At 59.1% G+C, this 49115-nt stretch carries 49 protein-coding genes, 2 tRNA genes and 1 pseudogene; 27 read left to right on the top strand and 25 right to left on the bottom strand.

Going from position 1 to position 49115, the window contains the following annotated elements; translation table 11 throughout:
* Positions 1-3: 3 nt before the first annotated feature.
* The 4 genes from QP915_RS09055 to gyrA form a co-directional block, all read right to left on the bottom strand.
* Positions 4-76: transfer RNA gene (locus QP915_RS09055), tRNA-Ala, on the bottom strand.
* Between the two features lie 9 nt (positions 77-85).
* Positions 86-162, bottom strand: a tRNA-Ile gene (locus tag QP915_RS09050).
* Positions 163-324: 162 nt separating this feature from the next.
* The gene (locus QP915_RS09045) at positions 325-663 is read right to left on the bottom strand and encodes a DUF3566 domain-containing protein (RefSeq protein WP_284769105.1); all 339 of its coding nucleotides are present in this window, start codon (positions 661-663) and stop codon (positions 325-327) included.
* A 3-nt stretch (positions 664-666) separates the two neighbouring features.
* Entirely contained in the window at positions 667-3219 is a 2553-nt protein-coding gene (gene gyrA / locus QP915_RS09040) for a DNA gyrase subunit A (RefSeq protein WP_284769104.1), read from the bottom strand.
* A 79-nt stretch (positions 3220-3298) separates the two neighbouring features.
* Here gyrA and QP915_RS09035 point away from each other — a divergent pair, with 79 nt between their 5' ends.
* The 5 genes from QP915_RS09035 to QP915_RS09015 are packed head-to-tail and all read left to right on the top strand — an operon-like array spanning position 3299 to position 6158.
* Positions 3299-3520 (top strand): hypothetical protein, encoded by a 222-nt coding sequence (locus QP915_RS09035; RefSeq protein ID WP_049378052.1) that lies wholly within the window; start codon positions 3299-3301, stop codon positions 3518-3520.
* 6 nt (positions 3521-3526) lie between these two features.
* The gene (locus tag QP915_RS09030) at positions 3527-3787 is read left to right on the top strand and encodes a cell filamentation protein Fic (protein ID WP_225746211.1); all 261 of its coding nucleotides are present in this window, start codon (positions 3527-3529) and stop codon (positions 3785-3787) included.
* A gap of 38 nt (positions 3788-3825) precedes the next feature.
* On the top strand, positions 3826-4182 hold the full coding sequence (locus QP915_RS09025; RefSeq protein ID WP_284769103.1) for a hypothetical protein: 357 nt from the start codon (positions 3826-3828) through the stop codon (positions 4180-4182).
* Positions 4183-4202: 20 nt separating this feature from the next.
* Entirely contained in the window at positions 4203-4640 is a 438-nt protein-coding gene (locus QP915_RS09020) for a DUF6918 family protein (protein WP_284769102.1), read from the top strand.
* Positions 4641-4682: 42 nt separating this feature from the next.
* Complete coding sequence (locus QP915_RS09015) at positions 4683-6158, top strand: MFS transporter (RefSeq protein WP_284769101.1); 1476 nt, start codon at positions 4683-4685, stop codon at positions 6156-6158.
* A gap of 70 nt (positions 6159-6228) precedes the next feature.
* On the opposite strand, the gene gyrB is transcribed toward QP915_RS09015, so the two are convergent.
* From gyrB to dnaA, 5 genes are all read right to left on the bottom strand, one after another.
* Positions 6229-8298 carry a DNA topoisomerase (ATP-hydrolyzing) subunit B gene (gene gyrB / locus QP915_RS09010; RefSeq protein WP_284769100.1) on the bottom strand — a complete coding sequence of 690 codons (2070 nt, stop codon included), beginning with the start codon at positions 8296-8298 and terminating at the stop codon, positions 6229-6231.
* A 157-nt stretch (positions 8299-8455) separates the two neighbouring features.
* A complete protein-coding gene (locus QP915_RS09005) occupies positions 8456-9025 on the bottom strand; it encodes a DciA family protein (RefSeq protein ID WP_236882477.1) in 570 nt (189 codons plus the stop codon).
* Positions 9018-10229, bottom strand: coding sequence for a DNA replication/repair protein RecF (gene recF / locus QP915_RS09000; protein WP_284769099.1), 1212 nt, complete (start codon positions 10227-10229; stop codon positions 9018-9020). Before recF ends, QP915_RS09005 begins: the two co-directional genes overlap by 8 nt.
* The gene (gene dnaN / locus QP915_RS08995; RefSeq protein WP_005325994.1) at positions 10229-11410 is read right to left on the bottom strand and encodes a DNA polymerase III subunit beta; all 1182 of its coding nucleotides are present in this window, start codon (positions 11408-11410) and stop codon (positions 10229-10231) included. The genes recF and dnaN overlap by 1 nt, the downstream gene beginning before the upstream one ends.
* Before the next feature lie 731 nt (positions 11411-12141).
* A complete protein-coding gene (gene dnaA, locus QP915_RS08990; RefSeq protein WP_284769098.1) occupies positions 12142-13779 on the bottom strand; it encodes a chromosomal replication initiator protein DnaA in 1638 nt (545 codons plus the stop codon).
* Positions 13780-14449: 670 nt separating this feature from the next.
* Here dnaA and rpmH point away from each other — a divergent pair.
* The 7 genes from rpmH to QP915_RS08955 are packed head-to-tail and all read left to right on the top strand — an operon-like array spanning position 14450 to position 18757.
* A complete protein-coding gene (rpmH, locus tag QP915_RS08985) occupies positions 14450-14593 on the top strand; it encodes a 50S ribosomal protein L34 (RefSeq protein ID WP_003847033.1) in 144 nt (47 codons plus the stop codon).
* Between the two features lie 3 nt (positions 14594-14596).
* Positions 14597-14959, top strand: a complete 363-nt coding sequence (gene rnpA / locus QP915_RS08980; RefSeq protein ID WP_005326013.1) for a ribonuclease P protein component — start codon at positions 14597-14599, stop codon at positions 14957-14959.
* A gap of 47 nt (positions 14960-15006) precedes the next feature.
* Positions 15007-15222 (top strand): membrane protein insertion efficiency factor YidD, encoded by a 216-nt coding sequence (gene yidD / locus QP915_RS08975; protein ID WP_005326014.1) that lies wholly within the window; start codon positions 15007-15009, stop codon positions 15220-15222.
* Positions 15223-15235: 13 nt separating this feature from the next.
* Positions 15236-16213 (top strand): membrane protein insertase YidC, encoded by a 978-nt coding sequence (gene yidC, locus QP915_RS08970; RefSeq protein ID WP_284769097.1) that lies wholly within the window; start codon positions 15236-15238, stop codon positions 16211-16213.
* Between the two features lie 29 nt (positions 16214-16242).
* Positions 16243-16842 carry a 16S rRNA (guanine(527)-N(7))-methyltransferase RsmG gene (gene rsmG, locus QP915_RS08965; protein WP_284769108.1) on the top strand — a complete coding sequence of 200 codons (600 nt, stop codon included), beginning with the start codon at positions 16243-16245 and terminating at the stop codon, positions 16840-16842.
* Positions 16843-16852: 10 nt separating this feature from the next.
* A complete protein-coding gene (locus QP915_RS08960) occupies positions 16853-17701 on the top strand; it encodes a ParA family protein (protein WP_049359071.1) in 849 nt (282 codons plus the stop codon).
* 6 nt (positions 17702-17707) lie between these two features.
* On the top strand, positions 17708-18757 hold the full coding sequence (locus QP915_RS08955) for a ParB/RepB/Spo0J family partition protein (RefSeq protein ID WP_284769096.1): 1050 nt from the start codon (positions 17708-17710) through the stop codon (positions 18755-18757).
* A gap of 565 nt (positions 18758-19322) precedes the next feature.
* Here QP915_RS08955 and QP915_RS08950 read toward each other — a convergent pair.
* The 6 genes from QP915_RS08950 to pepN form a co-directional block, all read right to left on the bottom strand.
* Positions 19323-20684 (bottom strand): MFS transporter, encoded by a 1362-nt coding sequence (locus QP915_RS08950; protein ID WP_284769095.1) that lies wholly within the window; start codon positions 20682-20684, stop codon positions 19323-19325.
* A 131-nt stretch (positions 20685-20815) separates the two neighbouring features.
* Positions 20816-21997, bottom strand: coding sequence for an N-acetylmuramoyl-L-alanine amidase (locus QP915_RS08945; protein ID WP_284769094.1), 1182 nt, complete (start codon positions 21995-21997; stop codon positions 20816-20818).
* Positions 21998-22084: 87 nt separating this feature from the next.
* The gene (gene trxA, locus QP915_RS08940) at positions 22085-22408 is read right to left on the bottom strand and encodes a thioredoxin (protein ID WP_284769093.1); all 324 of its coding nucleotides are present in this window, start codon (positions 22406-22408) and stop codon (positions 22085-22087) included.
* Positions 22409-22414: 6 nt separating this feature from the next.
* Entirely contained in the window at positions 22415-23341 is a 927-nt protein-coding gene (trxB, locus tag QP915_RS08935; protein ID WP_284769092.1) for a thioredoxin-disulfide reductase, read from the bottom strand.
* A gap of 84 nt (positions 23342-23425) precedes the next feature.
* Positions 23426-23974, bottom strand: coding sequence for an RNA polymerase sigma factor (locus tag QP915_RS08930; protein ID WP_284769091.1), 549 nt, complete (start codon positions 23972-23974; stop codon positions 23426-23428).
* Positions 23975-24056: 82 nt separating this feature from the next.
* Complete coding sequence (gene pepN, locus QP915_RS08925; RefSeq protein WP_284769090.1) at positions 24057-26582, bottom strand: aminopeptidase N; 2526 nt, start codon at positions 26580-26582, stop codon at positions 24057-24059.
* A 415-nt stretch (positions 26583-26997) separates the two neighbouring features.
* Between pepN and QP915_RS08920 the strand changes: the two genes are divergently transcribed.
* The 5 genes from QP915_RS08920 (at position 26998) to QP915_RS08900 (ending at position 29138) form a co-directional block, all read left to right on the top strand.
* Complete coding sequence (locus tag QP915_RS08920; protein WP_284767240.1) at positions 26998-27543, top strand: TetR/AcrR family transcriptional regulator; 546 nt, start codon at positions 26998-27000, stop codon at positions 27541-27543.
* Complete coding sequence (locus tag QP915_RS08915; protein ID WP_003849971.1) at positions 27540-27899, top strand: DMT family transporter; 360 nt, start codon at positions 27540-27542, stop codon at positions 27897-27899. Before QP915_RS08920 ends, QP915_RS08915 begins: the two co-directional genes overlap by 4 nt.
* The gene (locus QP915_RS08910; RefSeq protein WP_003849969.1) at positions 27896-28225 is read left to right on the top strand and encodes a DMT family transporter; all 330 of its coding nucleotides are present in this window, start codon (positions 27896-27898) and stop codon (positions 28223-28225) included. The genes QP915_RS08915 and QP915_RS08910 overlap by 4 nt, the downstream gene beginning before the upstream one ends.
* 105 nt (positions 28226-28330) lie before the next feature.
* Positions 28331-28645 (top strand): NIPSNAP family protein, encoded by a 315-nt coding sequence (locus QP915_RS08905; protein WP_230208643.1) that lies wholly within the window; start codon positions 28331-28333, stop codon positions 28643-28645.
* Between the two features lie 280 nt (positions 28646-28925).
* Complete coding sequence (locus QP915_RS08900; protein WP_284767241.1) at positions 28926-29138, top strand: alkyl hydroperoxide reductase; 213 nt, start codon at positions 28926-28928, stop codon at positions 29136-29138.
* 62 nt (positions 29139-29200) lie between these two features.
* On the opposite strand, the gene QP915_RS08895 is transcribed toward QP915_RS08900, so the two are convergent.
* Complete coding sequence (locus QP915_RS08895; RefSeq protein ID WP_419127241.1) at positions 29201-29584, bottom strand: heavy metal-responsive transcriptional regulator; 384 nt, start codon at positions 29582-29584, stop codon at positions 29201-29203.
* A gap of 227 nt (positions 29585-29811) precedes the next feature.
* Between QP915_RS08895 and merT the strand changes: the two genes are divergently transcribed.
* From merT to QP915_RS08870, 5 genes are all read left to right on the top strand, one after another.
* Entirely contained in the window at positions 29812-30189 is a 378-nt protein-coding gene (gene merT / locus QP915_RS08890) for a mercuric ion transporter MerT (RefSeq protein WP_284769088.1), read from the top strand.
* Positions 30186-31151, top strand: a complete 966-nt coding sequence (locus QP915_RS08885) for a cytochrome c biogenesis CcdA family protein (protein WP_284769087.1) — start codon at positions 30186-30188, stop codon at positions 31149-31151. Before merT ends, QP915_RS08885 begins: the two co-directional genes overlap by 4 nt.
* On the top strand, positions 31148-31696 hold the full coding sequence (locus QP915_RS08880; RefSeq protein ID WP_014316113.1) for a TlpA family protein disulfide reductase: 549 nt from the start codon (positions 31148-31150) through the stop codon (positions 31694-31696). Before QP915_RS08885 ends, QP915_RS08880 begins: the two co-directional genes overlap by 4 nt.
* Before the next feature lie 120 nt (positions 31697-31816).
* The gene (gene merA, locus QP915_RS08875; RefSeq protein ID WP_049151230.1) at positions 31817-33259 is read left to right on the top strand and encodes a mercury(II) reductase; all 1443 of its coding nucleotides are present in this window, start codon (positions 31817-31819) and stop codon (positions 33257-33259) included.
* 351 nt (positions 33260-33610) lie between these two features.
* Positions 33611-34321 (top strand): IS6 family transposase, encoded by a 711-nt coding sequence (locus QP915_RS08870; RefSeq protein ID WP_284769086.1) that lies wholly within the window; start codon positions 33611-33613, stop codon positions 34319-34321.
* Positions 34322-34619: 298 nt separating this feature from the next.
* On the opposite strand, the gene QP915_RS08865 is transcribed toward QP915_RS08870, so the two are convergent.
* The 4 genes and pseudogenes from QP915_RS08865 to QP915_RS08850 form a co-directional block, all read right to left on the bottom strand.
* Positions 34620-35153: a YceI family protein gene (locus tag QP915_RS08865; protein WP_284769085.1), complete on the bottom strand. Its 534-nt coding sequence runs from the start codon at positions 35151-35153 to the stop codon at positions 34620-34622.
* A 183-nt stretch (positions 35154-35336) separates the two neighbouring features.
* Positions 35337-38765 carry a murein biosynthesis integral membrane protein MurJ gene (murJ, locus tag QP915_RS08860; protein ID WP_284769084.1) on the bottom strand — a complete coding sequence of 1143 codons (3429 nt, stop codon included), beginning with the start codon at positions 38763-38765 and terminating at the stop codon, positions 35337-35339.
* An 18-nt stretch (positions 38766-38783) separates the two neighbouring features.
* Entirely contained in the window at positions 38784-40979 is a 2196-nt protein-coding gene (locus QP915_RS08855) for a DUF6049 family protein (RefSeq protein WP_284769083.1), read from the bottom strand.
* A pseudogene (locus QP915_RS08850) lies at positions 40979-41482 on the bottom strand (NUDIX hydrolase); the annotation flags it as partial. The pseudogene QP915_RS08850 and the gene QP915_RS08855, both read right to left, overlap by 1 nt.
* A gap of 178 nt (positions 41483-41660) precedes the next feature.
* Here QP915_RS08850 and QP915_RS08845 point away from each other — a divergent pair.
* From QP915_RS08845 to QP915_RS08830, 4 genes are read left to right on the top strand one after another with little or no spacing between them, the layout of a single operon-like run.
* Complete coding sequence (locus tag QP915_RS08845; RefSeq protein ID WP_284769082.1) at positions 41661-43097, top strand: CCA tRNA nucleotidyltransferase; 1437 nt, start codon at positions 41661-41663, stop codon at positions 43095-43097.
* Complete coding sequence (locus QP915_RS08840) at positions 43097-43693, top strand: YqgE/AlgH family protein (protein WP_284769107.1); 597 nt, start codon at positions 43097-43099, stop codon at positions 43691-43693. The genes QP915_RS08845 and QP915_RS08840 overlap by 1 nt, the downstream gene beginning before the upstream one ends.
* Before the next feature lie 39 nt (positions 43694-43732).
* On the top strand, positions 43733-44461 hold the full coding sequence (locus QP915_RS08835; RefSeq protein ID WP_284769081.1) for an AzlC family ABC transporter permease: 729 nt from the start codon (positions 43733-43735) through the stop codon (positions 44459-44461).
* Positions 44462-44794 (top strand): branched-chain amino acid transporter permease, encoded by a 333-nt coding sequence (locus QP915_RS08830; RefSeq protein ID WP_284769080.1) that lies wholly within the window; start codon positions 44462-44464, stop codon positions 44792-44794.
* 12 nt (positions 44795-44806) lie between these two features.
* Here the strand turns inward: QP915_RS08830 and QP915_RS08825 are convergent, their stop codons facing one another.
* The 5 genes from QP915_RS08825 to QP915_RS08805 all read right to left on the bottom strand — a co-directional run bounded on the left by QP915_RS08825 (position 44807) and on the right by QP915_RS08805 (position 47678).
* Positions 44807-45115, bottom strand: a complete 309-nt coding sequence (locus QP915_RS08825; RefSeq protein ID WP_284769079.1) for a hypothetical protein — start codon at positions 45113-45115, stop codon at positions 44807-44809.
* Between the two features lie 15 nt (positions 45116-45130).
* On the bottom strand, positions 45131-46096 hold the full coding sequence (locus QP915_RS08820; protein ID WP_284769078.1) for a bile acid:sodium symporter family protein: 966 nt from the start codon (positions 46094-46096) through the stop codon (positions 45131-45133).
* Positions 46097-46197: 101 nt separating this feature from the next.
* On the bottom strand, positions 46198-46563 hold the full coding sequence (locus tag QP915_RS08815) for a Rieske (2Fe-2S) protein (RefSeq protein WP_284769077.1): 366 nt from the start codon (positions 46561-46563) through the stop codon (positions 46198-46200).
* A gap of 85 nt (positions 46564-46648) precedes the next feature.
* Positions 46649-46870: a hypothetical protein gene (locus tag QP915_RS08810; protein ID WP_284769076.1), complete on the bottom strand. Its 222-nt coding sequence runs from the start codon at positions 46868-46870 to the stop codon at positions 46649-46651.
* A 337-nt stretch (positions 46871-47207) separates the two neighbouring features.
* The gene (locus tag QP915_RS08805) at positions 47208-47678 is read right to left on the bottom strand and encodes an SdpI family protein (protein ID WP_284769075.1); all 471 of its coding nucleotides are present in this window, start codon (positions 47676-47678) and stop codon (positions 47208-47210) included.
* A 192-nt stretch (positions 47679-47870) separates the two neighbouring features.
* On the opposite strand from QP915_RS08805, the gene QP915_RS08800 reads away from it, so the two are divergent.
* The gene (locus QP915_RS08800; RefSeq protein WP_284769074.1) at positions 47871-49082 is read left to right on the top strand and encodes a dicarboxylate/amino acid:cation symporter; all 1212 of its coding nucleotides are present in this window, start codon (positions 47871-47873) and stop codon (positions 49080-49082) included.
* The last annotated feature ends 33 nt before the right edge of the window (positions 49083-49115 follow it).

Here is a 49115-nt window from a genome sequence, read left to right as displayed (position 1 = left end):
CTGTGGAGCATAGGAGAATCGAACTCCTGACCTTCTGCTTGCAAAGCAGATGCTCTACCAATTGAGCTAATGCCCCATTGTTCCGTGGTGGGCCTAGCTGGAATCGAACCAGCGACCTCATCGTTATCAGCGATGCGCTCTAACCGACTGAGCTATAGGCCCTTGTGCGGAACGAGAATTAACTCTACATACTATCCCCGGATTTACACAAATCGCCTGTTCAGCAGATATTTCCGGCAACTCAAAAGCGGGGAAAGATTCGCACGAAAGAAAGAAAAATACCGGCACCCGAAGGTGCCGGTATCTTCAAACGCAAGAGAGGCGCTAGCGGCTGTCTAGGTCGACCCGCAGGCCGCCAAAGACGTCCACTATGGCGTTATAAATAACCGCCATCAGGGGCGCCAGCAGTGTAAGGAGAACGGCGAAAATAACGCTGATGAGCGCGGAGGCGGAGATGACGACACCGAAGGTGACCTCGAACCCTCCGCCGACGCCGCCGACGAGGCTATTGAGCGATTCCCAAATCCCCACCTGGTTCAGGCCAATATAAAGCAGGCATACGGCCAGCATCCAGGCGATCAGTCCGACGAGTGACAGGGCCAGACCGACGCGGAACGCCGAAATAGGCGAGATTCGCGTAATCGTTACGTCTCGTCGTGCCATTAATTACTCCTCATCCTTGGAAGCATCGCCAGCCTTGTGTTCCTGCTGGACCTCATCCACGGTCTTTTCGCCCTTAGCCACGGCCTGAGCGTCTTCCTCACCATCTTCTTCCACGTTGCGGTCGATGGCAAGCAGTTCGACATCGTCACCCAGGTTGACCAAGCGCACGCCCATCGTCGCACGGGAGGACGGACGAATCTGGTCCACCTCGGTGCGGATGACGCCGCCGGCGGAGGTAATGGCAAAGATTTCATCGTCCTCATCCACAGAGATGGCGCCGATAAGCTTGCCGCGCTTCGGGGTGTACTTGAAGGTCATAACGCCAAGGCCACCGCGGCCCTGGGTGGTGTATTCCTCAATGGCGGTGCGCTTGCCGTAGCCGCCGGAGGTGGCAACCAAGAGGAACTCGCCATCGTGGACCACGGACATGGACAGCAGCTGGTCATCGCCGCGGAAACGCATGCCCTTCACACCAGCGGTAGCGCGGCCCATGGGGCGCAGCTGGTCGTCGTCGGCAGTAAAGCGGATAGCTTGGCCCTGCTCGGAGGTAAGCAGGATGTCATCGCCCTCGGAGACGAGCTGTGCGCCAATGAGAGCATCGCCCTCGTTGAGGTTGATGGCGATAAGGCCAGCGGAACGCGCGGACTCATAATCGGTCAAACGGGACTTCTTCACGCGGCCCTGCTGGGTGGCGAGAACCAGGTAAGGAGCGTCCTCGTAGGACTGGATCTGGATAACCTGGGCAATCTTTTCTTCCGGCTGGAATTCCAGCAGGTTTGCCACGTGCTGGCCACGAGCAGCGCGACCGCCCTCTGGCAGTTCATAAGCCTTGAGGCGGTAAACACGGCCGAAGTTGGTAAAGAACAAGATCCAGTCGTGCGTGGAGCAGACGAAGAAGTTCTTCACAATATCGTCCTGCTTGAGCTCAGCGCCGCGCACGCCCTTGCCGCCACGCTTTTGTGCCTTATAGGAATCCACCTTGGTGCGCTTAGCGTAGCCGGTAGAGGTAATGGTGACCACGACGTTCTCGCGGGCGATGAGATCCTCATCGGTGACATCGCCGGTCGCCGGAATAATTTCGGTGCGGCGTTCATCGCCATACTTATCGACGATCTCTGCCAGCTCATCGTGGACAATCTGGCGCTGGCGCTCCTCGCGGGCGAGGATATCCTTCAGGTCGGCGATTTCGCGCTCGATCTCCGCCAACTCGTCAATGATCTTCTGGCGTTCCAGTGCAGCCAGCTTGCGCAGCTGCATGGCCAGGATGGCATCGGCCTGGATATCGTCGACGTCGAGAAGCTCCTTCAAGCCTTCGCGCGCCTCGTCCACGGTGGGCGAACGGCGGATAAGGGCGATGACCTCATCCAGCATGTCCAGGGCCTTGACCAAACCGCGCAAGATGTGGGCGCGCTTCTCGGCCTCGTTCAAGCGGTACTGGGTACGGCGAACGATGACCTCGATCTGGTGCTCCACGTAGTAGCGCAGCATCTGATCCAGGCGGAGGGTGCGCGGCACACCGTCAACAATGGAGAGCATGTTGGCACCGAAGGAGGTCTGCAGCTGGGAGTGCTTGTAGAGGTTATTGAGCACCACACGAGCCACGGCGTCGCGCTTAAGGGTGACCACGATGCGCATGCCCACGCGGTCGGAGGACTCATCCTCAATCTTGGAAATGCCCGCAATCTTGCCGCTGGCCACGGACTCCGCGATATTGGAGATGAGGTTATCCGGGTTGACCTGGAACGGCAGCTCGGTGATCACGATGGTTTGGCGGGATCCAGACTCCTCGATGGAGGTCACACCGCGCATGCGGATGGAGCCGCGGCCGGTGGTGTAGGCATCCTTGATGCCCTGATCGCCCACAATGAGGCCAGCGGTGGGGAAATCCGGGCCCTTGACGCGTTCCATGCAGGCTTCCAGCGCAGCCTCTTCATCGGCGTCTGGGTTATCCAGCATCCAGTAGATGGCCTCGGCCAGCTCGTTAAGGTTATGCGGCGGGATATTGGTGGCCATACCCACGGCAATGCCGCCAGAACCGTTCATGAGCAGGTTCGGAACGCGGGATGGCAGGACGTCTGGCTCGCTGGTCTTGCCATCGTAGTTGGGCGAGAAGTCCACGGTGTTCTCGCGGATATCGCGCACCATCTCCATGGCCAGCGGGGTGAGCTTACACTCCGTATAACGCATTGCTGCCGGGCCATCGTTACCGCGGGAGCCGAAGTTACCCTGACCATCTACCAGCGGATAGCGCATGTTCCAGGACTGGGCCAGACGCACCAAGGTGTCATAGATGGCGACGTCACCGTGCGGGTGGAACTGACCCATGGTGTCCGAGACCGGGCGGGCGGACTTCACGTAGCCGCGCTCCGGGCGGTAACCGGAATCGAACATCGCGTAGAGGATACGGCGGTGCACCGGTTTCAGGCCATCGCGCACCTCCGGCAGGGCACGGCCGACGATGACGGACATGGCGTAGTCGATGTAACTCGACTCCATCTCCTCATTAATGTCAATGGGAAATATGCGATCAAAAAGATCGTCGTTATTGTCACTCATAACCCCAAATTCTACCCTCTAGCGCCTTTCAAGACTCGAATTGCCGCACGAGTGGTATCACCGTGGTATCACTTGAGGTATGGCGATGACATTGCGGCTTACGGACGAACAGGATCACGCGCTGACGCTGCTGGCCTCCGCGCAGGGCACCTCCAAGCACGAGGCGGTGGTGCGCGCCATCGTTGCGGCCGCAGCCCGCACGCTTGCCGACGCCCACGTGCAGTCCACCGCCCGCGCCCTCCTCCCCGGCCGCACTGAGCTGGAGGCGGAAATCCGCCGTGCCCGGCCCGCACAGTCCTAGGCAAGCATGACTACTGAACAGCTCTACCTCTTAGCCCGCGAATTTTGCGCTCGTTTTAACGTCCGCATCACCAACTTCGCCGCCCTGGCGGCCGCGGCGGCTGCGAGCACCGCCAAGGTGGAAGGAATAGCCATTCATGACAACCACCGCGATGCCGCCCGCGCCATGGCGGAGGTATTAGCCCGCGTGCCAGCGCTTAACGGGTATAACGCAGAGTTCGCAAAGTTCAGCGCGCGCGTCTACCTTAGTGTTAAAGAAGTTACCTAAGTTACTGGGGATAGTGACCCAAGAAAGGAACTACCACCATGTCCCGCTTCAAGAAGATTGCCGCCTCGAGCCTGACCGCCGTAGCGCTAGCTGCCACCGCCGTCACTGCTCCTACCGCCACCGCCGCTGATGCCGATTCCTGGAAAGAAACGGTAAATCCGGACTTTCAGCCGGGCGAGACCGGTGGTTCCTCTACCGGTTCTTCCCAGCTGGATCTCACCCTGATCATCACTGCAGCGGCCGCGGGCGTCACCGCACTGGCCAGCGCAGTAGCCCTCTACTCCCCTAATGTCGATTTGGAGAAGGCGGCGCGCGATGCTGGCTTGAACCAGATCGCCGATCAGATTGCTGCCATTCAGGCCAGCCTCCCTAGCCTGCCGGGCCAGCCCGCCTAACTCGCGTAAGGTGGTGCAGCATGGCACATCTTTCTGAACTTATGTCAGGTCCGCAGCGCACTGCGGTGATTAACGATTGCGGCGAGCTGATTGAGGGGGTCGTCGCCAAGCAATCGGGCATTACCGGAATGGCGCTCAAGGGCGCCGTCGCCGCCGCGAAGAAGGTCGATTCCGCCATCATTACCAAGGCCCTAGGCCGCGTGCTACCGGATATCCTCCACGCTTTAGATCCGCACTGGCAAGAGTTTGCACGCAGCTCCGAGCAGGATTTCGGTTCCTTCCTGGAGCCCCGCAGCGCCCAGGTGAGCGATTCCATCATGTCGGTGGCCGATAAGCATGCCGAGCAGATTAACTCCCCCGCGCTGTCTAAGCCTTATAACTCCTTGCGCGGTAAGGCCTCGAAATTCCTCACCCCTGCGGTCCCGGATTTCGGCCGCGTGCTGCAAAAGCACATGTAGCCTCCGCACGCTTGAACCTAAATCAAACCGCAGAGTATAAGTGTGGAAGTGACTACTTCCGCAGCTAACCAAACCGAGTACCCCGCCGGCCAAGATCCCGCCCGCTGGCGGGTGCTTATCGTTTTGCTCACGGCGCTCTTCATGTCCCTGCTGAGCGTGTCCATCGTGAACGTAGCCCTGCCCTCTATTCAATCGGGCCTGGGAGCCTCTGAGTCCGATGTGCAATGGGTGCTCTCCGGCTATGCGCTCACCTTTGGTGTCATCCTTGTGGCGTCCGGCCGTGCCGGAGATCTCTTCGGCCGCGGCGGCATCTTCCTAGCAGGCATTGCTATCTATTCCCTCAGCGCCGCCGTCGCCGGCTTTGCCCCCAACGCGGAGGCACTCAACGCCGCCCGCTTTATCCAAGGCATAGGCGCTGGGCTGCTCAATCCGCAGGGCGTGGGAATGATCCAGCAGTACTTCCGCGGTCCGGAACGCGCCCGCGCCTTCGGCTACTTTGGCTCCACGGTAGGCATCGCTGTGGCTATCGGACCGGTACTGGGCGGCCTGCTCATTCGCCTCGGCGGCGCGGACCTAGGTTGGCGGCTGACCATGCTGGTCAATTTCCCCGTCGGCCTTATTGCCATCATCTTAGGATTACTGTGGTTTCCGCGGCCGCTGTTTTCCCGCGTGCGCGATGAAAATGGCAATAAACTGGGCACCTTCAAGGCCCTTGCCACCCTGGATCCCATCGGTGCGGTGATCCTCGGTGCTGCAGTGTGGGCCATCCTCTTCCCCTTCATGGAATCGTCCGCTTCCCCGGCCGTGTGGTGGCTCCTACTGCTGGGCGCCGTCCTCCTTGTGGGATGGGTGCTATGGGAGCGCCGCCACAAGGCCACCGGCCATCCGCCAATGGTGGATCTCACTATCTTCGCCACCCCGAGTTTTCGCAATGGCACCATCATCGCCACCTTGTGGTTTATGGGTATTACCAGCATTTGGGTGCTCGTGGCACTCTACTTCCAAAGCGGACTCGGACACTCCGCCCTGGCTGCCGGATCCGTAGGCATTCCGGCTGCCTTGTTGAGCTCCATATCTGCCACACTGGCCGGTCGATCCGTTTCCGTTTATGGGCGCAAGGTCGTGGTACTTGGCATGCTGGTGACCATCTTCGGTCTGGTGGCCACAATTGCGCTTATCTGGGCCACCGAGCAGTGGGGAGCCAGCGAATGGTGGATGGTCCTTTCGCTGGCCTTTGTTGGCGGCGGCCAAGGCTCGGTCATCTCCCCCAACCAAACGCTCACCTTGGCGCACGTTCCACAGGCCTACGCCGGATCGTCCGGCGCCGTCCTCCAAACCGGCCAGCGCATTGGTACGGCCATTGGGCTTGCCGTTATTACGGCCATCGTTTTTGCCACCTTGCACGGCACAAGCGCGGACTGGCCGCTGTCCATCATTGCCGGCTTCGGCGTCATCCTCGCCATGTGCCTCGCTTCCTTAGGATTCGCCGTAGCGGATCAGCGCAGCTCCCAGGCCTAGGCCCGGCGCTTTCCGACGCCACAATTAAAGCCCACCGCGGTAAATTCCACGGTGGGCTTCATGCTGCGCTCTAGATATCCAGGAAGCGGACGTCCTTCGCGCGGCGGGTGATGAAGGAGCGGCGAGCCGAGACATCATCACCCATGAGGATGGAGAAGAGCTCATCGGCGCGCTGCGCGTCTTCCAAGTCCACACGGCGCAGGATGCGGGTGCTCGGGTCAAGCGTGGTCTCCCACAGCTCAGCGGCGTTCATCTCGCCCAGACCCTTGTAGCGCTGGATGCCGTCATCCTTGTTGATCTTGCGGTTTTGCTCTAGGCCCTCGGCCAGCAGCTTATCGCGCTCGGCGTCGGAAAAAGCATAGCCCGGAGTGCCCTTAGACCACTTGAGCTTGTACAGCGGCGGGTTAGCCAGGAACACGTGGCCGTCCTCAACCAGCTGCGGCATGAAGCGGAAGAGCAAGGTCAGAAGCAGCGTGGCAATGTGCTGGCCGTCAACGTCGGCATCGGCCATGAGCACGATCTTGTCGTAGCGCAGCTTCTTGATATCGAATTCCTCGTGGATGCCGGTACCCAGCGCGGTAATAATCGCCTGGACCTCGGCATTCTTGAGGACCTTATCCATGCGGGCCTTCTCCACGTTCAGGATCTTGCCGCGCAACGGCAGGATGGCCTGGAACATGGAATCGCGGCCGCCCTTAGCGGAGCCACCTGCGGAGTCACCCTCCACGATGTAGAGCTCGGAAATCTTCGGATCCTTCGAGCGGCAGTCTGCAAGCTTGCCTGGCAGGCCACCGAGGTCGGTGGCGGACTTGCGGCGCACCATCTCGCGAGCCTTGCGGGCAGCCATGCGAGCATGCGCGGAGGAAACAGCCTTATTGATGATGGCCTTAGCCTCTGCCGGGTTGGCATCGAACCAGTCATTGACGTGCTCGTTGACCGCGCGCTGGACAAAGCCCTTGATCTCGGAATTGCCCAGCTTGGTCTTGGTCTGGCCCTCGAACTGCGGATCGCCCACCTTGACGGAAATGACGGCCGCCAAGCCCTCGCGGCAGTCATCGCCGGAGAGGTTACCGTCCTTTTCCTTGAGGAGCTTATGCTCCTTGGCGTAGCGGTTCATCAGGGAGGTTAGGGCCGCACGGAAACCCTCTTCGTGCGTGCCGCCCTCGTGGGTGTTGATGGTATTGGCAAAGGTGTGAACGGACTGCTTATAGCCCTGGTTCCACTGCAGCGCTACCTCTACCTCGTGATCCTCGCCCTTCGCATCGAAGGAAACGATCGTCGGGTGGATCGCGGTCTTGGACTTATTGAGGTACTTGACGTAGTCGGTCAAGCCATCCGGGTAGTGGAAGGTTACCTTCTTGCGGCGCTTCTTCTCTGCCGCAGCGTCCTCCGCCTCGCCGGATTCTTCGTTGAAGGTATCGCCGGCGTCCGGGGCATCATCGAAGGAGGTTTCATCCGCGCTGGTCTCGCCGGATTCTGCATCGGCGATTTCCTCCAGTTCGATCTGCTCTTCGGTGACGCGCTCGTCAATGAGCTCAATGCTCAGGCCCTTGTTCAGGAAGGCCATTTCCTGCAGGCGGCGCGAAATGGTGTCGTAATCGTACTCCGTAGTTTCAAAAACTTCCGGGTCCGCCCAGAAACGAATCTTGGTGCCCGTGCCGCGGGCATTGCCACCCTCAACGAGCTCGTCTGGGATGGCGTTCTGGAAGTTTTGGTACCAGTGCTTGCCGTCGCGCTTAATCTCCGCCTCCACGCGGGTAGAAAGCGCGTTCACCACGGAAATGCCGACACCGTGCAGGCCGCCGGAAACGGCGTAGGAGTCGGAGTCGAACTTACCGCCGGCGTGCAGCTGGGTCATGACCACCTGGATGGTAGGTGCGCCAGAGGCGTGCATTTCTACCGGGATACCACGGCCATTATCGATGACCTCGACGCCGCCATCTTCTAGCAGCTTGACGGTAACTTTATCGGCGTAGCCGGCCATGGCCTCATCGACGGAGTTATCAACGATCTCCCAAATGAGGTGGTGCAGGCCGCGCGAACCGGTTGAACCAATGTACATGCCGGGGCGCTTACGAACGGCCTCGAGGCCCTCCAGGATCGTAATTGACCCGGCATCATATGCGTGTTCTTCAGCCACGGATTCGTGCTCTCCTTTTGGCTATAGCTAATTCTAAGACCTTGACCATTCTACACGGATACCCCCTACTGAAAGACACCCCACACCCGTGAGAGATAGGAATCTGGGGCGCTCTGAGGTTATTTACATTGTGCAGGTCTGAGTAAACCTCAGCCTATTAGCCATATGTATCTTGTGATCCTTGCGGTTTGACCCACTGCCGCCCCTCATAATTGCGCCTTTGTTTCGGCCCGTGAATCCGCAGTTCCACAATGACATCGGGGCCTAGGCGGTCAGAGATTTTCCGCAGGATTTGGCGCTGCAGGTAGCGCAGCTCCGTTGCCCACGTGGAGTTATCGCAGGATACATAGACAATCTTGTCTTTAATCCGCTGCGGCTGCGTATGCGCGGCAATGCGCTCGCCCACCAGATGCTCCCAATTGCCCATCACCCAGCCATTAGCCAGATCATGCTCCCACCCACGATTGACCACCTCGCGGTTAATTTGGGATCCCAGGCTCGGCACGGCCAGCGTGCGCCGTTTCTTTCTGCCATCCGGACCCGTAGGCCAGCCGCGTTGGTAGCCCATATACCCCTGCTTTTGCGCCTTCTCCAGCGAGGGCACCGGCATCTTCGGTACCGGGCGGGTCAGCTTCGGCGGGTTTTTGGAGGTGGACCGAACCAGCTTGAAGTATTGGGTGACGGGATCGATGCGCTGCTTGCCGACGCCCCCTTGCTCCTCACTCATTCCCCTCACCTTCCCCAGCGGCATCTTGAGCAAGATCTTCGGCAGAATCTTCGGCGCTGAGCTTGGAAATGCGGCCGGTCTCGGTATCTTCTACGCTCACGCGGTAGCGCACAATGGGTTCCAAGTTTCCGGGCAGATCTTCATCCACGGCCGCGGTGATGAGCACCTGTTCGGCCTCGGCGGCCAAGTGGACCAGCTGCTTGCGGCGCTTGGCATCGAGCTCGGCAAAGACATCATCCAAGATGAGCACCGGATCGGATCCTCCCTCCTGGCGCAGGAGGTTGAATTCCGCCAGGCGCAGCGCGATGGCATAGGACCACGTCTCGCCGTGGCTGGCAAAGCCCTTGGCCGGCTGATCACCCAGGTTGAGCACCAGATCATCGCGGTGCGGACCCACCAGGGAAATGCCGCGTTCGATCTCGCGCTGCCGGGCGGCGGCCAACTCGGTGAGCAGAACCGCTTCGAGCACCTCGCGATCGGAGGTATCGATCGTGGACTTATACTCCACGTGCGCCGGCCGCGATTCTGGCGCCAGGCCGGAATAGGCGGCGGGGATGTGGTTCAAGAGGGCGTCGACAAGCGAAAGGCGCGCGGCGATTACTTGTGCGCCGAGGTGGGCAAGCTGCGCATCCCAAGTATCCAAGGTGGCCAGCGCAGCAGCGCCATCACTATCGGAATAGCCCCGGCGCAGGTTACCGGAGGCCGATTTCAGCAGGGCATTGCGTTGCTTGAGCACCTTGTCGTAGTCGGCCTTCACACCCGCTAAGCGCGGAGTCCGCGAGGCAATGATGCTATCGAGGTAGGCGCGGCGCCCAGCCGGCTCCCCGCGCACCAGGGCCAAGTCCTCTGGGGAGAAGAGCACTGTCTTCACCACGCCCAGCAGCTCACGGGGGCTGCGCAGGCGGGTGCGATTAATCTGCGCCTGGTTGGCCGCGTGGGGCTTAATCAGCAAATGGGTAGTAAGCTCGCGGCCCTGGTTCACCGCGGTAATGGATACCCGCGCGCTATCCGCGCCCTGGCGCACCAGTGGTGCATCGTGGGAAACGCGGTGGGAGGAAAGGTGGGCGGTATAGCCAATGGCCTCAACGATATTGGTCTTGCCAAAGCCATTGCGCCCGACAAAAAGGGTGATCCCCGGCCCTAGCTGCACATTAAGTTCGGGCCACGAGCGAAAATCCCGAACATCGAGATCCCTGACGTACATTAGCCCGGCAGGCGAACCGGCATGAGCAGGTAGGTGAAGTTGGTCTCCGGCGTGGGGAAGTTGCCATCTTCATCGGCCTCAGGCAGCTCTTCCGGTTCTGGGATCATGATGGCTGGGCGCGAAGGCTCGGTAAAGCCGAAGACCACGCGGTCGGTATTGATGACGCCCAAGCCATCCTTGAGGTAGCCCGGATTGAAGGCGATGAGGAATTCATCGCGGCCATGGAACGCACACGGCAGGGTCTCGGTCGCGTTACCAGCATCCGCACCGGCGGAAAGGGTCACCTGACCATCGGCGAATTCCATCCGAATCTGCGCGTTGCGATCCGTCAGCAAAGACACGCGGCGAATTGCTTCCTGCAGCGGGGCGACCTCAATGGAGGCAATATTGGTGTGGTTCTTCGGCAGCAGGGGTTGCACATTAGGGAAGTCCGCATCCAGCATGCGCGTGGTGGTCTCGCGATTATCCGCGTGCAGGCCAAAGAGGCCATCGGCACCAATATTGTCATCGGTTCCCACAGCGATTTCCACTGGGATATTTAGGTGCGGATCCAAAGAACGACCGGTTTCCTGCAGGGTCTTCGCAGGTACCAAGAGTTTCGCTTCTACATCCGGCGACTTCGGCTCCCATTCCAAGGTGCGCATGGCCAGGCGGAAGCGGTCCGTTGCCGTCATCTCAATGTCCTTGCCACGGATATCCATGTGCACACCGGTGAGCATGGGCAAGGTGTCATCCTTGCCGGCCGCAGCGGCGACCTGATGGATGGCCTCGACGAAGAGCTGTGGCTGGATGGTGCCGGTAACCTCCGGCAGGACCGGGAGCTGCGGGTAATCATCCAGAGGAATCAGTGGCAGCTCAAAGCGGGAAGAACCACAAGTAACCAGAGCCTTGGAATCTACCTGGGAGATCTCCACTTCCTTGTTGGGCAGGGAAGCGACGATGTCAGAGAGGAGCTTGCCGGCTACCGCGATCTGTCCGGGTTCATCCACCATTCCGGCGATTCGGACGCGGGTGGACACCTCGTAATCGAAGCCAGTGAACTCAAGACCATTGTCATCCGCGGTGATCAGCATCGCGCGGAGGACAGGCTGGGTGACCTTGGACGGCAGGCTACGAGCAACCCACGCTACGGCGTTGGCAAGGTCATCTTTGGCCACGCGAAATGACACGGCTTCATCCATGGTGCGAAGAGCTCCTCTGGGCAAGTAGGAAATTTGTTACTTACAAAAGACTGGCTTCCAACTTACCGCATCGGGCGCGGTGCGCCACAACGTGTAATTCCATCTTTGCCTGCTCGATCCGCGCCTGGCCGAAGGCAGGCCGGGCCGAATTCCACACACCCTCTTTCTTCTATACAGATCAGAGAAATAATTTAGTAGTAGTAATAAGCGCTGTGGGATCTGTGGGTAACTAGGTAAATGACAAGTTCAGGACATAGATCCGGGGTGTGCCAATTCTTGTGATCTTGCTGTGATCAATCGGTGCGAAATGTGGACAACTAACGGGATCGCCGTTTTATCCACAGGTTTTGTCATTTGATCACCGATCTACACACAGCGCTGATCACAGGGTGGTTCTCCCAGCATAGAGCCTGTGGAATTTAAAACTGTGAGTAAGATCTACGAATTACAAAGGTGGAATTACACAAGTGTGAATAACGCTGTGGATAACTCTTTTCGCAGTTAAGAGAGCACTTTTCGCGGACCTTCTGGGTTCTTTGTGGAATTACACGAAGGTGTAGGCGGCTGTGTGGACGGTTTGAACCAGGTTTCGGTGTCTCAGTCAAGAATCTCTGATCTGGTAGTTCTGGTCTCACCTTTAAGTAGTCCGAGCAGAATCCGCGAAGTGACAAAGGGCAGACAAAAGCGCCCTCCTTTATATAAGGAAGGCGCTGAAGCAGCGGTAGAGAAATTTAGGCGCGACCGCGATTCTTGATGCGCTGGGTGAGCGCCTGGATCTCGTCGTAAGTATTGCGCTTTTCAGTCATCTCTTTGCGGATCTTGCGATCCGCGTAAATGACGGTGGTGTGATCCTTGCCGCCGAATTGCTCACCGATCTTGGGAAGGGATAGCTCCGTGAGCTCGCGGCACAGATACATAGCCAACTGGCGTGCATGCGCCACCGCACGCTTTTTGCCAGCCCCGCGCAGAGTCTCTACATCAATATCGAAGAATTCTGCCGTGACCTCCATGATCGAGGTAGCGGTGATTTGCCGATCGGCGGAATCTGGGGCCAAATCGCGCAGCGCGATTTCTGCCATCTCCACGTTGATTGGCTCATTCACCAAGGAGGAATAGGCCGAAACGCGAATCAGTGCGCCCTCGAGCTCACGAATAGATGACTCAAAACGAGAGGCAATGAGCTCAAGCACGGAGCGATCCACTTCGGTGCCGTCATTGGCCGCCTTCTTCATCAAAATCGCGATACGCGTTTCTAGATCTGGCGGCTGAATATCGGTGATAAGACCGCCTTCAAAGCGGGTGCGGAGGCGATCTTCCAGCGTGGTTAGCTGCTTCGGTGGGCGGTCCGAGGACAAAATGATCTGCTTATTGGCTTGGTGCAGCGCATTGAAAGTATGGAAGAACTCTTCCTGGGTGGATTCTTTGCCTTCCAAGAACTGGATGTCATCGACCATCAAAATATCGAGATTGCGGTAGCGCCGCTTGAATGATTCCTGACGGTCATCGCGCAGGGAATTAATATAGTCATTCGTGAATTCTTCCGAAGACACATACTTCACGCGCAGACCCGGATGCAGTACCTGGGCGTAATTGCCGGCGGCATGCAAAAGGTGCGTTTTACCCAGACCAGAGCCACCCCAGATAAATAGTGGGTTGTATGCACGGGCGGGATTCTCGGCCACAGCCACAGCGGCACCATTGGCAAAACGATTCGAAGAACCGATCACGAAGCTATCGAAGGTGTGCTTCGGATTGAGGGAAGTTTCACGGTTGGGATCGTGCGCCGGGGCCTCGCGCGGGATGCGGGCAGAATTGGTGGCAGCACCGGAGAAATTTCCCGCGGATTCGGCCTGCTGTTGGTTATAGTGCTGGGCCAGCTCATCCAGGCTTGCAGGGGCGTGACTCGACTGCCAATTGTTCTGAGAAGGGGCCTGCTGTGCAGCGGCATCCGTTTGCTGCGGGCGCGGAATGTAGTTCTGGGTAGATTCCGTGTTCTGCGGCGGTTGCGCTTGAGGCGGTTGCTGTTGTTGAGGGGGTGTTGGTTGTGGTGCAGGGTCCGCGGCCGGTGGCTGTGGCTCTTGCGGGGTGGCAAGGGTAACCGCAAAGGAACACGGCCGGCCTAGGTGACGGGTTAATGCCTTGGCAATGTGCTCACCCAACTCATTTTCGACCACATTTTTGGCATCCAGGTTTTCGGCGGCAACGAGGGTGTAGCCCTCAACCATCATGATGGGGCGAACCAGTTGGAGGTAAAGGCGCTGTGAGTGCGAAAAACTGGGGACCTCGGAATTGGGTTGCTCGGATTGTGCGAGCAGGTCATCAACGACCGCGCGCCAAACGGCATGCAGGTTCGCTTGTGGGTCAGTCACAACAGGCTACCTTTGTGGAATTTAGTCGGGGACGGGTGGACATTGAATAACAATTTTCACTGCGGATTCCACCGTGGTTTTCACATCGGTTTTTATCGAGTCACCTCGATCTCCACAGAGTTATCCACAGGTGTGGATGAAATAGTTATTCACAGCTTAGTTCATGACTGTGGATAACTCTTCATTGGCTAGTTTATGGCCCTATGCTGCGGAAACTACAAAAGTCTCAAGCGTTGATTTAGAGTTATCCACATGACCGGTTGGGCTGTGGAATTTGATTCTTCTGTTCTACCGCCGAAACGGCGGGTGTGTCTAGCGAGAAAAATTCACCACCCGGGTGTGGGTTGGGGTGGGTCTTACTGCGTGATGGATTAGGTGCAGCAAGAGCGCAGAATCTGGCCCTCTAGCTGCAGGAAAAAACATTTATGTAATTTCGGGTGTACCCGGGTGTCGATTTGTTCCCAGCGGCAGAAATCACGTAATCTGGCATGGTCTATTGCAACAAAGAGTTGCGCGTGAAAGTGACAGCGTCACCTCGCACCGGCTGGGCCCGTCGGCTCGCCGTGCACCGGAGAGACTGTGATGCGTCAGGTTCATGGAATCTATTCATCAGTGGGCGTGCCGCTGCATCGCGGTGGTGTGCCTACGCACAACTTCAAGGAGAATTAACGTGGCAAAGGGTAAGCGCACGTTCCAGCCGAACAACCGTCGTCGTGCTCGCAAGCACGGCTTCCGCACCCGCATGAGCACTCGTGCAGGTCGCGCCATTGTTGCAGCTCGTCGCAAGAAGGGCCGCGCAAAGCTGACTGCATAAGTTATGCTTCCAGCCCAGCACAAGCTCACGTCGCCGACGCAATTTCGGCGCACGATGAAGGGCAGTCGCCGGGCGGGCACTCGTACGGTCGTCGTGCATGCGCGCGACAACGCAGGTACGGACAAGGCAGCCGATATCGCCGCCACTGGGCCGCGATTTGGGCTGATTGTTTCTAAAGCCGTCGGGAATGCAGTGGTTCGCCACCGCACCTCCCGGCGGCTTCGCCATGTGTGTATGACATTCATTCCCAAGCTGCCTGCCAGCGTGGACGTTGTCATCCGTGCTTTGCCCGCCAGCGCCACTGCTAGCAGTGAGCAATTAGAAAAAGATCTTGCCAAAGCACTGCGCAAGCAATGGGATATCTAAATTCCCGCGGGGAGGAAATTCCCCCAGCCAGAGGATTGGCCAAACCAATGGTCAAAGTGGTTCGTTTCTACCAAAAGCATGTCTCTGGCCTTAAGATGGTATCGACCTGTCGGTTCGAGCCGACATGCAGTGCTTATGCCCTAGAGGCGCTTTCTCAACACGGCGCAATCAAGGGTACGGCGATGGCAATAGCCAGGGTCTGCAAATGCGGCCCCTGGCATCCGGGCGGATTCGATCCGGTCCCGGGTACCAACAACAATTGAGGATTAAACACTCGTGCTTAATATCATTTACTGGCCAATTTCGGCCGTTTTGTGGTTCTGGCACTGGCTGCTGTCCCTCGTAATGGACCCTGCCTGGGGCATTACCTGGATTCTGGCCATTGTGCTGCTGACCTGGACGCTTAAGGCACTAATGGTCAAGCCGACCATTAGCCAGATTCGTTCCTCGCGTAAGATGCAGGAAATCCAGCCTAAGGTGCAGGAAATCCGCGCGAAGTACGGTAATGACCAAACCAAGGCCGCGCAGGAAATGCAGAAGGTCTACAAGGAGTCCGGCGTTCGTCCGATGGCCGGCTGCCTGCCGGTCTTCGTGCAGATTCCAATGTTCGTTGGTTTGTTCCACGTTCTGCGCTCCTTCGACCGCACCGTCGCTGTGGCCGGTGGTATTGGCCACCCCAGTGGCGATCCGATGTCCGTTGAGGAAAACGCCAACACCGCGAACTACATCTTCAAGCCGGAACTGGTCCAGCAGTTCTTGGATGCCAAGATCTTTGATGTTCCGCTGGTGACCAACCTGCGCTTGAACTCGCCGATTGTAGAGGGCGTCACTACCAGCCAGGCAGCCGTCATCATCGTTCCGATGATTGCCATCATTGCGGTCATGACGCACTTTAACGCCCGCATGAGCCTGAACCGCCAGGAGCAGCGGCGTGCCGCTGGTAAGACCCAGGCGCCACAGGGCCAGAATGCGGAAATGATGCAGCAGCAAATGGCCATGATGTCCAAGATGATGCTGTGGGTCATGCCAGCCATGCTGGTCTTCTCCGGCTCCATCTGGCCGATTGGTTTGCTGTTCTACATGATGGCCAATACGGTCTGGACCTTCTTCCAAACCCGCATCGTCTATGCCAAGATGGACCGCGAGGAAGAAGAGGAGGAAGCCGCTAAGGTTGAGGCCAAGCGCACTTCCGCGCCTAAGCCGGGTGCCCGCAAGAAGGACAACCGCACCAAGAAACAGCGCAAAAACAAATAAACACGGAGGAGAACCCCATCGTGTCCGAGATGGACCCGTCAGTAGTATTCGGCTCCCGCTTGCCCCTCGCGCAGGCTTACCATGATTCGCTCGCTACCGACGGGTCCACTCGTGGTTTTATAGGCCCCCGTGAGGTGCCACGCTTGTGGGAGAGGCACATTATTAACTGCGCCGTCGTCAAGCAGGCAATCCCGGAGGGTGCCACGGTTATCGACGTCGGCTCGGGGGCCGGATTGCCCGGCATTCCGCTGGCCATTGCACGCCCGGACCTGCAGATCACCCTGATCGAGCCGCTGCTTAAGCGCTATAACTATCTCAACGAAGTCGTAGAAGAGCTAGGCCTAGACAACGTGACGGTGCTGCGTGGCCGTGCCGAGGAAGGCCCAATTAAAAAGGCGGTGGCAGGAGCAGACGTGGTCACCTCCCGCGCGGTCGCACCGCTGGGCAAGCTGGCGAAATGGTCGCTGCCGCTCGTGCGCAAGGGTGGTGAAATGATCGCGCTGAAGGGTTCTTCGGTACACGAGGAACTGGAACGCGATGCTGCTGAGATTAAGAAGGCCGGCGGTGGAAAGGCCGAGGTCAGCACCATCGAGGGAACCACGATCATTCGTGTCCCGCGCGTGAACTAAAGTAGACGGCATGACTAATCCGCGCCTTATCACCATTGCTAACCAGAAAGGCGGCGTAGGCAAAACCACCTCCGCCGCCAACTTGGCCGCAGCGCTAGCCACAGAGGGCAAAAAAGTGCTGGTGATCGATCTTGACCCGCAGGGAAACGCCTCCACGGCCATGGGCGCGGAACATAATTCCGGCACCGATTCCAGCTATGAGGTGCTCCTCGGAGACTGCACCGCCGAGAAAGCCATGCAGGCCTCCTCGCACAACGAGAACCTCTTTTGCATCCCCGCCACCATTGATCTGGCTGGCGCAGAGATTGAAATGGTCTCCTTGGTGCGTCGCGAATTTCGGCTGTACGACGCCCTGCATAATGGCTTCCTTGAAGAGCATGGCTTTGAATATGTCTTCATTGATTGCCCGCCATCACTGGGTTTGCTCACCATTAACGCCATGACGTGCGCTGAAGAGGTCATCATTCCGATTCAATGCGAGTACTACGCTTTGGAGGGCGTGGGCCAGCTGCTGGGCAATATCTCCATGATTCGCGAGCACCTCAACGAGGATCTGCATATTTCCGCCGTGCTGCTGACCATGTATGACGCCCGCACGCGCTTGGCCGAGGACGTGGCAGATAACGTTCGCGAACAGTTCGGAGCCGTGGTGCTGGCCAATGTTATCCCGCGCTCCGTGCGCGTTTCGGAGGCACCGGGGTACGGTACTACGGTTATTGATTACGCTCCCTCGTCCACCGGTGCCCGCGCCTACCTTGCGGCGGCGCGCGAGCTTGACCGGCGTGGCGATTACCGCCCGCACCCGACCACCGGGGCGATTGGCGTGAGCCCAGAGATTTACGCGGAATTGGAAGGATAGGAACTCATGGCAGAACAGAAGCAAGGTGGCCTTGGCAAAGGACTCGCCGCACTCATCCCGTCCGGTCCTGATGCTCCTACCCGCAAGCCGCGCCTGGGCGATTCCGCCGCGGATATTATTTTGGGCAATTCCACCCCGCAGCCGGACCGGAAGGGTGGTGAAGGCAAGCGCGTAAAGGGCGCTCCCACCATTCAGCAGGGTTCTGGCTCTAAGTCCTCCAAGAAGCGCCAGGCCACCCCGGCTCCTATCGGTGCGACCTACCGTGAGATTTCCATTGGGGATATCATCCCCAACCCAAAGCAGCCGCGTACGGTCTTCGACGAGGATGAACTCGGCGAGCTCGTCCACTCGATCCGCGAGTTTGGTCTGTTGCAGCCCGTGGTCGTTCGTCCTTCCGAGGAAGGTGGCTTCGAGCTCATCATGGGTGAGCGGCGTTGGCGCGCTTCCTCCAAAGCGGGCCTGGCCACGATTCCGGCCATCGTGCGCGATACCAAGGATGACAACTTGCTGCGCGATGCCCTGCTGGAGAACATCCACCGCGTACAGCTCAACCCCTTGGAAGAAGCGCACGCCTACCAGCAGCTGCTGGAAGAGTTCGGCGTTACCCAGAACGAGCTGGCGGACCGTATTGGCCGTTCGCGCCCACAGGTGACCAATATGCTGCGTCTGCTCAAGCTGCCGGTAGAGGTACAAAAGCGCGTAGCTGCTGGTACCTTATCTGCCGGTCACGCGCGTGCCCTATTGTCCTTGGATGACACCGAGGCCATGGAATACATTGCCAACCGCATCATCGCGGAGGGCCTGTCCGTACGCGCCACCGAGGAAGCAGTCACCCTCTACAAGCGCGATGGTAAGCCGGCCGAATCCAAGAAGAAACAGCCGGCACCGCAGCCGCAGTACTTTACCGATTCCGCTGAGCGCCTGTCCGATCGCTTCGATACCAAGGTCACCGTGACCATGGGCAAGCGCAAGGGCAAGATGGTCGTGGAATTTGGTGACCAAGAGGATTTGGAACGCATTATGTCGCTAATGGAGTTAGGTAATTCAACGCACTAATTCAGAGCGCCGCCTTCTAGCTACACGCCTATGGGGTAGGGTTATCGGTACATCTCTATCGGGCCGTGCATTAATGTAAGTGTCAACATTCAAGCTCGCCAAGGTTACAAACCTTTACCTACTTGGTTGGACTTATCTGCGCGCTTGAAACGCCCAAAATTCTTGCTGTGCTTTGTGGTTTTGTACCTGCAACCACCGTATGATGCGTCGTCCCCTGACTACTGGGCATCGCAGGCGATTACACTGGAGGGCAGAAGAGTAGTGCGATGTAACCGTAGGATCTGAAGTCCTCCCAAAAAATGGCCAGGCGGTTCGATCTCGGACAAGACCAAATCGACAAAGTTATATATTTCCCCAAAAGACCTTAACGTAGCAGAATGATCGGTACACTACGTCGATCCTTTTCCGCAACTGTGTATTCACATTTCATAGAAATCAGAAAGACGGCGAGTGGAAAGATATAAAGGCATCCGTCAACCACACGTTTAAGGGAAAAGCTCTTGCTGCTGTAGATTAGTCCCTTTCCAACTGCATTGAAAATACGGGCATGACTTGAATTGAGTTGTTACTTGCCGGAAAAGATGAATTGGTTTTTCGCTTGCTCTTCTTCGTATTCAGGCCCAAGTGGAATGCCCTTCCGCTCACGAAGGAGGAATGCTGCTATGAATCCAACCATGCAAGCAGAAATCAAATAGATGGAAACTGCAAAGGTTGTTCCTGTCAATTCCACTAACGCCGCGGCGATCATGGGCGCTAAGGCGCCGCCAAGGATGGAACCGATAGCATAGGTAATGGATACGCCAGAAGTGCGGATTGATGCCGGAAAAAGTTCAGCGTACAAGGCGGACTGTGCGCCATAAGTTAAGCCTAATCCCACCGTAAGGAAAATGAGGGCTATATACAGTGAACCGAGAGAGGCTTTATTGACCAATGGAAATAGCGCCGCTGCACCGACTGCTTGTATGGCAAATCCGACGAGATAAGTATTTCGGCGTCCGATAAAGTCCGAAATCCATCCAGCAAATAGTGTGAAAATCAGCCACGTAAGGGCAGAAATTGTTACCGCGTTTAGGACCTCTCCTCTGCCTAGCGAAACTGGCCCTTGAGGATTGGTTGCATAATTTTGAATATAGCCACCAGCGGTCATATAGCCGACAGTTCCATTACCAGCAAAAACGAGTGCTGCCACAAGAACCAGTGGAAAATGTTTCTTGAAAAGGACCCCAATTGGGTTCTTGGCTTCGCGTTCTCGATTTTGCGAGATCTCCTGGAACACCGGCGATTCGTCTACCCCCATCCGAATAACGTAGGCGATTGCCACTAGAGCGAAAGAGAGCAGGAACGGGACACGCCAACCCCACTGTATGAATGCTTCTCCAGGTGCGACGAAATTCATAAAGGATAATACCCCTGAGGACATCAGGAGGCCTATAGGTACTCCTACTTGTGGTCCGGCGCCGAAAAGTCCCCTTTTGTTGTATGGGGCATGCTCGACAGCGAGTAGAACAGCAGATCCCCACTCCCCTCCCGCGGAAATTCCTTGTACGATACGAAGGAGAACGAGCATAATGGGGGCCCACACCCCAATCGTATCGTAGGTCGGGAGGAATCCGATTGCGGCTGTGGCCCCGCCCATAGCAAAAAGAGTTATCATGAGGACAAATCGGCGACCCAGTCGGTCACCGTAATGCCCTGCCAAAAATGCCCCCAAGGGTCGGAAAAAGAATGACAGGCCGACGGTAGCAAACGAAACAATATTTGCTCCACCCGCGCCTATGGTGCCAAACATCACATTATTAAAGACGAGACCGGCGACCGCAGCGTAAAGAAAATAGTCATACCATTCAATCGCGGTTCCGATTGTGGTGGCAGCGACCACGCGACGCGTCTCTTTGTTGGAAATTGCGGGAGAACCTGAACCGGCCATTTAAAGTTCCATTCAATTGATAGAAATCAACAACTAATAAAGATAATAGTCGAGCCAATTCTCTCGAGCCAAGTCAACGCAGGTTAGCCATTAGATTTTCTTGTCCGCGTAGTTTGCGTAGAGTTAGCAGGTTATGAAAACTCTGCTTTTAGTAGCTCAGAGAACCTATAAGTGCCAGTTACAGCGGTGTCCTGCTCCATGAGGTACATGCGCTTGACGGCAATCACGATCGCTTCCGCAATGTCATCGCGGCGGGACGGGTTGGTGAGGATCTTTATGTCCTCTGGGTTGGTCAGGTAGCCCAGTACGATCTGGATGACCGGCATTTGCGTCAAGCGCAGCAGGTCCCAGGTGCGGCCGTGGTTGCCGCAGTCCAGCAGCTCAGTGCGCGCGACAATCTCGCGCTGGATGAAACCGGAAAGGGTCTCACCAATGAGTGAGGAGTTGCCGGATTCGGAACCGAAGTAGAAGGTAGCAACACCATTGGCCTTCTCATTGGGGTAAGAATCGCAGGCTAGGGAAATGACCATGTCCGCATCGAAGGCATTGGCCAGCTCGGCGCGGGACTTGACGTCCGCATCGGAGGTCCGAGGACGGGAGATGATGGTTTCCATGCCTGCGGCAATCATGCGCCCCTCGATGCGCTGGGTGAGGTCCCACAGGATTTCCTGCTCGGAAATATCACCGAAGCGACCCTTGACCAGCTGGCCGGCGTCGCCGCCGCTCAAGGCGGGATCGATGACAACGCGCTTGCCCGCGAGTTTTGGTCCGGCGTTGCGGACGCGCTCACGCTCTTGGATATTGTGCGCGGAACCGCCGGTGATGCGGCGGCCAAGCAGCCCAAGGGCGCGGATGGTGGCGGGGCCGCACACACCATCCTCCTGCAGGCCGCAGTTGTGCTGATATTCCTTCAGTGCCGCGTGGGTATTGGTACCGAAGTGGCCGTCTACACGCTGCTGGTAGAAGCCGAGCTCCTGCAGTTGTTGCTGGAGCTGCGAGATATCGTCACCCACCAGCTCATTCGCAGGCTCGTAGCTAAGTACGCGGCTGCCGAGCGTGTACGAGGCTTGGCGCAGTTCGCGCAGGGTGAGATCGTCGATCTCGCCCGTGGGCACGATACCGCGGGATTGCTGGAAGGCCTTGAGGGCTTCAGACAAATTGGCATCAAAGCTCTTGTCGCTCTCGGAGTACTTCTGCTTCTTCCACGCAGAAAGTTCCCCTTTGAAATCTGACAAGAGGCCGAGACGGGCCAAGGTAGCGCGAGCCTCAGCTACACGCACGCTTGTATCGCCGACTCGAAGAACGCGGTTCACGCCTTATACCCCTTTCACAGCCCGCTTTAGTTAGGGCCGCATTCCAGAATTTCTACACGCTTAATCTAATAGGAATTAGATTAACAGTTAAAGCTGCTTTTTCACTTGCGCCACGATGTCATCTTTAGAACGCAGACCTACAAATTCGTCTACCTTCTCGCCGTGGTTGAAAATCAGCACATTTGGGATGGACATGATCTGGAACATGGCGCCTAGGTTGCGCTCTTCATCGACGTTGACCTTGGCGATGGTGACCTGGCCTTCCAGCTCCTCCGCTACCTCTTCCAGGATGGGGGAAAGCTTCTTGCAGGGGCCACACCACTCGGCCCAGAAGTCAACGACGACGGGCTTATCGGACTCGATGACGTCCTTACGGAACGTATCGGTGGTTACATTCTTTACGTTGCTCATACTGAATTAACGGTTTTCTGCGAGGAAATGTTCCGCATCAATTGCCGCGCGGCAACCGGAGCCGGCCGCGGTAATTGCCTGCTGGTAGTGGTCATCCACCAAGTCGCCGCAGGCGAAAACGCCAGGCAGGGAGGTCTTAGTGGTGGGTTGTTCAACTACAACATAGCCGTTGTCGTTGAGCTTGACCTGATCATTGAGGAAGGAAGAGCGCGGATCATGGCCAATTGCTACGAACATGGCAGTGACATCCAAGGTGGAAGTCTCGCCGTTGGTGACGTCCTTGAGCTTGAGTCCGCCGACCTTGCCTTCGGCTTCAATAACTTCTTCGACGACCTTATTGGTCTCCCACTTGATCTTTTCGTTGGCCTGGGCGCGCTCCAGCATGATCTTGGAGGCGCGGAAGTTCTCGGAGCGGTTCACAATGGTGACAGAGTCCGCGAACTTGGTGAGGAAGGTAGCCTCCTCCATGGCGGAGTCGCCGCCGCCGATAACGGCAATATTGTGGCCCTTGAAGAAGAACCCATCGCACGTAGCGCAGGTGGATACACCGCGGCCGGACAGCTCTTCCTCACCGGGAACGCCGAGGTGGCGCGGGGCGGCACCGGTGGCGAGGATAACGGTGCGGGCCTCAAAGAGCTCGTCACCCACGTGCAGCTTTTTAATATCGCCTTCCAGCTCAACGGAGTCAACGACCTCCATGCGGAGATCCGCACCGAAGCGGATGGCCTGGGCGCGCATTTCTTCCATGAGCTCTGGGCCCATGATGCCCTTTTGGAAGCCGGGGTAGTTTTCTACCTCGGTGGTATTCATAAGCTCGCCGCCGTACTCGAAGCCCTCGAAGACGATCGGGTTGAGCTCGGCGCGTGCCGCGTACAGCGCGGCGGTGTAACCGGCAGGGCCGGAACCTACGATGGCAACATCGTGGACGGTCATTGCTAACTCCCTTAAATCAGAGTGTGGTTTCGCGTAACGCCCTGAGTCTACCCGCCACGCTGACAAACGTCGGTATTAGCAAACTCACCCCATGGCGGCGCGTAGGACTTCCCTCGCTCGGGCGCGGCGGGATTTGATGGTGCCGGGCTTTACCCCTTGGGCGGTGGCAACTTCGCCGACGCGGAACCCGGCGACGTCGGTAAGCAGCAGCGCCTCGCGCTGATCCTCCCGCAGCAGCTGCATGGCTTCTCGCACCACCAGCTGCTCCGCTAGGTTTTCGGAAGGGTTATGCGCGAGCAGCGGGTTGCGATCGTCGTCAAAGTCCTCCGCATCTAATGAAGCATTTTCCCTGTTAGAGCGGTGGTTGAGGTAGTCATAGCCAGAGTTTTTCACCAGCCGGTGCAGCCAGGTTGAAAGCGCAGACTCGCGGCGATAGGAGTGCAGGTTGCAGCTGGCGCGCAGGAAGGCCTCCTGGACCACATCTTGGGCATCATGATCGTTTCTGGTGTAGCGCCGCGCCACCGTGGTCAGCCGCGTGCGGTGGCGTTCCACGATGGTGGAAAAGGCCTTATTGTCCCCCTCAATAAAAGCATCAACTAGTTCTTCGTCACTGCGGTCATGACTGAGCGTCATATGTAGATTCCCCCCGGATCAACAACTGTTATACACAGTGTGACCCGAGGGGAATTAGGGCGCGAGCGCTAGGCTGTACAGTTTATTGACCAGCCCGCACGCGGAGGGTGCGCCGCAGGTTATCGCGGCATTCCAGCAGGATGCGGCGCAGCGCTCCTGGCAGCTCCCGGTGCAGCAGGCGCGTGGTGGCGGCATCGGCCATCGGCAACTCTGGGTAGAAGCCGCGGATGAGGCGGTTAGCAATCTCAATCGGGTGCGCGGCCCAGATGTCTTCCACGCGGGAGAAGAATTCCTCCGCAAAGGCCTCCTGCAGGCTAGCTGAGCGCGGGGCGTTGAATCCGGCGACCAGTGCGTCGACCTCGGCATTGGAATATGCGCCGGGCGTGAGTGCCTTATCGAACGCGGAGCGCTTGGTCTCCGGCGTGGGGAAGGCGTGGCTGGCGCCGAGGAATTCGGTAGCGCCGGTCAGCGTATTGTCGCGCTGCTTTTCCTCCTCCAGCTCGGCAGGGGTTACGGCATTGCGGGCGGCGAGGGCACGCAGGATCGACCAGCGGATTTCAGGGTCCAAGCGAAGACCGGCAATGTCACCGTCGAGCAGGGCCTTAAGGCGTTCGGTGCCGGATTCCTCCGGCGTTGCGGCGAGGGCGCGGATGGCGGCGCGAGCGAGCACAAGCTGCGCATCCGAGGCTGGTTCGGCCTCATCTAGGTGGCCCCAGATTGCCTCGGCATAGTCGGTGCGGACCTGCTCGCGGTCGGCGTCTGCAACATAATGCGCAATGGCAAAGTTGGCATTGACGCAGGCAGCAGCCAGCAGCGTGGTATTGGTCTCGTAGGCCTCGTGCTTGACGACGACCCCCACATAGTCAATCGCCGACATTTCCCCATCGCGGGTGAGGTTCCACAGGGCGGTCCAGATTACCGCGCGGGTCAATTCATCCTCGATCTCGGTCAGGCGCTCACTCGCTGTGTCTAGGGAGGCCTCGTCGAAGCGGATCTTGGCGTAGGTATGGTCGGCGTCGTTAAGCAGCAGCAATGCCGGGGCCGGAAGGCCGGCAGCCTCATCGATGATGGTGCGGGTGGTGTCATCACCGGCCGGGAGATCGATGTCGAACTCGCGGTACTTGTGCAGGGACGCATCAAAAAGCGAAGCGGTCAGGCGGTGCGGCCGGGTGACATCCTCGGCGTCTGCAACGATGGCCAGCTCCGCAATCTTCTCGCCCTCGGTGTGCAACTCCGGGGTGAGGGTATCCGGGCCCCAGGTGCGCAGCCAGGCTTGGGACCAGGCATCAAGATCGCGGTCCGTGTGCTTCTTGAGCGCCTGCAGGAGGTCATCAAAGGTGGCGGCGGCAAAGGCGTGTTCCTGGAAGTAGTCGCGCGCACCGGCGTAGAAATTATCGCGGCCGACGTAGTGCACCAGCTGCTTGAGCACCGCCGCTCCCTTGGCATAGGTGATGCCATCGAAGTTCTGGCGCGCGGCATCCACGTCCGGGATTTCCGCCTTGATGGGGTGCGTGGTGGGCAGCTGATCCTGCAGGTAGGCCCAATTCTTGCGGGCGCCGGCAAAATTGGCCCAGGCTTCGGTGTAGTCGGTGCCGTGGACGGAAGAATCCGCGCCCATAAATTCCGCGAAGGACTCCTTGAGCCACAGGTCATCCCACCACTGCGGAGTGACCAGATCACCGAACCACATATGCGACATCTCGTGCAGGATGGTATTTGCACGGCCGGCATGCTGCGCGCGGGTGGCGCGGGAGCGGAAAATGTAGTTCTCCGTAAACGTCACCAGGCCGGGATTTTCCATCGCGCCGAGGTTGTATTCGGGTACAAAGATGGAATCGTACTTGCCCCACGGATAGGGATAGCCAAAGTTCTGGTGGAAAAAGTCCATGCCTTGGGCGGTAAGTTCTAGGATTTCCTCGTCCAGGTGCTCAAACATGGACGCACGCGCAAAGGCGCGCAGCTGTGCCGAGTGGCTGCCATCCGGGGCGGTCCAGGTGCGCTCTTGGTACTGGTAGGGGCCGGCGGCGAAAGAAGTCAGGTACGTCGACAGCGGCGGGGTCGGCGCAAAAGTAACGGTGGCTAGCTCCCCCTCCTCGCTGCGTTCGACTTCCGGTTGGTTGGAAAGGATCTGCCACTTTTTCGGTGCGGTCATGCGCACGTGGAAGACGGCCTTGAGATCCGGCTGCTCCAGGCAGGGGAAGATGCGGCGGGCGTCGGAAGGCTCGAGGTGTGAATACAGGTAGGTCGCGTCATCGGCCTGATCGTGCATCCGATGCAGCCCCTGGCCAGTGCGCGAATAGCGCGAGTGGCCGGTGACCTCGATGGCGAGCTCCTCCCCTACCGGCAGGCCGTGCAGCCGGATGATGCTGCCATCAAAGTCCACCTCCTGCGGGGTGCCATTGATCTTGACCTCCGCGACGGATTCGCCCAGGTAATCAAGGAAAAGCTCGGGTTCGCTGCTGCTGAGCTCGAGGCGGGTAGTCACGCGGTAGGTGGGGCTATCGAGTACTTCCGAGAGATCGAGGTGGAGGTGATAGGCGCGCAGGTCCACCGCCGCTGCGCGTTCTTGGAGCAACTCGTGCTGCGTCTTATTTTGTGGTGCGGTCATATCTACGAACTATAGTTACCGCCGTCACGTAGGGTGCGGGGTTGGGGTCTAAGTTCCGCTGCCTTTTAGAGGCAAACTACCCAGCGGGTATTGGGACCTCGCTGTGGACCAGTTGGATTAGTTTTTGCCGTCTCACACTCTTCAAGTGGCGCAAGATGTCAGTGACCATCAGCAAGCGTTACACCACACTGAGGGATGCAACCTATGGAAACCGTCAGGCGATAACACCACACTCACCACTTTCTGTAAACATAAGGCCTAGACCCCACTAGACGCGTGTAAAACAATGCTAGGAACGGCTCTATTTACAGTAAACATTCTGTCGCACACCGGCGTAACAATAGGGTGTACCCCAGGTGCCCCTACCAGCGCCCGCAGTTGAAGGCTTCACCTACCAAATGGTAAAGTTAGCTATATGCGAACCAGTCAGCGCTCCGAGATCCTGGAAGCTGCCCTCCGCGTCATGAACGCAGCGGAGGGTGGCGACATTACCCTTGACGCAGTGGCCCACGAGGCCGGGCTCACCAAACCGGGATTGCTATATCACTTCCGCAACCGCGACGTACTGCTCGCCGCGATCGTCGACCACGCTGCGGCCAACGTCGAGAACGACATGACTGCCACCCTTGGCAAGCCCCTCGAGAACGCCAACGCCACCGAGCGGCTCCTGAGCTACCTTCACGTCGCCGCCCACGGGGCCGCCAAGCGCGCCGAGTTCATCATCTGGGGCCAAGCGACGTACCGGCCCGAACTCACCGAACCGTGGACTACGCGGATGGGCCGCTGGCTCGAACTCCCGGACGATCTCGACGCCGCCACCCGAGCCAGGCTGACCACCGCCCGACTCGCCGCCGACGGACTCTGGGGCGCCCAGGCCACAGGTGTGTCCACCCTCCACGGCGCGGATCTCGAAGCCGTCGTCTCCAGCATTCGCTCCCTGATCGAAGGAACAACCCCATGAAGCAGTGGTTCCTGCTCGCTGGCGCCATCACTACCGAAGTGGCGGCGACGCTGTCTCTCAAGGCGGCGCTCAATCACCCATCCTGGTACATCGTGGTTGCTGCCGGATACATCGGCGCTTTCGTCTTCCTCACCTTCTGCCTGCGCGAAGGAATGCAGATCGGCGTCGCCTATGGCATCTGGGGAGCCAGCGGGGTCGTGCTCGCCGCCGTGCTATCCGCCGCGATTTTCGGTGAACCTCTGACCGCTGTGATGGGTCTTGGAATGGTTGCGATCATCAGCGGTGTCCTCACCGTCGAACTCGGCTCCCAGAAAGCTCAGCAAACCGCAGCCCAGGAAGCAGGAGTCAACTCATGAGATGGATCTTCCTCGCAGGCGCCATCTTGTCCGAAGTCGTCGCGACCATGTCGCTACGAGCCTCCGACGGTGGCCGGGTGAAGAAATGGTTCATCGGCGTCATCGCGGGGTATCTCGTGGCGTTCGTCGCCTTAAGTCTCGCCTTGGCCGACGGCATGGCCCTTGGCGTCGCCTACGGCATCTGGGCAGCATCCGGCGTAGCTCTCACCGCGATCCTCGCCCGGGTCATCTTCCACGAACCCCTCACCCGAACCATGGCCCTCGGCATCCTCCTCATCGCCGTCGGAGTTCTCACCGTTGAACTCGGCGCCAACTTGGCGAACTGATGCATTTCCGCAGGTAAACCAGGCAGATTGGTGTGCCCCAGGTGCACCACGAGGCGCACAGACAAAGGCTCCCCAATGAGCGCCTGTGGGCCTAGCGTTGTGGATGTGATCACCTGTGTCGTCCACTACACCATCGACCCCGACCAGATCGCGGCCTTTGAACAGTTCGCCCGCGCTTGGATGCGGCATGTCGACGAACACGGCGGCACCCACCACGGGTACTACCTACCCGCGGAAGGTGTGAGTGACCGTGCGGAATCCCTGTTCAGCTTCCCCAGCCTGGCTGCCTACGAGCAGTACCGCACCTTGTTCGGCACCCACCCGGACTTCATCGCCGCTGACCGGATTCGAGACGAGTCCGGGTGCGTCCTGCGGTACGAGCGCACCTTCATGCGGCCGCTCCTACCCCAGGGACACTGAAAGGGACTCCGGCAGCACGCTCGGCACAACCCACAACGCCGCAGGTCAGCGCGTACAGATGGGTGTAATCAACTGTTACATGTGTCACCCGTCTCGGAGAGAATAAGAATCAGAGCACGATCCTCTACGTCCGGTTCCTACCCCAGATCATTCCCACCGAAAGCCGCCGCCAACCGGCCTGACCTCGCTCACTCGCCGGGCCACGGCATCACCATGGGGCTTGACCTTCGAGCCGGGAGCCCGGGTGCTTGCCAAGGTCCAGCGAAGCTCTCCTGCTGCCGTGAACTATGTCGCGGTGGACATCGCGTCCTACGAGACGGCCAATGAAATCAGGGAATTCCTGGCCGGAAATGGGGCGTCATCCCTGGCCTTTGCCTCTGATACCGATACGCGGCTCATCACCGCCTACCGGATAAACCAGGTAAGCACCGCTGTAATCCTGGACGCCGCGGGCACGGAGGTCTTCCGTGCCGTGGAGCCGGGTGCTGCGTAACTGCGGACGGCACTGGCCGCGGCGGGAGCCGGCTCAGTGAAGCCCCTTAGCCTGCGGCGGGCTCAGATGTAACTGCAGATTTGTTCAGCATCGCAGCGCTGAGGGTCGGCCACCTCGGCGGTTGCATATTGTTCGGCCACGGTCACCCGGAGCGCGGTGAGCTCCGCGATTTTCCGGTCCAGGTCCTGCAACTGTTTCCCCAGGACATCCCGTACGTGGGTGCAAGGCGTCAAACCGCTATCGCGGATCCGCAGAATGCCCTGGATCTGCGCCAGGGTCAGCCCGGCGGTTTGGCTGCGGCGAATGAATTCGAGGCGGCTGAGGGTGTCGTGGGCGTAGTCACGATAGCCGTTGGCCGAGCGCTCAGCCGGTGGGAGCAGGCCCCGGTCCTCATAGAACCTGATCGTCTTGGTTGTTATACCGGCAGCATCAGCAACTTCACCGATTCGCATTTCGGGTCCTCATCTCGTTCCAAAAAATCGCATATGACCCTTCCATCGTACTGGAACGTTCCGCATCGGCACCCGCAAACCAACAGGTCCCGTCGCCAGCTTGACCTTCCCCCTTAGTGGAAGGTTGATAATGGGGTGTGACGTACTACTGGCCGTCTGGTTTCGTGTTGGGGTCCCCTGTCGGGGTTCCGGACACGAGCCGGACATATGAAGGGATGATCATGTCAATAAAAGTGAAGGGCCGGGAGCGCTCTGGCCTGGTGCTTGCGGCAGGCACTCTGCTGTCCTTCCTTGGTGTTGTGATGGTGGCGCTGGTGTGCTGCGGGGTACCCGTTCTGACGGCTGCAGCCGGTGTTTTCGCCGCGGCCGGCGCAATGGCCGGCAACCTCTGGTTCATTGCCGCCGCAGCCCTTGCCGCGGGGGCCCTGCTCCTGCGGGCGCAGCGTCGGGGCAGCCCGGGGACGGATTGTTGCGCCCGTTCCCGCCCGGGGGCCAGCCTGTCCGCGGGTTCTACTCCAACACCTCATTCATCGTCGGAGCAGGAGCGGTCCGGGCAGTCCCGGGCCGGTGCTTCTGAGGATGCGGGGTCACAGGGATGACGGGTGTTTTGGGTCTGGCCTTTCTGACCGGAATGCTTGCCACGGTGAATCCATGCGGGTTTGCGATGCTGCCAACCTATCTGGCGTATTTCATTGGTTCAGGCCCGGGTGCGGGACGGAAGCGGCCGTTGCTTGCAGGTCTTCAGGCCGGGGTTGCCCTCAGCGCCGGTTTCGCCACTGTCTTTGTTACGGCCGGCCTGCTCGCCGCTGTAGGCCTGCGGTCGGTGGCGTCGGCGCTTCCCTGGGCGGCGGCGCTGATCGGAGCGGTTATTGTGGTTGCCGGCCTTGGCATGGTGTTCGGATGGCAGCTGCCCGGGGCGAGGTTGAACCTGCCCCGGATTCTGAAGACGGACGGGACCAGTTCGGGCCTCAGGGCGGTCTTTGGCTACGGGGTGGCCTATGCGGTGGCTGCGCTCTCTTGCAGCCTGGCCGTGCTGCTGGCTGTTGTCGCCCAGGCTGTGTCCACCGGGAGCCTGGCCGGGCTGCTGGCGGTCTTCGCCGCCTACGCCTTGGGCTCCTCGGTGGTGCTGGTCCTTCTGTCCCTCGGTGCAGCGGTAGCGCGGGACGTCCTGGCACGCCACGTCCGAAGGATCCTGCCGTTTGTTAATCGTCTCGGCGGAGCCGCGCTTATCCTCGCAGGGATCTACCTGTTGCTCTACTGGGTTCCGGCCCTGTCCGGCGGGCAGGCCGGGGAGATCATGGGCGGGACGGTCACCGAAGCCAGCGTGGCGCTGTCCGGTTTCATCTCGGGCAACTGGCCCATCATCACCCTCACCGCGGTGGCCGCCGTCCTCGCCGCCGCGGCCCTGGCCCTGCGGCGCCGCAGTAAAAGCAAGGCACAGGACAACAGCGCAATCACGGATGGGGCTGAGAGCAGCGACAGCACCGAAGCGTGCTGCGGCCCGGAACATCTTCTTCCCGACACGGCGCCAGGGCGCACCAACCAGAAAGGAAACCCATGACAACGACCAGAAACCACCGGCGGATTTTCACCATTACTGCCGTCGTAGCGGCCGCGGCCCTCATCCTGGTCTTGGCCCTCACTGCGTTGAACCGCGGGAGCGAAACCGCTCCCGCCGCCGGGCCAGCGGGCGCAAACAACGTGGACAGGATCGAGATCACATCTGTGGACGGCAAGGCCCTCACCGTCCCTTCCACCCGCCCGACAGTGCTGTATTTCATGGCGAGCTGGTGCTATACCTGCGTTCCGCAGGCAGAAGCGATGAAGGAACTGGAACAGGAATATGCCGATAAGGCAGACTTCGTCGCCGTGGACGTGACGCCGGAGACCACAAAAACCCAAGTGGACCAGTTCCGCGAAATGGCCGGCACACCCGGATACCCCTTCGTTGTCGACCGGACCGGGGAACTCACCCAAAAGTACGCGGTCACATCCCTAGACAGTACCGTCGTCATCGCACCTGACGGTGACATCCTGGGCCGGGCCGATTCCCGGCCCATGAAGGCCGATGCCCTGAAGGAATTTCTTGACACAACACTTCCGTAGCAACACCGATCTCTTCGCTCCCGTTCTTGACCTTCCCGTGCAGGGGAAGGTGCAGACTGGGGACAGCATGCAAAAAGGAACGCCCCCCGGGGTGTTCATTCGAGACTCCAAGGAGGACTAATGCCTGAGGCAGCACCAGATTTTGATTTAGCCGTGATCGGTTCCGGAGGCGGCGCCTTCGCCGCCGCCATCCGGGCCACCAAGCTGGGCTATCGGGTCGTGATGATCGAACGCTCCACGGTGGGCGGGACCTGTGTGAACACCGGGTGCGTTCCCTCCAAAGCCCTGCTGGCCGCCGCCGAAGCCCGGCATGTCGCTGTGGATGCGACCGGAAGGTTCCCCGGGATCAGCACTTCCGCCGCCCCGGTGGACATGGGTGTACTGATAGACGGGAAACGCTCCCTGGTCGAGCGAATGCGCTCGGATAAATACGTGGATCTGGCCGCCGACTACGGATGGGACCTGCGCCAGGGCACCGCGGTGTTCGCCGGCACCCCGGAGGAACCGGTCCTGGAAATCACCGGACCCGACGGCACCCGCGACTCCCTGACCGCCGCCCATTATCTGGTCGCGACCGGTTCGACCCCGTGGGCACCCCCGGTGCCGGGACTGGATGAAGTCAACTACCTGACCTCGACCACCGCCATGGAACTGAACGAAGTGCCCGAGTCCCTGATCGTCTTCGGCGGCGGGTACGTGGCCCTGGAGCAGGCGCAGCTTTTTGCCCGCCTCGGATCCAAAGTGACCTTGCTGGTCCGCTCCAGGCTTGCCTCGCACGAGGAACCAGAAGCCTCCCGTGCGCTGATGGGCGTCTTCGCCGACGAGGGCATCCGCGTGGTCCGCCGCGCAGCCGTAACTTCGGTCCGCACAGATCCCGCCGGCGCAGAGGTCCTTGTCACCGCCACGGTCGCCGGGGGCCAGGAGGAATTCCGCGCCGCAAAGCTGCTGGTAGCCACCGGCCGACGCGCCGTCACCGACGGACTGAACCTGGACGCCGTCGGCGTCAAGACCGGCGACACCGGCCAGATCCTGGTCGAGAGCACACTCGCCAGCTCCAACCCCAGGATCTGGGCCGCAGGGGATGTGACCGGGCACCGAGAATTCGTCTACGTCGCGTCCGCCCACGGAACCCTGATGGTGGAGAACGCCTTCAACAACGCCGGGCGCGAGGTCGACTACCGGCACCTGCCCCGCGTGACGTTCACCAGCCCGTCACTGGCCGCGGTCGGCATGACCGACAAGGAAGCCAACGAGGCGGGCATCCGGTGTGAATGCCGGGTCCTGCCCCTGGAATACGTTCCCCGGGCACTGGTGAACCGGGACACCCGCGGCTTCATCAAAATCGTCGCCGACGCCGACACCGGACGGATTGTGGGGATCACCGCCGTCGGCAAGGAGGCCGGTGACCTGGCCGCCGCCGGAGTCTACATCCTCGAGGCCGGCATGACCGTTGACCAGGTCGCGAACCTCTGGTGCCCATACCTGACCATGGCCGAAGGGATCAAAATCGCCGCACAGTCCTTCACCACCGACGTCTCCAAACTCTCCTGCTGCGCCTCCTGACCCGCGCCAGATCCCAGCCTAATCCCATTACGTTGTTGGCAGTTCCGCTTGAAGGAGCCCAGGATTCGTACTCCTAGCCCCATGCTGGGGCAGGCTATGTTTATCTGCGTTCCTTCTGCCTTGTGGCAGTGGAACTAGTCGCTGGCTTCGGTATGGCTTATTTTCGTCCCTGTCTGAAAATGATCCGGGGGTGATGCCGCCGAAGGCAGTGACATACTCCAGACTGCTAATAGGAACCTGACCCGCACAGAATGTGCGAGGTCTCAAAGTAATGTGGATGCCAGCGTGAAGTATGTCGGTGCTGTTGCAAAGTTGGGGCAGTAGAAAGACCGGCGTGAAATAATCAGAGCCATGGGCATCTTCTCCGGTCGGCATTTCCCCCGTGACATCATCCTGTGGGCGGTGCGGTGGTACTGCCGCTACGGCGTGAGCTACCGCGACCTCGAAGAAATGATGACCGAGCGGGGTGTGCCAGTCGATCACACCACGATCTACCGCTGGGTGCAGAAATACGCCCCTGAGCTGGATAAGCACACTCGCTGGTACCGGCAGGTACCCGACTGGCAGGCCCGGTCCTGGCGGGTGGATGAGACCTATATCCGGGTCGGCGGCACGTGGTGCTATCTCTACCGGGCTATTACCGCCGGTGGCCAGACCTTAGACTTCTACCTCTCACCAAAACGGAATGTGGCTGCGGCCAAGCGTTTCCTGGCCAAGACGCTGCGATCGAATACGACAGCCGGGTCCCCGCGGGTCATCAACACCGACAAGGCACCAGCTCTGGCCAAGGCAATATCCGAGCTGAAGGCGGAGGGAATCTGCCCTCAGACGGTGGAGTACCGGCAGGTGAAATACCTGAACAACGTTCTCGAGGGAGATCATGGCCGACTTAAAAGAATCCTGGGACCGAAGGGGGCGTTCAAAAACCGAATTTCCGCCTACCGGACGTTGAAAGGGATGGAAGCGATGCATTCATTACGGAAAGGTCAGGGCACGATGTTTGCTTATGGGCACCCCAATCCGGACGCGGTGATCGTCAACCGGGTCTTCGAGACGGCCTGAGAACGCCGGCACGCAGCGGCCATCAGGAAATGAGAAACTGGGTCGTCTCGGCTCTCCGCCCAACTTTGCAACAGCACCCTGCAATTCTCCTGTGGCGACTTTGAATTGTTTCCTTTATAGGTGAAGCCAAACCCGTTGATTGGCTGATATCCAGAGGTGCTGAGGGGCTGAATGGCTTTTCCCAAGGGTAAGGAGTGGCTGTACCGCTAGACCGGAAGACGTAGGAAAAGCCCGCAGCCAGAAGGTGGCTGCGGGCTTGGGGAAGCTTAATGCTTCTAGTGTGTCTGGGGCTACGGGCCTACTGCTTGATAGCAGAGACCTCGAGCTCAATCTTGATCTCCTCGGAGACCAGCACGCCGCCGGTCTTCAGCGGAGCGTTGAAGTCGATGCCGAAGTCCTTGCGGTTGATCTTGGTGGTTGCCTCGAAGCCCAGGCGGGTATTGCCAAATGGGTCCTCGGCGGTAGCAACGTCTTCAACGTCGAGGTCGACGGACTTGGTGGTGCCCTTAATAGTGAGGTCACCGGTGACGGTGCCGTTGCCATTCTCATCAACGTTGAGGTTGGTGGCCTTGAAGGTAATCTCCGGGTACTGCTCTACTGCGAAGAAATCTTCGTTCTTTACGTGTGCATCGCGGTCATCGTTGCCGGTGGAGATGGAAGCGGTGCGGATAATTGTCTCAGCAGCGGAATCGGCGATGTTCTCGGCCACGGTGATGGTGCCTTCGAAGTCTGCGAAGTTACCGCGAACCTTGGTGACCATCGCGTGCTTGGCGACGAATCCGATAACGGTGTGGGCTGGGTCAAGTGCGTAGGTACCTGCTGCGAGGGACATGATGAATACTCCTAAGGTTGTTGTTTGCGTTACACCCCACAGTGTACGTACCACTTCTAAATAGTCAACACGTGAAGTAAAAAGTTTTTGAACGTGCAGGTCACAGAAGTGTGATTGGGAAGAATTTAAAAAAGAAGGCCGAATCGAAGGTCGTGTTCCTCGATTCGGCCGTGTGGGTTGCGCCTAGGGCTGCCCGACGAGACCAATGTCTGCGATGGTTGCCTTATCGGACTTGGGCAGCTCGGTGATCATGAAGAGGATCCCATCGAATTGCTCGGTGGTTTCCTCCAGCTCGATATCTTCCTTGCCGCTTTCGAACTTGCCCCTGGCCAGTTGGTGCAGGGAGCCAGCTTGTGGGTTCTCCGGATTGAAGCTGTCCTGGTTTACGCCATAGACGGCGTACCTCGCCCCAGTTGAGTTGGACTGCACCACCGGCAGGACCGCTAGGTGCGTTGGCGTATCCAAGGTGACGAGGACGCCGGTGTCCTCCTCGGCGGTGGACCACGTGGTGGCCGTTTTGCCGTCGATAAGCGCTGCGTTGTCCTTGTTATCAGGGACGGTAACCGCAGAGGAAGGCTGGAGACGCACCGGCGGGGTATCCGGAATGTCCGTGCTGCCGTGGATGGTCTCGCTGACCGGGTTGGATGCCTCCACATTGCTGAGCAAGGACATGATCCAGGTGGTGAGCGCGGCCATTGCTACGACGAAGATCGTGGCAAAGATGCCGATGACGATGACGCCGGAACCGGAATAGCCGCGGCCGCCAAAGCCGGGTTCTTGCGCGGGGTCATCCTCTTGATCCGGTTCTACCTGTGCCTTCACCGGCAGGGCTTCAGGTGTTTCTTCTGGTTCATCCGGTGCGAAGTCGTGCAGGCGCTGGGCGATGCCGGCCAAGGTTAGCGCCTGTGCCTCCTGCAGCTCCTCCATCTTTTCCTCGCGGCTGTCCTCATCAGCACTATCGAGCGCGTAGTGCGCATCTTCGATGCGCTGGGCGGCCTCGTCTGCGGGGAGATTGGCGTCCTCAGAAATATCGCGCAGTTTCTTCGGCGAAGGTTCGGTAGACTCCACCAGCAGCTCGAGGGCGGAGCTCAAAGCCTCGCGGTCGGTGGCTGCGGAGGTGCCGTCCAGCACGGCTGGGAAGGCAACCTTGACCACGCCATCGGTAGAGACGCGGAAACGGTCACGGTGCTCCACGCCGAGGGTGAGGCCGGCGTCGTGGGCAGCGGCGGCATCAGCAAAAAGCGGCGCAGTAGCTCGTGCCACGGAATGGGGATCGAGGTTATCGGCCTCCGCTACCTGCTTGAGGGAGGTGCCCTCAAACCAATCCGCTACCACCAGGCAGCCCGTGCGATAAGACAGAACTTGGATATTATCCGCCACGGTATCGAGCTCCAGCTCGGCCAGGCGGCGGGTATTGCGCGAAATCTCCGCGGAGCGGCGCGCCGCGATTCCCGGCGTCGACGGCGCAATCGGCGCCAGGCTATTGGTATCGACGAACGTCAAGGCGACCAGTCGGCCGGTGGACTGTTCGCGTGCCTGCCAGAATTGCGCACCAGTGACCGCACCGTGATCCTGCAGCAGGCGGAAGCGACCGTCCGATACCGGGGCGCCTGGGACCAGGCGTGGGCCGCGGACGATGCCCGCGGACATCGGCGGCGGCACCAGGGTGGCATTGAAAGCGTCCTGGGTAAATACCGGCCGGATTTCCGGTACGTCGGGCTCCTCTAGCTCGATGGCCTTGGAGGAATCGACCTTGATGAAGCGGGACATGCCCGGAATGCGCTGCAGGGCGCGGGCCAAGTTCTGTACCTCCGGCAAGGAGGACTTGGACAGCACCAGGCCGGTGGCGATGAGGAAGATGATGCCAAGCACCGCGACCTTGATCAGCGAGACGATGGACGGCAAATTCTCCGGAAGGAGGAGATTCACGACCCAGTACAGCACCCAGGAGACGACCAAGCCCACTAGGCCGGAACCGGAAGCCCACAGCACGGTCTGCGTGACGGCCTTGCCGCCGAGGCTGCCGAGCTTGCGCTTGAGTAGGAAGCCGCCAATGACCGCACCGGAGACGAAGCCAAAGCCATTGGCCGTACCGAGCAGAATCACCACGCGGTCCGGGTTGGACGTCATCAATGGTGCCAAGAGAGTGAGGACGATCTTGGTCAGCGTGATGCCGGCGATGATGAAGGTAGGCGTCCAGGCTTCCTCGCGGGCATAGAACACGCGCAGGTGCAGCAGCACCAAGGCATACGGGATGAGTGTGAAGGCGGAGAAGCTGATGGTCAGGCCGAGCTGCTCGGCGCTCTCGGCGCCGTAGGCACCGTATTGGAAGAGGGCGCGGGCGATAGGAACGCCGAAGCCGGTCATGAAGATGACGATGGGGATAAGTGCGATGAAAGTCAGCTTGGAGCCCAGGGTGAGATCGCGGACCACGGCATCTACATCGCCGTCGGCGGCGTTGCGGGACAGGCGAGGCATAATCGCCGTCAGGAGCGTCACGCCGATAACGCCATAAGGCACCTGCAGCATGAGCCAGGCATTCTGATAGACCAGCGGTGCGCCCGCATCCGCGTATGCGGCCACGCGGGAGGTGACCACGTAGCCCAGCTGGGAGATGGCTACGTAGGTAATGATGGCCAGTGCCATGCCGCCGAATTGCTTGATGCGCGCATCCAAGCCCCACTTGGGGCGCAGGTTAATGCCGGCCTTCTTCAGGTATGGCAATAGGATGAGGCACTGCACCATCACCGCCGTGGTGGTGCCCAGGCCCAAGAGCATGACGTGCGGATCGGCCACCGGCGTGGGCTCATGCGGGTCTAGCTGGCCGGGCAGGAAGCGATAAGCCAGCAGCACACCAATGGAGATGAAGTTATTGATCACCGGCGCCCAGGCGCCCGGACCAAAGATATTCTTGGTATTGAGGACGGCCTGGAAAAGGGCGAAGAGGCCGTAGAAAAGAATCTGCGGCAGCAGCAAGAAGGCCAAGGAAGTTGCCTGCACGGCATTGGCCTTGGAATCCTCCGGCAGCATCATCCTGGTTAAGAAGGGCGCGAGCACCACGGAGGCGATGGTGACTATGCCCAGGATGGAAAAGGCCAGGGTAAATAGCCGCCGGACAAAGGTCTCGCCGCGGTCCGTGTCTTCCTTTTCGGCGCGCACGAGGACGGGGACGACCAGAGAGGTCAACACCGCACCCAAAACGATCTCGGTGACGAGGTTGGGGATCTGGTTGGCGCTACTAAACGCAGTTCCCACCGTGGCGCCGAGCGTGGCGCCGATGAGCATCTGGCGCAAGAAGCCGGTGATGCGGGACAGCAGCGTCGCGATGGCCATCGTGCCTGTTGCGCGGATGACATCCTGATTGGATGATTCATTGTCCGCGTTGCGTCCAGTGAGCGCGGACTTATCCTCCTCAGGAGGAACGGTGGTGTCCTTCACCGCTGGGGTGGGGCGCTTTTCTGGTACCGGAGCGGGAGGAGAGGCCTGGACGATGCGGCCGCGGGCACCCGCCGGGGCGGGGTGCTCTGCCGGCACGGCGGCATCCTTCGGGTCAACTACACCCGCAGGTGACTTCTCCACGTGTTCGGCCTCGCGGCCAGTCTTATCAGTCATAGAGGATACAACTTCAACTTACTTTTTAAGCCTTTGTGATTTTTTGCGCCGATGGCGGCCTAGCCGGAAGAGCGTGGCTAAGACCAGCGCAAGGGCGCCGGCTATGCCGACGCCATACACGCTTACGATACCGGCACGCGTTTGCACAGCGATATTGATGGGCTCGGAGATGGTTTGCTTTTCTGGGGTAGCAAGCCATAGGCCAATGTCCGTGCGATCGGCGTCCTTAGGCATATCGGCGGTCATGGATACAGTAATAGAGCCCTTGGCCGGAATACGGACGCTCTTGGGTGTGTTGAGGCGCGCGCCATCGGGGGCATCGTATTGCAGCTTGGCCTCCACCGGTAGTGGCAGGCCATTTTCTGCCACGATGAGCAGCGGCGATGACTCGGATACGCGGGTATAGACATTGCCCGGTGGGATAAGAGCCACAGAAGAACGCAGGTCCCGCAGCGTATCGGAATGCACATCCATCGTGTGAGTGAACCGGCGCCGTGCCTCTGCATTGCTTCCCAAGCTATCGCGGTTGGTCAGCGAGAGGGCGGCGAGCAGATCCCGGCGCAAAGGCAGGACGAATTCATAGCGAGTGAGCGCGATATCTGGATCATCGACCATGATATTCATCAGCTCATCGGTATAGCGGGCCTGCTGCTCCACGCGGACGATATCGGATTCGGCAAAGGCGGCGGGATCGCTAAAGGGGCTGCCGGGCAGTGAACCGGGCTCCGCGGTCTCCTGCTTTAGGCTGCCGACGGTGCGCGGATGGGACTTACCGGAAGCGATGAGTGCCTCGGCAGAGTCGAGTGCGTACTCGGCCGCGCTGGGATCCAAGTAATTGGGCAAGCGCGCCACGGTGTCATCGCTCGCGGCCAAGCTCAGTGCGGCGCCGCCGGTGATGGCACGAGAAAGATCGGAATCGAGCGAGTAATCGTAGCGCAGCTCCGGGTTGGAATAGCCCACCGTCTGTGGCTTGGAGCCGGTTTGGGCGAGGAGGGCGCCCAGGGAGGCGTCGAAAGTCACGGCGCGGCCGGGCCACGAAGTATTATCCGCCACCAACGCGGGCAGGGGCAGTTGCTGATCCACATAGCCGGAGCCGACCGCGAGCACGGTGGTGGCCGGCTTGGCACCGAGGATTCGCTCGATGGTGTGATTGCCGCGTTGTAGCCCCTCATAAGTAAGGAAGGGATTATTCGCCTTGGCCACGGAGGAAGCATTGGCGTTCGCCCACGGCATAGACATAAAGCAATCGAGCTCGCGCAGGCGCTTGAGCCAGCGGGCAGCATCCTCTTTCCCCGTGCCGGGTTCGAGGTGCACATCGTCCTCGTTAGTAAACCACGAATCGCGCAGGCGCTTAGGGCGCTCGGCTTGAGGTGGGCGGGCCGAACCTACCTTATAGCCCTCCGCCATGCGGTTGACCGTATCCAAAAGGGCGGGATCGATGGCTACGCAGCCTGCCCCGCGCAGGTCGTGATCGGCGTACGTGCTGACCAAGCGATCGAGCCGGCCGCCCTCAGCCAGTTCATCTGCCAACTCATCAGAGGAGAGGATAAGCTCCTCTCCCCCAGCGCCGCCTGGTATCGAGTCGATATCGGCGCTGATGGGATAGATCACGGTGAGATCGTGGGGTGTGGGATCCGAGGGGGCATCGCCAAGCGCCTGCTCCTTCCCCTTCACCTGGCCCACAAGGCGTTCCTCCGCAAAGCTGACCGCCTCGCCGCCTACAGTGCCGGTGAGGGTAAATAGCAGCGGATAGGAGCCGGGCTCTTCGATGGCCAGGGTCTGCTCGCCGTGCAGGGAGGTGGGAACCTGGAAGGTGACCTCCCGGGATTCGCCCGGCTGCAGGGGTGCGGTGGTAGTGCTGGGGCCGTAATACGGGAATTCGCCGGTGGCCAGCTGCGTGCGGGCCTGCGCGGTGTCCTGCACGGCATCGCCGCGGCGGCTCGTGAGTTGGAGATCCTCCATGGTTTCGTCGGTGGGATTGTGCAGCCGGAAGGTCAGTTTCAGGTTCTTGCCCACGGTAAAGGGTTCGGCCGCAAGGAGATCAAGAGTGGCCCGCTCCGGCCCGCGCGCGCCCAACCATGCCTGGATATCCTGCTGCTTTTCGGCGGCCGAGTCCATCTGCGCGGCGGCCTCTGGTAGCGGCAGGCACACGCCCCACCCTGCTACCGCCATGCAGCCGCCCACGACGGCCCAAGACTTCAGGCGCTGGCGCATTACCGTGGGGTCACTTTCCCCGCCGCGGCTTCCTTTCGTGCGAGATCGGGAAGAAGATCATGCGCGATGCGCGCTAGCTTGCGCTCATCGGCGTAGGCCAAGTGCTCGATGAGTTCGGAGACGGGGATCCACGAGACCTCAGTGACCTCTGGATCCTCATCGTTCATAATGCCGTCTACAAAACGCAGCAGGTGGTGGTGCACGGTCTTATGGATGCGCACCCCATCAGAGACGAACCAGTAATCAATCATGCCGAGGTCCGCAAACACCTCGCCAAAAATGCCGGTTTCTTCCCATACCTCGCGTTCAGCGGTGACCTCCTTGGCCTCGCCATTTTCCACGTGGCCCTTGGGCATGGACCACAGCAGGCGTCCGCGGCGGTCGAGGCGGCCGATGAGCGCCACATAGAGCCGGGAAAGGTCGACATTGCCATTGGCATCGACGCACTCCGCCAAGCCGGAGACAACGAGGCCGCCCGCGGAGGTTTCATCGCGGGTTTCCATGGCCGTGGATTGGCCATTGCCACCGCGGTAGGGCTTGCGCTGCTGGGTGGTGCGGCGCGCGCGATTATCCGGCCGGCGGCGCCGCCTGCGCCGAGACCGGTTGCGGTTGCGGCCGCCTCCCTTGGAGGGGCCCTGTTCTTGGTTAGTCATCCCTGCCAATCGTAGTAGACTCTCACCCGTGAATTTTCAGGACACTCAGCTAATCGGCGTTCTTGCCCGCGCGGAATCCACCGTCTCCTCCCTCAGCAGCCTGCTGGGTGGACTGGTGGAGAAATTTGCCGCGCGCGGCTACTCGCTCTACCTCGTGGGCGGCTCTGTGCGCGATGCGCTTTTGGGCCGCTTGGGAAATGACCTGGACTTTACTACCCCGGCCCGTCCTGAGGTGGTCAAGGAGATTCTCGATGAGTGGGCCGAAACCGTGTGGGATACCGGCATAGACTTCGGTACCGTCTCCGCGGCCTACAAGGGCCAGCAGATTGAGATCACTACCTTCCGCTCCGATTCTTATGATGGCCAGTCCCGCAATCCTGAGGTGGTTTACGGTGACACCTTGGAAGGCGATCTTGTCCGGCGCGACTTCAAGGCCAATGCGATGGCCATTGAGCTGCTTGCCGACGCCTCCTTTAAGTTCCACGATCCCCTCCACGGCCTCCAAGACGTGGCTGACCGGGTGCTCGATACCCCGGATAAGCCGGAGATCTCCTTCCACGATGATCCGCTCCGCATGCTGCGTGCGGCTCGTTTCGCCTCCCAGTTGGAATTCCGCGTGGCGGATCGCGTTGTGGAGGCCATGCGGGATATGGCTGGCGAGATCCAGCGCATCACCGTGGAGCGCGTGCAGGTGGAGCTGGATAAGCTCATCTGCGGCACGGCCCCGTGGGATGGCATTGATCTACTGGTATCTACGGGAATCGCGGACTATATCTTCCCTGAGATCCCCGCGCTACGCATGACCGCGGACGAACACGCGCAGCACAAGGACGTCTATGCGCACTCGCTCAAGGTGCTGAGCCAGGCCATGGATCAAGAGGAAGATGGACCTGATCTTGTCCTGCGCTGGGCGGCGCTGCTGCACGATATTGGCAAGCCGGATACCTTTGATAACACCGATGGCAAGGTCTCCTTCCACCACCACGAGGTGGTGGGCGCCAAGCTCGCCCGCAAGCGCCTGCGCAAGTTGAAGTACCCGAAGGCCACCACGGAGTCCATCGGCCAGCTGGTGTACCTACACATGCGCTTCCACGGGTTTGGGGAAAATCAGTGGACTGATTCCGCCGTGCGTCGCTATGTCACCGACGCCGGCAAGCTTCTTCCCCGCCTGCACAAGCTGGTGCGCGCGGATTGCACCACCCGCAATGCCAAGAAGGCCCGCCGCCTCCAGCGCACCTACGATCAGCTCGAGGAGCGTATCGAAGAGATCGGCCGCAAGGAGGACTTGGCCCGCGTGCGTCCAGACCTCGACGGCAACGAGATCATGGAGATCTTAGGGCTCCAGCCCGGCCCTGAGGTGGGCCAGGCATGGTCCTATCTCAAGGAGCTGCGCCTCGAGCATGGCCCCCTCGAGCGCGAGGAAGCGATTGCGAAGTTGCGTGAGTGGTGGGATTCTAAACAGTGATGTTTGCCGATAGATTATTCAACGCCCTCGAGCGCAATGACCCCGCCCCCGGCCAGCTGCTCATCGCCGCTCCGGGGATGCTTTCGCCGGAATTCGCCCGTTCCGTCATTCTCGTTATTGAGCACAATGACATGATGACCTTCGGCGTGGATCTGACCAAGCGCTCCGAGGTGGCGATTTTCAATGTGCTGCCGGAATGGCTTCCCGTTGTGGCCAAGCCGCAGGCGCTGTACATCGGCGGCCCGCTCAATCAGCAATCCGTCGTAGGACTCGCGCAGACCAACCAGGGCGTCGATCCGGACAAGCATGACCGACTCACCCGCCTCGCCCCGCGCCTCGCGCATGTGGATCTGCGTGCCGACCCAGAAGAGATAGAGCCCTTGGTCTCGGGCATGCGCATGTTTGCCGGCTACGCCGAGTGGGGCCCAGGCCAGCTCGCGGAGGAAATTGAGGCCGGCGAATGGTTCGTCTCCCCTGCCCTGGCCCAAGACGTCATTACGCCGGGTCCGGCCGACCTCTGGTCCGATGTTATGAAGCGCCAACCCATGCCGTTGCCGCTGTACTCCACCTACCCTGTCAACGTGGAAGACAATTAATTCCTATCGCGCTGCAGGCAGTGGGCTAAACTAGCCCGCATGCGTGAGGATATTTCCCAAGGTTTGCGGGATACTAGGGCCGCCGCCATCGGCCTCATTCCCCTCGGCCTAGCCTTCGGCCTGCTCATGGTCCAATCCGGCTTCAGTTGGTGGTGGACGCCGATTTTTTCCATCGTCATCTACGCCGGCTCTATGGAGTTCCTGGCTATTTCCATGGTCACCGGCGGCGCCACAGCCTTGGCTTCCCTAGTTACCGGTTTCATGGTCAACTTCCGCCATATTTTCTATGGCCTCACCTTTCCTCGCCAACGCATTCACTCGCGCCTAGGCAGGGCTTATTCCACCTATGCGCTTACCGACGAAACCTATGCCATCGTCTCCTCCCTCCCCACCGAAGACCGCCCGACCGGATCCCGGATCCTCACCATCCAAATTTTTTGTCAGGCTCTGTGGGTAGGCGGTGGCATTGTCGGTGCTCTCGCCGGTCAGGTGATTCCCTCTTCAGTGCAGGGCATGGAATTCGCCCTAGTGGCGCTGTTCGTCGTGCTGGCGATGGATTCCTTCCGCAATAACCAGGACTTCTCTTTGCCTTTGAGCGCGGCAATGGTAGGAATCCTCGCAGCCGCCTTCGCTCCTGGACAACTCCTCATGGTGGCTCTCAGCGTCTACTTCATCCTGCTCATTGTTCGGTACCTATCCCCACGCGTCGATGCCGCTTTCAGCTTGCGTAGGCGAGGCGACCTTAAGGGATTCCGGGAGGAGTGCTAAATGCCCGCAGGAGTCACCCTTGCTTCTATCGTGACAGTCTTGGTTCCCATCGGTTTGATTACCGTTGTACTTCGCCAACTTCCTTTCTCCTTTGTGAAATGGATGAAGGATAGTCAGTTCCTTTCCTTGCTCGGCATGATGATGCCTGTGGGCGTGATGACCATCTTGGTGGTGTATACCGTCCACGGGCAGGGCGACGCCCCCGGTGGTATCTGGGCGGCTTTACTCGGCGTGCTCGTTACCTTTTTACTCCACCTGTGGAAGCGCGAGTCAGCGCTGTCCATCTTTGGCGGGACCGCCTTCTACATGCTCCTCGTCAACGTAGTCTTTTAGCCCCTGTGATTCTTATAAGCCGAACTTGGCGGTGGCTTCGGACCATAGGGCGTCGAACCGAGACTGGTCCACGTATTGCGCGCTAATGTCCGGAAAATCATCATAGGTATCCGGGTGAGGGACAACCTCTTGCGGCTGATCTACGTTGCCCGTGGAACTAGTAGGTGTCGCTACCCCGACGATGGCATCCGAGGGATCCAGTGCAATCATGCGCACCATGCGGCAGCTGGTTGCGTCGCGCTCTTCCATTTCCGCCATGTGGATCGCTGAGCCCACGCCGGGCACATTCAGTTCGGTTCGTACGTATAGGTAATTCGTCATGGCATTTAAGTGTAGCTACGTGCTGGGACGCTGTGCGTAACGGGCCGCTAGCCACGAGCACATCATGAGCTGAACCTGGTGGTAAATCATCAACGGGAGGATTAGTAGACCAAGGGATGCGCCGCCAGAAGCGAAGATTACCGACGCCATTGGCAGTCCCGTGGCTAAAGACTTTTTCGATCCACAGAACTCGATTGCAATGGTATCGGCGCGATTGAATCCCATTTTTTGGCTTGCCTTTCTGGTGAGCCACAGCATGAAGGCGACGAAGATCGCGGCGAAGACGACTAGGAACGCCAGATCCCACAGGGAAATAGAGGACCAAATTCCGTCCACCACACCCTTGGAAAAAGCCGAATATACCACCATTGCGATTGAGCCGCGGTCCACGCCTTTGGTGGCCTTGCTTTGCGCAGCCTTCCCCACCCAGCGTCGAGTTAGCTGACCTAAAACAAATGGCGCCAACAATAGAAGGGCGATTTCGCCGAATACAGACGTATCGATGTGAACTCCTCCCCCAGTTCCCATCAGGAGCATGACGAGCAATGGGGTGATGAATACTCCCACCAAGTTTGAGGCAGAAGCCGATACGATTGCGCCCGCCACGTTTCCCTTCGCGATTGAGGTGAAGGCAACCGAAGATTGCACCGTGGATGGAACCAGCGTGAGGAATAAGATGCCCAGGTACATGTCGTGCGATATGACAGCGGTGAGTGGGCGCAGAGCTATGCCTATAAGCGGGTAAACCACAAAGGTGAAAGCGAGAATTGTGAGGTGTAGCCGCCAATGCTTGAGTCCGTTGAGGGCTTCTTGAGTGGAAAGCCTCGCGCCATACAAGAAGAAGAGTAGCGCGATGGCCACGTTTGTTAATTGGCCGAATATGTCGGCAAAGCTCCCGCGGGCTGGTGCAATGATCGCAATGATGACCGCTAGGATAATGAGGACGATAAGCGGGTCGGGTATTTTCAAACGCTGCAGCATGCTAAGAGTTTAAACCCTATTCGTCATCACATGCTGCAGATGCTCGGGCCAAGAAAACACAACCCGTGTAGTTTCACGTGAAACCACACGGGAAATGCACTTTAGGCCGTGGTGACGTTAGAGCCGTCTTGTTTAACTTCGTATTCTTCCAATGGATCGCGCCCCGGGCCGGAGATTACGCTTCCATCGCTGAGATTGTAGGAAGTGTTATGTGCCGTGCAAGTGGCCGTCATGCCATCAATCTTGGTGATTGGATTGTGTTGGTGGGGGCAGGTTTGAGAATAGGCCTTAAACTCACCTTCCTTGGGCTGGGTGAAGATTACGCCATCAACAATCTTCGCAGAGCCAATCGGAATCTCGGTAGCCGCAATTTCTGCGGACGGAGAAGAGCCACAAGCTGCGGCGTAGGCGCCTGCAAATGTGGTGGCGGTTCCAAGCAAAAACATTCGACGGGAGCACTTAATCATGCCTCTACTCTAGCCCGTTGGTCTTGCGTAATGTGCCACACCCGTTTGGCCGGTTGTAATCAGAGTTTCACGTGAAACACTGTAGTTAGTTAGCTAGGAGTCCTTCCCAAGTCTCCGGAGAGCCACCGGAGGTAGCGACAAGTTCATAGGTGCCGGACTCAATTCCTAAATCATCTACGATGCTCTGAGCAGATTGCTGTTCTTGCGCTTCTGCTACGGACGTCGTTACCTTGTGGTCTTGCTCAGTGTAAGCGCCGATCGCAAAAGTTGAAGCGGCGATGGCCGCCAGGGCGGTACTTTTCTTCATGCACTATATTCTGCCCTTCAGGGGGCTGGTTGCGCTCTTGCCTGTCAGGGTTCCATGGTAGCTTTACGTAACCTCTACCCTCTCTCGCAGGAACAAGAATGGGACGATGAACCTACTGTAGGTGAGGTCAAGTATGGGTCATGGCCAGAAGATATACTGAATTATAATATCGGCTGTTACTAAAACGGAATAAGCAACTGCTCCGACTATTAGCGTCACTGTGACTATAACAAAGTGCAGCGATAATTCAATATGAAAGGCATAGCTACAAAAATTCCCCTTCTGGATGAAATGTAATTCTTTTCCAGAAGGGGGTTGGTTGTGCAGGAGTGCGTGGCTACCTGTCAGATTCGCGAGCGGCGTGACGGAGCGCGTCGACATCAACCTGGGGCGCGGGTGCTGCGGCGGCCTCCTCCCCACCGCAACCGTCGGAACCACAATTACAGGATTCTCCACAACCCTCCTCATCCGCGTGTGCTTGTTCGTAGAGGAACGCGGCACGAGAGCCGAGATTGGAACCGACGGAGAGGGCTAGAACTGCGGCCACAAAGGTAAGAACTGGAATCAGCCACATCCAGCCCTCAGCGCGGAGCGCGACGATGCCGCCGAAGACTAAGCAGACGCCGCTCAGCATCCAGAATGGCCCGGCGACGCGATGGGCATTGTCCCATGCTTCACGGGACTTGCGAATTTCCTGCAGCCGCAAGCCGATATAGCTATTTCCAGGTAGGCGCTTGGTGGAGGCCAAGGCACCCACGACGATAAGAAAGACGGCGAGGATTAAAAAGATGATTCCCACAGCGATCATGTATTCAGTTTAACCTTGTAGCGCCAAGATAAAAATCGTGGCTGGGGTGAGTGTTCTGGCTATGCCTCCGGTCGGGTAGTATGCCTTTAAGGTCGATCGATAGATATTGAATTGACCGTTGCCTCTGTACCGTACTGTTTCACCCTGGGATTGTTTACCAAGGGGCGAAACACCCGATTTGATTGTAAGTACATGAATCTCAAGAAACTCTCGGAATCTCTGTTGTTCCGCATCATCGTCGCCATCATCCTTGGCGTGGTGGTGAGCCAATTCGCGCCCGAATGGTTTGGCCGCGTATTCGCCACCTTCAATGGACTCTTTAGTAACTTCCTCAATTTCTTTATTCCGGTCCTCATCTTCGCGCTTATCGCCCCGTCGATTGCTGGTCTGGGACGGGGAGCCGGAAAATGGCTGGGTGTTACTGCAGGTATTGCCTACGGCTCAACGATTGTTGCGGGTCTTCTTGCCTACGTACTTGCGCACTGGCTCTACCCCACCATGCTCAGTGGTCAGGATCTGATTACAAATGTCTCCGATATTGATGAGGGGGCACTCACTCCGTACTTCGAGGTGGAAATGGCGCCGCCTTTTGAGGTCATGACGGCTCTCTTGTTGTCATTCTGCATCGGCGTAGCGATGACTACAGTGAAGTCCGATACCTTGTATGCGGTCACAAAGGAATTGGAGAGCGTAGTAGTCAAGGTCATTTGGGGCTTTGTAGTGCCAATTTTGCCCTTCTATATCTTCGGCATGTTCCTAGGCTTGGGTATGAATGGCAATTTGGGCTCAGTGCTCTCGGCCTTCGCCAAGGTCCTGATCCTGGCGGTTGTCATGACTCTGGTCTATCTGGTGCTCCAGTACATTATCGCTGGCGCAATTATCGGAAAGAATCCTTTCAAGGCACTGCGCAATATGGTGCCGGCATATTTCACCGCACTGGGAACCTCTTCTTCGGCCGCGACAATTCCGGTGTCTTTGGAGTCGACGCTGAAGAATGGCATTTCGAAGCCGGTGGCAAGTTTTGTTATTCCTCTGTGTGCGACCATCCACCTCTCCGGTTCCATGATTAAACTGACGCTCTATGCTTTTGCCATCGTGTACATGGCGAACCTGGATATTAGTACGAGTACCGGACTTGGTTTCATCTTCCTATTGGGAATCATGATGATTGCGGCACCGGGTGTGCCCGGCGGCGCGGTCATGGTCGCAGCTGGACTACTGGCGGACATGATGGGCTTTGACGATGGCATGGTGGCACTGATGATCGCCGCCTATATTGCTATCGATTCGGTTGGCACTGCCGCCAACGTTACTGGCGACGGCGCTATCGCGATGATCGTGGACAAGTTCGCGGGCTCCAAGAAGGACCACACCGAAGAGGAATCTGCAGAAGCAACCGCGTAGAGGCTTTTTATAGGGAACCCTCCTCAGCTGCCG

The sequence above is a fragment of the Corynebacterium sp. MSK158 genome (genome assembly GCF_030229085.1).
Lineage (GTDB): Bacteria > Actinomycetota > Actinomycetes > Mycobacteriales > Mycobacteriaceae > Corynebacterium.
This window is presented reverse-complemented; position numbering and strand designations above follow the sequence as displayed.

Bases quoted from the DNA above. Each gene is read 5' to 3' on its own strand.
- QP915_RS09045 (WP_284769105.1), bottom strand. From the start codon at position 663: ATGGCACGACGAGACGTAACGATTACGCGAATCTCGCCTATTTCGGCG.
- gyrA (WP_284769104.1), bottom strand. From the start codon at position 3,219: ATGAGTGACAATAACGACGATCTTTTTGATCGCATATTTCCCATTGAC.
- QP915_RS09035 (WP_049378052.1), top strand. From the start codon at position 3,299: ATGGCGATGACATTGCGGCTTACGGACGAACAGGATCACGCGCTGACG.
- QP915_RS09030 (WP_225746211.1), top strand. From the start codon at position 3,527: ATGACTACTGAACAGCTCTACCTCTTAGCCCGCGAATTTTGCGCTCGT.
- QP915_RS09025 (WP_284769103.1), top strand. From the start codon at position 3,826: ATGTCCCGCTTCAAGAAGATTGCCGCCTCGAGCCTGACCGCCGTAGCG.
- QP915_RS09020 (WP_284769102.1), top strand. From the start codon at position 4,203: ATGGCACATCTTTCTGAACTTATGTCAGGTCCGCAGCGCACTGCGGTG.
- QP915_RS09005 (WP_236882477.1), bottom strand. From the start codon at position 9,025: ATGAGTGAGGAGCAAGGGGGCGTCGGCAAGCAGCGCATCGATCCCGTC.
- recF (WP_284769099.1), bottom strand. From the start codon at position 10,229: ATGTACGTCAGGGATCTCGATGTTCGGGATTTTCGCTCGTGGCCCGAA.
- dnaN (WP_005325994.1), bottom strand. From the start codon at position 11,410: ATGGATGAAGCCGTGTCATTTCGCGTGGCCAAAGATGACCTTGCCAAC.
- rnpA (WP_005326013.1), top strand. From the start codon at position 14,597: ATGCTTCCAGCCCAGCACAAGCTCACGTCGCCGACGCAATTTCGGCGC.
- yidD (WP_005326014.1), top strand. From the start codon at position 15,007: ATGGTCAAAGTGGTTCGTTTCTACCAAAAGCATGTCTCTGGCCTTAAG.
- rsmG (WP_284769108.1), top strand. From the start codon at position 16,243: ATGGACCCGTCAGTAGTATTCGGCTCCCGCTTGCCCCTCGCGCAGGCT.
- QP915_RS08960 (WP_049359071.1), top strand. From the start codon at position 16,853: ATGACTAATCCGCGCCTTATCACCATTGCTAACCAGAAAGGCGGCGTA.
- QP915_RS08955 (WP_284769096.1), top strand. From the start codon at position 17,708: ATGGCAGAACAGAAGCAAGGTGGCCTTGGCAAAGGACTCGCCGCACTC.
- QP915_RS08950 (WP_284769095.1), bottom strand. From the start codon at position 20,684: ATGGCCGGTTCAGGTTCTCCCGCAATTTCCAACAAAGAGACGCGTCGC.
- trxA (WP_284769093.1), bottom strand. From the start codon at position 22,408: ATGAGCAACGTAAAGAATGTAACCACCGATACGTTCCGTAAGGACGTC.
- trxB (WP_284769092.1), bottom strand. From the start codon at position 23,341: ATGACCGTCCACGATGTTGCCATCGTAGGTTCCGGCCCTGCCGGTTAC.
- QP915_RS08930 (WP_284769091.1), bottom strand. From the start codon at position 23,974: ATGACGCTCAGTCATGACCGCAGTGACGAAGAACTAGTTGATGCTTTT.
- pepN (WP_284769090.1), bottom strand. From the start codon at position 26,582: ATGACCGCACCACAAAATAAGACGCAGCACGAGTTGCTCCAAGAACGC.
- QP915_RS08920 (WP_284767240.1), top strand. From the start codon at position 26,998: ATGCGAACCAGTCAGCGCTCCGAGATCCTGGAAGCTGCCCTCCGCGTC.
- QP915_RS08915 (WP_003849971.1), top strand. From the start codon at position 27,540: ATGAAGCAGTGGTTCCTGCTCGCTGGCGCCATCACTACCGAAGTGGCG.
- QP915_RS08910 (WP_003849969.1), top strand. From the start codon at position 27,896: ATGAGATGGATCTTCCTCGCAGGCGCCATCTTGTCCGAAGTCGTCGCG.
- merT (WP_284769088.1), top strand. From the start codon at position 29,812: ATGTCAATAAAAGTGAAGGGCCGGGAGCGCTCTGGCCTGGTGCTTGCG.
- QP915_RS08885 (WP_284769087.1), top strand. From the start codon at position 30,186: ATGACGGGTGTTTTGGGTCTGGCCTTTCTGACCGGAATGCTTGCCACG.
- QP915_RS08880 (WP_014316113.1), top strand. From the start codon at position 31,148: ATGACAACGACCAGAAACCACCGGCGGATTTTCACCATTACTGCCGTC.
- merA (WP_049151230.1), top strand. From the start codon at position 31,817: ATGCCTGAGGCAGCACCAGATTTTGATTTAGCCGTGATCGGTTCCGGA.
- QP915_RS08870 (WP_284769086.1), top strand. From the start codon at position 33,611: ATGGGCATCTTCTCCGGTCGGCATTTCCCCCGTGACATCATCCTGTGG.
- QP915_RS08865 (WP_284769085.1), bottom strand. From the start codon at position 35,153: ATGTCCCTCGCAGCAGGTACCTACGCACTTGACCCAGCCCACACCGTT.
- murJ (WP_284769084.1), bottom strand. From the start codon at position 38,765: ATGACTGATAAGACTGGCCGCGAGGCCGAACACGTGGAGAAGTCACCT.
- QP915_RS08855 (WP_284769083.1), bottom strand. From the start codon at position 40,979: ATGCGCCAGCGCCTGAAGTCTTGGGCCGTCGTGGGCGGCTGCATGGCG.
- QP915_RS08840 (WP_284769107.1), top strand. From the start codon at position 43,097: ATGTTTGCCGATAGATTATTCAACGCCCTCGAGCGCAATGACCCCGCC.
- QP915_RS08835 (WP_284769081.1), top strand. From the start codon at position 43,733: ATGCGTGAGGATATTTCCCAAGGTTTGCGGGATACTAGGGCCGCCGCC.
- QP915_RS08830 (WP_284769080.1), top strand. From the start codon at position 44,462: ATGCCCGCAGGAGTCACCCTTGCTTCTATCGTGACAGTCTTGGTTCCC.
- QP915_RS08825 (WP_284769079.1), bottom strand. From the start codon at position 45,115: ATGACGAATTACCTATACGTACGAACCGAACTGAATGTGCCCGGCGTG.
- QP915_RS08820 (WP_284769078.1), bottom strand. From the start codon at position 46,096: ATGCTGCAGCGTTTGAAAATACCCGACCCGCTTATCGTCCTCATTATC.
- QP915_RS08815 (WP_284769077.1), bottom strand. From the start codon at position 46,563: ATGATTAAGTGCTCCCGTCGAATGTTTTTGCTTGGAACCGCCACCACA.
- QP915_RS08810 (WP_284769076.1), bottom strand. From the start codon at position 46,870: ATGAAGAAAAGTACCGCCCTGGCGGCCATCGCCGCTTCAACTTTTGCG.
- QP915_RS08805 (WP_284769075.1), bottom strand. From the start codon at position 47,678: ATGATCGCTGTGGGAATCATCTTTTTAATCCTCGCCGTCTTTCTTATC.
- QP915_RS08800 (WP_284769074.1), top strand. From the start codon at position 47,871: ATGAATCTCAAGAAACTCTCGGAATCTCTGTTGTTCCGCATCATCGTC.